We start from the raw sequence: 56,333 nt of genomic DNA, 5'->3' as shown, positions 1-56,333 counted from the left end.
GGGCTATCTGGAGCGACATAACTATACGGTGATGCGTGGCTGGAACAGCAAAGAAGCGATTGACCCCTGGATGGTCGACTGGTCAACGATTACGCCTTCGAACCTGCCGTTCCGTTTCCAGCAGGCACCGGGTGCGCATAACTCGCTCGGACGTTACAAATTCAATATGCCAAGTTCGGACGCAATCTATCTGCATGATACCCCGAACCATAATCTGTTCCAGAAAGACGCACGCGCGCTTAGTTCTGGCTGCGTTCGCGTGAATAAGGCCTCCGAACTGGCGAATATGCTGTTGCAGGATGCAGGCTGGAACGATACGCGGATATCAGATGCCCTGAAGCAGGGGGATACGCGTTACGTCAATATCCGCCACAATATTCCGGTCAATCTTTACTATCTGACGGCGTTTGTGGGCGCGGACGGACGTACCCAGTATCGTACAGATATTTACAATTATGATCTGACAGCGCGATCCGGCGCACAAATCTTGCCAAAAGCGGAACAATTAATCAGGTAAATGAAGTAGTTCGGTAAAAATGATTGTCGTAAGTTATGGTGAATATGAGGCGATCTGGTTGCAAGCCGCGTATTCACTGGGGTTGGGCGCCTTGACGTAGCAGGCTTTGCCAGTTATGGTGCCCTTCGTGCGCTAAGCATATTGACAATTTCTTTTACCTGTAGACCTGATTATCATGGACAAATTTGACGCTAATCGCCGCAAATTGCTGGCGTTAGGTGGCGTTGCGCTGGGCGCAGCAGCCATCCTTCCGACGCCAGCATTTGCCACCCTCTCGACACCTCGTCCGCGTATTTTAACGCTCAACAATCTGCATACTGGTGAGACGCTTAAAGCGGAATTTTTCGATGGCAGAGGCTATATTCAGGATGAATTAGCACGACTTAACCATTTTTTCCGTGATTTCCGCGCGAACAAAATCAAAGCCATCGACCCTGGATTATTCGATCAGCTTTACCGCTTGCAGGGACTGCTGGGGACCAAAAGGCCGGTGCAACTCATTTCTGGCTATCGCTCTCTGGATACCAACAATGAACTGCGCGCCCACAGCCGTGGGGTAGCGAAAAAAAGCTATCACACCAAAGGGCAGGCGATGGATTTCCATATTGAAGGCGTTTCGTTAGCCAATATTCGCAAAGCGGCGTTATCTATGCGCGCAGGTGGTGTAGGATACTACCCACGTAGCAACTTTGTGCATATTGATACCGGGCCGGTTCGGCACTGGTAATAACGAAACACAGGAGCAGTATGAACTATCGTATTATTCCGGTTACCGCGTTCTCACAGAACTGTTCATTGATCTGGTGTGAACAAACTAAACTGGCCGCGCTTGTTGATCCCGGTGGCGACGCTGAGACAATCAAGCAGGAAGTCGCTGCCAGCGGTGTAACGCTGATGCAGATTTTACTGACCCATGGCCATCTTGACCATGTGGGTGCAGCGGCTGAACTGGCTGAACACTACGGTGTGCCGATTATCGGCCCGGAAAAAGAAGATGAGTTCTGGCTTCAGGGGCTGCCTGCCCAAAGCCGCATGTTTGGTCTGGATGACTGTCAGCCACTGACACCGGACCGCTGGCTGAACGAAGGCGATCGCGTTAACGTAGGGAATGTAACTTTACAGGTGTTGCATTGCCCCGGGCATACGCCTGGCCATATTGTCTTCTTTGATGACGCGTCGCGTCTGCTGATTTCCGGTGACGTGATTTTCAAAGGGGGCGTAGGACGCAGCGATTTCCCACGCGGCGATCACGGTCAGCTGATTCAGTCGATTAAGCAGAAGTTATTACCGTTAGGTGATGATGTGACGTTTATCCCTGGACACGGACCAATGTCAACGCTGGGCGATGAGCGGTTGCATAACCCGTTCCTTCAGGATGAAATGCCTGTCTGGTAAACCCTTTCAATAAAAAAGCCTGCGCGATGCAGGCTTTTTTTATGGGTGCAGGTTACAGCACCGCGACAATGGCTTCGCACAGTGGCGCCATGTTGTCAGGCGTCATACCTGCAACGTTCACGCGGCCAGAGGCAACGGCATAGACGCCAAACTCTTCACGCAGGCGCAGCACCTGCTCTTTGGTCAGGCCGCTGAAGGAGAACATGCCGTTCTGCTTGATGATGAAGCTGAAGTCACGGTCGGCGCCTTTCTCAGCCAGCGTGTTCACAAACAGCAGACGCATGCGTTGAATGCGCTGACGCATATCGTTCAGCTCTTGTTCCCAGATTGCGCGCAGCGCATCGTTGCTCAGGATCGTCGCAACTACAGACGCACCGTGTGCCGGTGGGTTGGAGTAGTTAGCGCGGATCACGGACTTCATCTGGCTGAATGCGCGATCGACAGTTTGATCGTCAGCGGCCACCAGCGTACAGGCGCCGACACGCTCGTTATACAGACCAAAGTTCTTGGAATAGGAGCTTGCGACAATCAGCTCCTGATGGACGGCGGCGAATGCGCGCAGACCTTCAGCATCTTCTTCCAGACCACGGGCAAAGCCCTGGTAAGCGAAGTCGAACAGCGGCAGCCAGCCTTTTTCAACGGACAGCTTAGCCAGCTGTTCCCACTGTTCAAGCGTAGGATCGATACCAGTTGGGTTATGGCAGCAGCCATGGAACAGCACCACATCGCCCGCCTGGGCTTCGCTCAGGCTGGCCAGCAAACCATCGAAGTCCAGCGCGTGGTTTGCCGCGTCATAGTAGGCGTATTCACGGACTTCCAGACCCGCAGAATTAAACACGCTCTTGTGGTTCGGCCAGCTTGGATTGCTTACCCAGACACGCTTCACAGAGGTGTTTTTCGCCAGGAAATCTGCCGCCACGCGCAGTGCGCCGGTACCGCCTGGGGTCTGCGCCGTGCGGGCGCGTTTTTCGCTCACAATGGTGCTGCCTTTGCCGAACAGCAGCTCCTGGGTGCAGCGACCAAATTCAGGGATACCATCAATACCGAGGTAGTTTTTGGTGGTTTCGTTTTCCAGCAGATACTGCTCAGCTTTTTTGACGCTGGTCAGTACCGGAGTTTTGCCGGTTTCATCTTTATATACACCAATACCCAGGTTGATTTTGCCAGGGCGGTCGTCGGCACGAAACAGATCGGCCAGGCCCAGAATTGGGTCGGCAGGAGCGGCAGTAATGTTCTCAAACATGACGAAGTTCCATTGTGATTACAGAAGTGAAATCCGCTATCAGGTTAACGGTAGATTTACAAAATGCCAACCGTTTGCGACGAAAAGCGTGCGGCTTTTCAAAAGTCGCTATTATTTTCTCTCGGGAATAAAAAAACAGGGCCGAAGCCCTGTTCATTAAGCATATAGCAACGAGGTGTGCTGATTAGAACTGGTAAACCAGACCCAGAGCCACAATGTCGTCGTTGTTGATGCCCAGCTTGTTGTCGTCTTTCAGCTGGTTGATCTGATAGTCAACATAGGTAGACATGTTTTTGTTGAAGTAGTAGGTCGCACCGATATCAACGTAGTTGATGTAGTCTTCGTCACCGATACCTTCTACGTCTTTCGCTTTAGATTTGTAGTAAGCGATGGATGGACGCAGGCCGAAATCGAACTGGTACTGAGCGACAACAGAGAAGTCCTGAGACTTGTTAGCGAAACCACGGCTGCCCAGGCGCGCTGCGTTACGCATTTCGCCATAAATGGCTGCCAGGTAGATGTTGTTCGCGTCGTATTTCAGGCCGGTTGCCCACTGTTCAGCTTTGTCGCCTTTACCCCATTCCAGCGTCTGCTGGTTGTTGGTACGGTCAGCGGCGCCATAAGCACCGACAATGCCGAAGCCTTCGTAGTCATAGCTCAGAGAGGTCGCCCAGCCGTCGCCGTTGGAACGTACCGCGTCATCACGTTCATTTTTACCCAGGTACTGAACACCAAAGTTCAGACCGTCAACCAGGCCGAAGAAGTTGCTGTTACGGTAAGTCGCCAGACCACCCGTACGGCCTGCGAAGAAGTTATCGCTCGCGCCGGTGTCGCCGCCGAACTCAGGCAGCATATCGGTGATGCCGATTGCGTCATAGACCAGACCGTAGTTACGACCGTAGTCGAAGGAGCCTGCGTCACCAAATTTCAGACCTGCGAATGCCAGACGGGTTTTGTTGCCGTTCTGCGCATCGCCGCCTTCAGAGTTGTTACCCTGGAAGTTGTATTCCCACTGACCGTAGCCAGTCAGCTGATCGTTGATCTGAGTTTCACCTTTGAAGCCCAGACGCGCGTAAGTGTTGTCGCCATCGTTGCCCGCGTAATCAGAGAAGTAATGCAGGCCAACTGCTTTCCCGTAAAGATCTAATTTGTTGCCGTCTTTGTTATAGATTTCAGCAGCGTTTGCTGCACCGGCTACCAGCAGGGCAGGGACTACCACTGCCAGGATATTGCGCTTCATCATTATTTATTACCCTCATTGGTTTTTTTATGACACTCGCCACTGCCGTCAATAAATTCTGTCAATAAATATTTCCGGAACTATTGATGAGAGTTAGGTGTCTTTATGTGTCTGACAGGCATCTTTCCATTCATAGAACCGTTTCGCTACACTGAAAGTGCTACAATCTTCAAGATTCAGTTACCAAAAGAAAATATGTGTAACTAAATATGTATTTTTGGGAACTTTGTGAAGCACCTCAAATTTCAGCGCGTTCTGGTGAATTAAACCTCCGCTTTATTCTTATATATATGATTTCCTTATGTTTAATTTAGCTAAAGGTCTTTCGTATAAACAGAAGTTAAACGGCTCATTTTTTCTTATAATCGACAAAAGCCATCCAGATGGCTGTGAAAGTGGTTGTTTTTTGTGCTATTGCGTAAGGATTGTATTAAGCGCAATAAGAATAGGGTTATTTTTTTGTCTAAGGATATTTCGTGGAAACAAAACGTAACAGGTAGAGGGAATTGCGGGGTTGTGGTTTATAGACGCTTACTTTTGACTGACGAAAACTGACATTGCAGGATAAAATAATGGCCAGCATTTGCTGGCCATTAATGATTTGGTCGGTTAGAAACTTGCGTTACGCGGTGTGCGTGGGAACGGAATCACATCACGTACGTTCTGAACACCTGTTACGTAAGCAATCAGACGTTCGAAGCCCAGGCCAAAGCCAGAGTGCGGAACGGTGCCGTAGCGACGGAGATCGCGATACCAGCTGTAGTCCGCCGGGTTCAGGCCCATCTCCTGCATACGCGCGTCCAGCACATCCAGGCGCTCTTCACGCTGGGAGCCACCGATGATCTCACCGATGCCCGGCGCCAGAACATCCATCGCGGCAACGGTTTTACCATCTTCGTTAAGGCGCATATAGAACGCCTTAATGTCTTTCGGATAGTTTTTCACCACAACCGGTGCTTTGAAGTGCTTCTCTGCCAGATAACGTTCATGCTCGGAGGAGAGATCCACGCCCCAGTAAACCGGGTTTTCGAATTTCTCACCGCATTTTTCCAGGATAGCGACCGCGTCGGTGTAATCCACCTGCGCGAAGTCTGCGGAGACGAAGCGCTCAAGACGGGCGATGGCGTCGTTATCGACACGCTCAGCGAAGAATTTCATGTCGTCTGCGCGTTCTTCGAGAACGGCTTTGAACACGTATTTCAGCATCGCTTCTGCCAGGCCTGCCACGTCATTCAGATCGGCAAAGGCGACTTCCGGCTCCAGCATCCAGAATTCCGCCAGGTGACGGCTGGTGTTAGAGTTTTCCGCACGGAAGGTTGGGCCGAAGGTGTAGATCTTAGACAGCGCACAGGCGTAGGTTTCGCCGTTGAGCTGGCCGGAAACCGTCAGGAAGGCTTCTTTACCAAAGAAGTCTTTGTCGTAATCGACTTTTCCTTCCGGCGTACGTGGCAGGTTTTCCATATCCAGCGTTGAAACGCGGAACATTTCACCTGCGCCTTCGGTATCGGATGCCGTGATCAGCGGAGTAGACACCCAGAAGTAACCCTGCTCGTCAAAGAAGCGATGCAGCGCCTGCGCCAGCGTATGACGCACGCGCGCCACTGCACCAATCAGGTTGGTGCGCGGACGCAGGTGCGCAACTTCACGCAGATATTCGATGCTGTGACGCTTTGCAGCCATCGGATAGGTGTCCGGATCTTCAACCCAGCCGGTCACTTCCACCGATTTCGCCTGAATTTCGTAGCTCTGACCCTGGCCCGGAGAGGCCACCACAACACCGGTGACGATCACGGAACAGCCGGTTGTCAGGTGCAGAACGTCATCATTGTAATTGGGCAGAGAATTATTAATGACGGCCTGTACAGGATCAAAGCAGGAACCGTCATAGACGGCGAGGAAGGAGATGCCAGCTTTAGAATCTCGGCGAGTACGCACCCATCCGCGCACGGTGACCTCCTGGTCAACGGCGACACGGCCCTGGAGTACGTCGGCTACAGGCACAACGCTCATAATATTCTCTCTGTTAATAGTCGGAAAAAATAAACACTTGTCCGCCCTTATAGGGGGGATATCTATGTTACCTGCCATCCGCTATCAGACAAGTAAATTTCACCGTCTTAAGAGAAGAAATAAGAAATTAATAAGAGAAGGGGAGCCATGAAGGCTCCCCCGAAGCCGTTAACTGGCTTTTTTAACCTGAGGCAGATCGAAGGCTTTACGTAATGCGCGGACAAACGCTTTGTCATGGCAGATGGTTTTGCCCGGGCTGTCGGAGAGCTTCGCGACCGGCTTACCGTTACATTCCACTAGCTTTATGACGATGTTCAGCGGTTTCACCTGGGGGATATCACAGGTTAAGCGCGTACCAATTCCGAAACTCAGGTTCACCCGCGATGAGAAGTGGCGATAAAGGTCGACGGCTTTCGCCAGGTCAAGGTTATCGGAGAAGACCAGCACCTTACTCATGGGATCGATACCCAGTTTTTCGTAATGGGCGATGGCTTTCTCACCCCATTCAACCGGGTCCCCGGAATCATGGCGCAAACCCTGGTAGCGTTCGGCAAACTCAGGGCCAAAGTCGCGCAGGAACGCGTCCATGGTAATGCAGTCGGTAAGGGCAATACCCAGCCGATCCGGGTATTCCTCAAGCCACGCGGCGAGGGCGGCGCGCTGGCTGTTGGCAAGGTCAGGGCTGATCTGCTGGTGCGCCTGGAACCATTCGTGCGCCTGGGTACCCATCGGCGTTAAATCAAGGCGACGCGCCAGATCGTAGTTACTGGTGCCAACGAACCACGGCTCCTGTTGCAGACGTCTGACAATGGCTTCCTGAACCTCGCGAGAGAAGCGGCGGCGCGTGCCAAAGTCCATCAGACGGAAGCGGGACATATCCAGCCCTTCTGTCAGTCTGGAAAACTCAACGAGTTTATTCTCCAGAGCAGCAACCGCCTGCGTTACACCGGTTTCAGGGGAGCGATAGCGGTGGGCCAGCTCGCTGATCACGGCCAGAAGCGGCACTTCCCACATGATCACTTCGCGCCACGGGCCGGTCAGACGAATGTCCAGCTTGCCGTTATCATTGGTGACGGTGACCTGTTCCGGCTTATAGCGGAACTCACGCAGCCAGTTCAGATAGTCCGCTTTAAAGAAAGGCAGGCCTGAAAGCCACTGATATTCGTCATCGGTGAGCGCCAGATGCTGCATGGCATCGACCTGTTCACGAATGGAATCTGCGTAGATACCCAGCAAGTCGTCACCCCGGCAGCGAAATTCCGCCGCAACATGAACATCATGATAGTGGTGAAACACGGCTTGCTGCATATGCAGCTTGTACGCGTCGGTATCCAGCAACGTATGCAGAACCGGAGAAGCGAATTGAGTCATAGGTGCGCTGTAGCATCCTCTCACGGGAGCGTTTAGTACAATAAACAACTCCGGAGTATACCCTGTTTAGTGATTTATTGAACCCCGATCACAACATAAGCACACTTTATGGTCGAGCGCATTTCGTGCCCCGTGTTATAAAAATGTAGCAAAAACGGCGTTGTGCCTGAAAAGATGAACATTCTGCATAGCGCGTTTTACACAACCGGAATATATTGAATCGTTACTCGACAAACGATGCATAAGGTTTTCTATGACACAACAGCCACAAGCTAAATACCGCCACGACTACCGTGCGCCGGATTACCTGATAAGCGATATCGATCTGACCTTCGACCTGGATGCCACAAAAACCGTCGTCACGGCGGTAAGCCAGGTGACGCGCCAGAGCGCGACAGCCGTGCCGCTGCGTCTGGATGGTGAAGACCTGACGCTGGTTTCCCTGCATATTAATGATGAAGCCTGGTCAGACTATAAAGAAGAAGGCAACCAGCTGGTCATCGACAACCTGCCGGAACGCTTTACCCTGCGCATCGTGAATGAAATCAGCCCTGCCGCCAATACCGCGCTGGAAGGGCTTTACCAGTCAGGCGTAGCCCTGTGCACCCAATGTGAAGCCGAAGGGTTCCGCCACATTACCTGGTATCTGGATCGCCCGGACGTCCTGGCGCGCTTTACCACCAAAATTATTGCCGACAAAACGCTGTACCCGTACCTGCTTTCCAACGGCAACCGGATTGGTGAAGGGGAACTGGAGAATGGCCGTCACTGGGTACAGTGGCAGGATCCGTTCCCGAAACCCTGCTACCTGTTTGCGCTGGTGGCGGGCGATTTCGATGTTCTGCGCGACACCTTTAAAACGCGCTCTGGCCGTGAAGTCGCGCTGGAGCTGTTCGTGGACCGTGGCAACCTTGACCGCGCCCCGTGGGCAATGACCTCCCTCATCAACTCCATGAAGTGGGATGAAACGCGCTTTGGCCTCGAATATGACCTCGACATCTATATGATCGTTGCTGTCGATTTCTTCAATATGGGCGCGATGGAGAATAAAGGTCTTAACATCTTCAACTCCAAATACGTGCTGGCGCGTACCGATACCGCAACGGATAAAGATTACCTCGATATCGAACGCGTTATCGGCCACGAATATTTCCATAACTGGACCGGGAACCGCGTCACCTGCCGCGACTGGTTCCAGCTGAGCCTGAAAGAGGGCTTAACCGTCTTCCGCGATCAGGAGTTCAGCTCCGATCTGGGATCGCGGGCGGTAAACCGCATCAACAACGTGCGCACCATGCGTGGTCTGCAATTTGCAGAAGATGCCAGCCCAATGGCCCATCCGATCCGCCCGGATAAAGTCATTGAGATGAATAACTTCTACACCCTGACGGTGTACGAAAAAGGCGCTGAAATTATCCGCATGATCCACACCCTGCTGGGCGAAGCGAATTTCCAGAAAGGGATGCAGCTTTACTTCGAGCGTCATGACGGCAGTGCGGCCACCTGCGACGATTTCGTCCAGGCGATGGAAGACGCCTCTAACGTGGATCTGTCTCATTTCCGCCGCTGGTACAGCCAGGCCGGTACGCCGATTGTGACGGTCAAAGACGACTACAACCCGGAAACTGAGCAGTACACGCTGACCATCAGCCAGCGCACACCGCCAACGGCGGAGCAGGAAGAGAAACATCCGCTGCACATTCCGTTCAGCGTTGAGCTGTACGACAACGAAGGCAACGTGATCCCGTTACAGAAGGGCGGTCACCCGGTGCATAACGTGCTGAACGTGACCCAGGCAGAGCAGACCTTTATCTTTGATAACGTCTATTTCCAGCCTGTTCCTGCCCTGCTGTGCGAGTTCTCCGCGCCGGTGAAACTCGAATACAAGTGGAGCGATCAGCAGCTGACGTTCCTGATGCGTCACGCGCGCAACGATTTCTCGCGCTGGGATGCGGCACAAAGCCTGCTGGCGACCTACATCAAGCTGAACGTCAACCGTTACCAGCAGGGCCAGCCGCTGACGCTGCCGGTTCATGTGGCAGACGCGTTCCGTGCCATCCTGCTGGATGAGAATATTGACCCGGCGCTGGCGGCTGAAATTTTAACGCTGCCGTCTGCGACTGAAATCGCCGAGCTGTTTGACATCATCGACCCCATTGCGATCGTCGCCGTGCGTGAAGCGCTGACCCGCACGCTGGCGACCGAACTGGCAGATGAGTTCCTCGCAATTTACAACGCCAACAAGCTGGACGCGTATCGGGTGGAACATGCGGATATCGGTAAACGTTCCCTGCGCAATACCTGCCTGCGCTATCTGGCATTTGGTGAGGCAGAGCTGGCGAACACGCTGGTCAGCAAGCAGTACCACGAAGCCGATAACATGACGGATGCGCTGGCCGCGCTGGCTGCAAGCGTTGCCGCCGAGCTGCCGTGCCGCGATGCGCTTATGCAGGAGTACGACGACAGGTGGCATCAGGATGGTCTGGTAATGGACAAGTGGTTCATTCTTCAGGCCACCAGCCCGGCAGCCGATGTACTCAGCAACGTACGCAGCCTGCTGAAGCACCGTTCGTTCACCATGAGCAACCCGAACCGCGTCCGCTCCCTGATTGGCGCGTTTGCCAGCAGCAACCCGGCCGCGTTCCATGCTGAAGACGGCAGCGGTTATCAGTTCATGGTTGAAATGCTGACCGAGCTGAACAGCCGTAACCCGCAGGTGGCGTCTCGTCTGATTGAGCCGCTGATCCGCCTGAAACGCTACGATGCGCAGCGTCAGGCGAAAATGCGTGCCGCACTTGAGCAGCTGAAAGGGCTGGAAAATTTGTCTGGCGATCTGTACGAGAAGATTACAAAGGCGCTGGCCTGATGTAAAAAAGCCCGGTGGCGCTTCGCTTACCGGGCCTACGATTTGCCCTTGCGCCGTGCTCCCTGTTGAAGAGGGCCGGGGTGAGGGCATCAGGCATTAGCCTTTATCCGCTGAATCTCCGCTTCTCCACGTTTCATCACTCTATCCAGCACTTCCGCCTCCAGCTCCGCCAGTCTGGCCGATCCCACCCGGCGAGGACGTGGAATATCCACCGTCAGATCCAGACCAATTTTACCCTCTTCTATTAACAGCACCCTGTCTGCCATTGCCACAGCTTCGCTTACGTCATGCGTCACCAGCAGCACCGTAAAGCCGTGCGTCTGCCAGAGGGTTTCAATCAGATCCTGCATCTCGATCCGCGTCAGGGCATCAAGCGCGCCGAGCGGTTCATCAAGCAGCAGCAGGCCGGGACGATGAATCAGCGCGCGTGCCAGCGCTACGCGCTGCTTTTGTCCACCCGACAGGGCCGCAGGCCACTCTCCCGCGCGATTCTCCAGCCCTACCGCGGCGAGTGCCTGCCGGGCATCCTCCCGCCAGCTACCCTTCAGGCCCAGCCCGACGTTATCCATCACCGTTTTCCACGGCAGCAGACGCGCGTCCTGAAACATCATGCGCGTATCATCCTGAATCGTGGACAGCGGCGTGGTGCCTGCCAGAATGTCACCGCTGTTTGGCGCCTCCAGCCCGGCTAAAAGACGCAGCAGGGTACTCTTGCCGCCACCGCTGCGGCCAACAACGGCCACAAACTGTCCGGCAGGAATATGCAGATCCAGTGCATTCAGAATGGTGTTGTCGCCGTAGCGTTTGGTCACGCCGTTCAGCAGTAACGGTGTTCCCTGGTTCAGTCGTGCAGTATTCATGCTTTCGCCTCCTGAGCGGTGTAGGCCGGGTTCCAGCGCAGCCAGCTACGTTCCAGCCACTGGGCGCTGACGTCCGCAAGTTTGCCGAGCAGGGCATAAAGGATAATGGCAACCACCACCACGTCCGTTTGCAGGAACTCGCGGGCGTTCATCGCCAGATAACCAATGCCGGAGTTGGCCGAAATGGTTTCCGCCACGATCAGGGTTAGCCACATCAGGCCGAGCGCAAAACGTACCCCAACCATAATGGAGGGCAGGGCGCCCGGCAGGATCACATGGGTAAACAGGGCAAAACCTGACAGGCCATAGCTGCGGGCCATCTCAACCAGACCGCGATCGATATTGCGGATCCCATGCCAGGTATTGATATAAATCGGGAATAATGTTCCCAGCGCCACGAGGAAAATTTTGGCGCTCTCATCAATGCCGAACCACAGGATAACCAGCGGAATAAGCGCCAGATGCGGCACGTTACGCAGCATTTGAACGGAGGTATCCAGCAGCCGCTCACCCCAGCGGGACAGGCCGCTGATCAGCCCCAGCGTCAGGCCGATGCTCCCGCCAATCGAAAAGCCGATTACCGCGCGCCAGGAGCTGATGGCAAGATGTTGCCACAGCTCACCGCTGGCGCTTAGCGACCAGAACGCTTCCACAACGCCCTCCGGAGAGGGCAAAATACGGCTCGACAGCCAGCCAGTTGAAGACGCCAGTTGCCAGACGAGGACAATGCCGACGGGCAGAAACCACGGCGCGGCGCGCAGCAGCCATTTTTGTGCGGTTTCAGACATGGTGGCTCCTTAACTTTGCGCGACTTTTCTCGGGATAAACGCATTCGCCACGGCTTCGCCCTGCAACTGAAGCTGACGTGGCTGCGGAATTTCCGGGATAGCGACATCCAGGTGCGGGAAGAGCAGTTCTCCCACCTTGTAGGCCTCCTCCAGATGCGGGTAGCCAGACAGGATAAAGCTGTCGATCCCCAGCGCCGCGTATTCATTAATGCGTGCCGCTACGGTTGGACCGTCGCCGACCAGCGCCGTACCGGCGCCGCCACGCACCAGACCCACCCCGGCCCACAGGTTCGGGCTGATCTCAAGATTTTCACGCTTGCCGTTGTGCAGGGAGGCCATTCGGTGTTGGCCCACTGAGTCGGTTTTGGCAAACGCCGCCTGTGCTTTGGCGATAGTGTCGTCGTCCAGATGAGCGATCAGACGGTCGGCAGCTTGCCAGGCCTCGTCGTTGGTTTCGCGTACGATCACGTGCAGGCGAATGCCGAAGCGCACCGTACGGCCATGTTCTGCGGCTTTGGCGCGTACCTGAGCAATTTTCTCTTTAACCAGCTCCGGTGGCTCGCCCCAGGTCAGATAGAGATCGACCTGCTCAGCCGCCAGCTCCTGCGCCACGTCCGACGATCCGCCGAAATAAAGGGGAGGGCGCGGCTGTTGTACCGGCGGGAAGTAGAGTTGCGCATCGCGAACGTGAATATGTTTTCCTTCGAAGGTGACGGTTTCCCCTTCCAGCAGACGTCGCCAGACGCGGGTGAACTCTGCGGAGGCTTCATAGCGCTCGGTATGATCGAGAAAAACGCCATCGCCCGCCAGCTCCTGCGGATCGCTGCCCGTCACCAGGTTGAACAGCGCGCGGCCGTTGGAGAGCCTGTCCAGCGTTGCCGCCTGGCGTGCCGCGACGGTGGGCGACACCACGCTTGGGCGCAAGGCTACCAGGAATTTCAGGCGCTGGGTGACGGGGATCATCGACGCGGCAACCAGCCACGCGTCCTCACATGAACGGCCCGTCGGGATCAGCACCCCGGTAAAACCGATGCGGTCTGCCGCCTGGGCGATCTGCTGTAGATAGCCGTGATCGACCGGGCGGGCGCCTTCTTCTGTGCCAAGATAGTGTCCATCACCGTGGGTGGGTAAAAACCAGAAAAGATTCAGACTCATGATTTTTTTCCTTCAATGCCAGCGGGTTGCCAGATGCGTTCGCGAATATTCACCTGCTTTGGAACCAGGCGGTTTTGATAAAAGAGGTCTGCCGTTTGCTGCTGGAGGGCGGCAACGTGGGCGTCAACCGGCGCTATGGTGGTGGGAGGACGGTGGTCAAGATAGGTGGCGATCACCGGTTCAGGCAGGCCCATGGTTTTTGCCAGTAGCGTGATGCTCTGCTGACGCTGGCTTTGGGTCAGCGCATCGGCCTGAGAGAAGGTATCCAGCACCTGCTGAATAAATGCGCCATTTTTTTCAGCGTAAGGACGTGCCGCCAGGTAGAACGAACCGGTTTGTTTCAGGGTGGTGCCGTCTTTCAGCACCCGCACACCGCCTTGCAACAGTGCGGCGGAGTAGTACGGATCCCAGATAGCCCAGGCATCAACATTTTTTTGCTGAAACGCCGCGCGCGCATCGGCAGGCGTCAGGTAAACGGGCTGGATATCGGTGAATTTAAGGCCGGCCTCCTGCAACGCGCGCAGCAGCAGGTTGTGCGAGCTGGAACCTTTCTGGAAAGCAACCTTATGGCCTTTGAGATCGGCGACGCTTTTGATCTCGCTGTTTTCCGGCACCAAAATAACCTCTGCCTTCGGCTTGGCGGGTTCAACGCCAACGTAAACCAGATCCGCCCCGGCCGCCTGGGCAAAGATCGGCGGGATATCGCCGGTGCTGCCTAAATCAATACTCCCGACGTTCAGCGCCTCCAGCATCTGCGGTCCGGCAGGGAACTCGACCCATGAGAATTTGGTCTGCGGGAAACGTTTCTCCAGCAGCGCATGGCTTTTCGCCAGCACCATGCTGACGCTGCCTTTCTGATAACCGATACGCAGGCTCTCCGGCGTTTTCTCCGCCGCCTGAGCCAGCGATGCCACTGCCAGCAGACCTGCCAGCCCGATACGGGTAACTGTTTTAAACATGCGCCACTCCTTGTGATTGATGAAATGCCGCCGCGTGGCGATCCCGACGATTAAGGGCGTGCCAGAAGGTTTCAAGCGCGCTGTCGAGGCGGGTTTGCAGATTCGGCGTGAAATGCGGTTTATGCTGGTAGTCGATTACCTGTGAGTCGTCAGCGAAGACGCCATGCAGGATCTCCTGCGCTTTCAGCGCGTTCAGAACCGGCTTGAGGGCATAATCCACCGCCAGTAAATGGGCTACCGTACCGCCTGTGGCCAGCGGCAGGACGACCTTACCGTCCAGCGCGCGTTCGGGCAGCAGATCGAGCAGCGTTTTCAGTGCACCGGAAAAAGAGGCTTTATAAATTGGTGTCGCGACGACCAACCCGTCAGCACGCTTAAGTTGTTCGATCAGGGTTTTCAGCGCCGGGCTGTCGAAACGTGCGTAGAGCAGATCTTCAGGCGCGAAATTGTGCAAATTCCAGTGACACACTTCGACATCCAGAGCATTAAGCTTTTCGCGAGCGTATTCCAGCAGTGCGCTGGATCGAGAGGGGAAGCGGGGGCTTCCGGCCAGGGTAATGACGCGCATGGTTGCTCCTTATAACTAATTGTTTGCTTTTATCTAACATTCATAACAATTTTCAGGAGTGTGACATTGCGTGGTTATTCCACTAAATGATTTATCCTCAGGATGAATGCAGAAAAAAGCATAAGAAGCGAACCGATAAGTAAACGATTGCGTTTTACATGGCTTTTTTTGCCACAGGTCAATTCCCTTTCCGGGCAGGATCGCACATAATCCCCTCCCGGTTTGCACACCGGGAATCCAGGAGAGTTCATGTACTACCCCTTCGTTCGTAAAGCCCTTTTCCAGCTCGATCCTGAGCGCGCTCATGAATTTACATTTCAGCAGTTACGTCGTATTACAGGAACACCTCTGGCCGCGCTGGTGCGTCAAAACGTGCCGGAAAAACCTGTCCAATGCATGGGCCTGACGTTCAAAAATCCACTGGGCCTTGCGGCCGGTCTGGACAAAAATGGCGAATGCATTGATGCACTCGGTGCGATGGGCTTTGGCTCGATCGAAATCGGGACGGTGACGCCGCGTCCGCAGCCGGGAAATGACAAGCCACGTCTGTTCCGCCTGGTTGAAGCCGAGGGGCTGATCAACCGCATGGGCTTTAATAACCTTGGCGTCGATCATCTGGTTGAGAACGTTAAGAAAGCCCATTTTGATGGTGTGCTGGGTATTAATATTGGCAAAAATAAAGACACGCCAGTCGAGCAGGGTAAAGATGACTATCTGATTTGTATGGAAAAAGTCTATGCCTATGCCGGTTATATCGCGGTGAATATATCCTCGCCTAACACCCCAGGGCTGCGTTCATTACAATATGGCGAAGCGCTCGACGATCTTCTTGGCGCCATTAAAAATAAACAAACGGCACTACAGGCGATCCACCATAAATATGTTCCGGTCGCGGTTAAGATCGCCCCGGATCTTTCGGCAGAAGAATTGATCCAGGTTGCCGACAGTTTAGTTCGCCATAATATTGATGGTGTGATTGCGACCAATACAACGCTCGATCGCTCCCTCGTCCAGGGAATGAAAAACTGTGACGAAGCGGGTGGATTAAGTGGCCGTCCGGTACAATTAAAAAGCACCGAAATTATTCGCGCACTCTCCGCGGAATTAAAAGGCCAGCTGCCGATTATTGGCGTGGGTGGCATTGACTCCGTCATCGCTGCACGTGAGAAGATGGCGGCAGGGGCTTCACTGGTGCAAATTTATTCCGGCTTTATTTTTAAAGGGCCGCCATTGATTAAAGAAATTGTCACGCATATCTAATCTTTTCTCTTAATCAGACAACCAGGGCTTTATTTCCAGCCCTGGTTGTTTTATATTCCGTCATTGTTGCTTATTTAGACATTATAGTCTTTTATTACTAGTGTTATAAGCGAAGCGGCAAACAGGACATTTTTAGTACAGGACGTTTTGGGGACGGGAGAGAAACATGCGAATTAAACCTGACGATAACTGGCGCTGGTATTTTTGTGACGAGCATGACCGTATGATGCTCGACTTAGCCAATGGCATGTTGTTTCGCTCTCGTTTTGCGCGCCGAATGTTAACGCCAGACGCGTTTGCTCCCTCAGGCTTTTGCGTTGACGACGCTGCACTCTATTTCTCTTTTGAAGAAAAATGCCGCGACTTCAATCTCTCCAAAGAACAGCGCGCTGAACTGGTACTAAATGCGCTGGTGGCGATCCGTTTCCTGAAACCACAAATGCCGAAAAGCTGGCATTTCCTCGCGCACGGTATGAGTTGGACCCCGGCTATCGGCGATGCGGCCAGCGTCAATCTGAGCGATACCGAAGAAGAGGTGAATTTGCTGGTGGTTGAACCCGGTGAAAACGCTGCGCTCTGTTTGCTGGCCCAACCCGGCGTGACCATTGCCGGGCGAGTCATGCAGTTAGGTGATGCCATCAAAGTGATGAATGACAGGCTGAAGCCTCAGCTGCGCGTCGATTCCTTCAGCCTCGAACAGGCGGTTTAAGCTTCCAGCTGTACGGATGTTTTCGGTACACAGCTACAGCACAGGATCGTGCCGTCACTGCCAATCGCAGATTTCTTCAGGGCACTCACTTCACCATCGACCAGTTTAATGCGACAGCATCCGCAAATCCCCGCGCGACAGGAATAAGGTACGCGGATACCCGCCTGCTCCAGCTGTTCCAGTAGCACCTGCTGATTGTTACCACGAATAACTTTGCCTTCCCAGTGAATATCCACCGCGGAAGCGACGTTGGTGACAACGTCAACCATTTCTTCTTCCTGGCCTGCGCCGTACATTCTTGCAGGCCCGCGGGTAAGAATTTCGACCTCGTCGCCCACGCGGATTACGCCGCTGGAGCGGGGGATCAGGTTCTGGCCGAAGTCGACATCACCGTTATCCTGCGCGGTACGAAATGATTGCAAGGTTTTCAGCGGTTCGCCGGAAGGGTGTTTCTGGCCTTTCTCCGGGCTGACGGTGGTAAAAATACAGCGGCTGCACGGCTTCACGACATCAAAGATAACGCTGCCGATGCGGATCACTTTCCAGGTATCTTCATCCCAGGCATCCGCTCCGGTCACCACCAGATTCGGGCGAAACTGCTCCATCTGCACGCTGGCTTTGCAACGGGTTTGTAAATCACGTAGCGAGGCCTCGCTGGTCAGCAGGAAGGGAAAACCATCCGCAAAGGAGAGGGGAACCGCGTCGTGGCGTTTCACGCGACGAGTCAGCGCAGGCCCAACCCAGCGCAGCTGAACGTCACGTGAGAAAAAGCCGCTCAGCCACTGGTTAATGTTATCCGGCGCGATACGCGCGGTAAAATGATTGCCCCACACTTCCGTTGGCGCTTCAACCGGCGCAAAATCAGCAAAGCGGATCACGACGCTTGAACCGTCTGGCGCGGTCAAATGCAATCCGTCATGAAGCGGGGAAGGCGTAAAGCGAACCATCTGCGGGAACTGACGTGCGGTGATGAACGTACCGTCAGGCTCGGTGATCATAAAAATACGATCGAAGGCGAATCCGCTCATATCGGCCAGCGCGTGCGTCACGCCGATACCGCGCATGGATTTCACCGGATGAATAAAAAGCCTGGATAACGTCGCCACTGCACACTCCCGCTAAATAAAATAAGCCTTCAACTTTATGACATACACGCCATATTAGCTATAATGCGCGACAATTTTCTATGAGTAAAAGTGACGATATGAATTCTCTGTTTGCCAGTACGGCCCGTGGGCTGGAAGAGCTGTTAAAAACTGAACTGGAAACCCTGGGCGCGAAAGAGTGCCAGGTGGTTCAGGGTGGTGTCCATTTTGAGGGCGACACGCGGCTTATTTACCAGAGCCTGATGTGGAGCCGTCTGGCGTCGCGCATCATGCTGCCGATGAAAGAGTGCAAGGTCTACAGCGATCTTGATCTCTACACCGGTGTACAGATGATCGACTGGACAGAGATCTTCACCCCGGACGCTACCTTTGCGGTGCATTTCAACGGCGTCAACGATGAGATCCGCAACAGCCAGTACGGTGCCCTGCGCGTCAAAGACGCCATTGTGGACTGCTTCACGCGTCGTAATAAAGAACGTCCGAACGTTGATCGTGAAAACCCGGATCTGCGTATCAACGTCTGGCTGAACGGCGACACTGCCAGTATTTCCCTGGATCTGAGCGGCGCAGGCCTGCATCTGCGCGGCTATCGCGATCGCACCGGGATGGCGCCGATCAAAGAAACGCTGGCTGCCGCTATCGTGATGCGCTCCGGATGGCAGCCAGGTACGCCGCTGCTCGATCCGATGTGCGGTTCCGGTACGCTGCTGATTGAAGCCGCGATGCTGGCCACCGACCGCGCGCCAGGGCTGCATCGTGGACAGTGGGGCTTCAAAGGCTGGGCGCAGCACGATGAAGCCCTCTGGAAAGAGGTCAAAGACGACGCGCAGACCCGTGCCCGTAAAGGGCTGGCGGAGTACACCTCTCACTTTTACGGTTCGGACAACGACCCACGGGTGATTGAACGCGCGCGCAGCAACGCCCGTCGAGCCGGTATCGGTGAGCTGGTGACCTTCGACGTCAAAGATGTGGCGAACCTGACCAATCCGCTGCCAAAAGGCCCGTACGGTACGGTGATCAGCAACCCGCCTTATGGTGAGCGTCTTGGCAGCGAGCCAGCGCTGATTGCGCTACACAGCCTGCTGGGCCGCAACATGAAAGCGCATTTCGGCGGCTGGAACCTCTCCCTGTTTAGCGCCTCGCCGGAGCTGCTGAGCTGCCTGCAATTACGTGCCGATCGCCAGTTCAAGGCGAAAAACGGCCCGCTGGACTGCGTGCAGAAAAACTACCATCTGGCAGAGATAGCAGCGGACAGCAAACCGTCTGGCGTGGCGGAAGATTATGCCAACCGTCTGCGCAAAAACCTGAAGAAATTTGAGAAGTGGGCGAAGCAGGAAGGCATCGAATGTTATCGCCTTTACGACGCTGACCTGCCGGAATACAACGTGGCGGTTGACCGCTATGCAGACTGGGTGGTGGTTCAGGAATACGCCCCGCCGAAAACCATTGATGCGCAAAAAGCGCGTCAGCGTATGCTGGATGTGATTGCGGCCACCATCGCCGTACTCGGCATTTCGCCAAACAAGCTGGTGCTGAAAACCCGTGAGCGTCAGAAAGGCAAAAACCAGTATCAGAAGATGGGCGAGAAGGGCGACTTCATCGAAGTGGGCGAATATAATGCGCGCCTGTGGGTTAACCTGACCGATTACCTTGATACCGGTCTGTTCCTCGATCACCGCATCGCCCGCCGCATGCTGGGACAGATGAGCAAGGGCAAAGACTTCCTGAACCTGTTCTCCTATACCGGCAGCGCCAGCGTTCATGCAGGGCTTGGTGGGGCGCGTAGTACCACCACGGTCGATATGTCCCGTACTTATCTGGAGTGGGCAGAGCGCAACCTGCGTCTTAACGGCTTAACCGGTCGTCAGCATCGCCTGTTACAGGCCGACGTGCTGGGCTGGCTGCGCGATACCGACGAGCAGTTTGATCTGATCTTTATCGATCCGCCGACCTTCTCTAACTCCAAGCGTATGGAGGATAGCTTTGACGTTCAACGCGATCACCTGCGCCTGATGACCGACCTGAAGCGTCTGCTGCGTAAAGGCGGCACCATTATGTTCTCGAATAACAAGCGCGGATTTCGCATGGATCACGACGGCCTGGCCGAACTGGGACTGAAAGCACAAGAAATCAGCCAAAAAACGCTGTCTCAGGACTTTGCCCGTAACCGTCAAATCCACAACTGCTGGCTGATCTCCGCGGTCTGAAAGGAAAAATAAATGTCTTTAATTAGTATGCACGGCGCGTGGCTCTCTTTCAGCGACTCACCGCTTCTCGATAATGCAGAGCTGCATATCGAAGATAACGAGCGCGTCTGTCTGGTCGGCCGTAACGGCGCAGGTAAATCGACGCTGATGAAAATCCTCAACCGTGAGCAGGGGCTGGACGACGGCCGTATTGTTTACGAGCAGGATCTGGTCGTCTCTCGTCTGCAACAGGATCCGCCGCGTAACGTTACCGGCAGCGTGTACGATTTCGTGGCCGAAGGAATTTCAGAGCAGGCGGAATACCTCAAGCGCTACCACGAGATTTCGCATCTGGTCATGACCGACCCGAGCGACAAAAATCTCAACGAGCTGGCAAAAGTGCAGGAGATGCTCGATCACCATGGCCTGTGGCAGCTGGAAAACCGCATTAACGAAGTGCTGGCTCAGCTTGGCCTGGAAGCGGATATGGAGCTGTCGGCGCTCTCCGGCGGCTGGCTGCGTAAAGCCGCGCTGGGCCGTGCCCTGGTGAGCGGGCCCAGGGTACTGCTGCTGGACGAACCAACGAACCACCTGGATATCGAAGCGATTGACTGGCTGGAAGGGTTCCTGAAAACTTTCAATGGCACCATTATCTTCATCTCCCACGACCGTTCGTTCATCCGCAACATGGCCACGCGCATTGTCGACCTCGACCGCGGCAAGCTGGTGACCTATCCGGGCGATTACGATACCTATCTGCTGGAGAAAGAAGAGAACCTGCGCGTGGAAGAGCTGCAAAACGCCGAGTTCGACCGCAAGCTGGCGCAGGAAGAGGTATGGATCCGTCAGGGCATCAAGGCGCGTCGTACCCGTAATGAAGGCCGCGTTCGCGCCCTGAAGGCGATGCGCCGCGAACGTAGCGAACGCCGCGAAGTCATGGGTAGCGCCAAAATGCAGGTGGAAGAGGCGTCCCGCTCGGGCAAGATTGTCTTCGAAATGGAGAACGTGAGTTATTCGGTTGACGGCAAAGTGCTGGTGAACGATTTCTCCGCACAGGTTCAGCGCGGTGACAAAATTGCGCTTATTGGTCCAAACGGCTGCGGCAAAACCACGCTGTTGAAACTGATGCTGGGCCAGTTGCAGGCCGACAGCGGTCGTATTCACTGTGGTACCAAGCTGGAAGTAGCGTACTTTGACCAGCACCGCGCAGAGCTGGATCCGGACCGTACGGTGATGGACAACCTCGCAGAGGGTAAACAGGAGGTGATGGTTAACGGCAAGCCGCGTCACGTGCTGGGCTACCTTCAGGACTTCCTGTTCCACCCGAAACGCGCCCTGACGCCTGTGCGCGCGCTGTCCGGCGGTGAGCGTAACCGTCTTTTGCTAGCGCGCCTGTTCCTGAAACCCAGTAACTTACTGATTCTCGATGAACCGACGAACGATCTGGATGTCGAAACGCTGGAACTGCTGGAAGAGTTGATTGATGGCTATCAGGGAACCGTGATGCTGGTCAGCCACGATCGTCAATTTGTCGATAACACCGTGACCGAGTGCTGGATCTTCGAAGGCGAAGGACGCATCGGTCAATATGTGGGCGGCTATCATGACGCGCGTGGACAGCAATCGCAGTCGCTGGCGCAAAAACAGGCGAAGACCAAAAATGTCGCTGAACCTGTTGTTGTGAAAGCAGAAACTGTCAAAAAGTCTCCTGCTAAAATGAGCTATAACTTGCAGCGCGAGCTGGAAGGGCTGCCGCAGCGTCTGGAAGAGCTGGAAGCGGCACTGGAAGCACTGCAAATTCAGGTCGCTGATGCGTCATTCTTTACGCAGCCTCACGACTATACTCAGAAAGTATTGGCTGAACTCTCCCAGGCCGAGCAGGCGCTGGAAGAGGCATTTGAGCGCTGGGAGTACCTTGAGTCTCTGAAAAACGGCGTATAAACAGGGATAATCTATGTGTGACCAGCACCATGCCGATCGGCATATTTTATGCTCGCAATGCGATATGCTCGTGGCGTTGCCAGAGCTTGGTCACGGACATAAGGCTGCCTGCCCGCGCTGCGGAGCTACGCTGACGACCGAGTGGGACGCGCCAAGGCAGCGTCCTACGGCTTACGCACTGGCAGCCCTGTTCATGTTACTACTCTCCAATCTCTTCCCTTTCATCTCTATGAAAGTGGGCGGGATGGTAAGCCAGGTGGAGTTACTGGAAATTCCAGGCGTGATGTTCTCGGAAGATTACGCCAGCCTTGGCACCTTCTTTCTTCTGTTCGTGCAGATAGTCCCGGCTTTTTGCCTGGTCGTCATTCTGCTACTGGTCAATCGCGTCAGGATGCCCACCGCCCTTAAAATCAAACTCGCGCGGATCCTGTTCCAGCTGAAAAGCTGGGGGATGGCGGAAATTTTTCTGGCGGGTATCCTGGTCAGCTTCGTGAAGCTGATGGCCTACGGCGATGTGGGGATTGGCAGCAGCTTTATTCCGTGGTGTCTGTATTGCGTGCTGCAACTGCGCGCTTTCCAGTGCGTGGACCGACGCTGGACCTGGGACGATATTGCCCCGGCACCGACGCTCTCGCAGACGGTAAAGGTGGGCGTACCGGGTATCCGTCAGGGGCTGCGCTCCTGCTCCTGCTGCACCGCCGTGCTGCCCGCGGATGTCGAGGTGTGTCCCCGCTGTGAAACAAAAGGTCACGTCCGACGCAAAAATAGCCTGCAATGGACCATGGCGCTGCTGGTGACCTCTGTCATGCTTTATCTGCCCGCCAATATTTTGCCGATCATGATCACCGATCTGCTCGGCGACAGAATGCCCTCGACCATCCTTGCCGGGGTGATTTTGCTGTGGAGCGAAGGGTCATACCCTGTTGCAGGCGTCATATTTCTCGCCAGCATTATGGTTCCGACCTTAAAGATGATTGCCATTGCCTGGCTTTGCTGGGATGCAAAAGGGCACGGTAAGCGTGACAGTGAGCGCATGCATCTGATTTATGAGGTCGTGGAATTTGTTGGCCGTTGGTCGATGATTGACGTGTTCGTGATTGCGGTTCTCTCAGCGCTGGTGCGTATGGGTGGGCTGATGAGTATTTATCCCGCTATGGGAGCGCTGATGTTTGCTTTGGTCGTCATTATGACCATGTTTGCGGCCATGACCTTCGACCCTCGTTTATCGTGGGATCGTGAGCCCGATTCAAGCCATGAGGAAGAGTAAGAGCATGGAAAATAAGAGTGGAGAGGCTAAAGTGCAGAAGGTCAGAAACTGGTCGCCGGTGTGGATTTTCCCCATCGTGACCGCGCTGATCGGTGCATGGATCCTGTTTTATCATTACAGCCATCAGGGACCGGAAGTCACGCTAATTACCACCAATGCAGAGGGAATTGAGGGCGGAAAAACCACCATCAAGAGCCGCAGCGTGGATGTGGGTGTCGTGGAAAGCGCGACCCTGACGGATGATTTAACCCATGTTGAAATTAAGGCCCGCCTGAATGCTGGCATGGAAAAACTGCTCCATGAAGATTCCGTTTTTTGGGTGGTGAAACCGCAGGTCGGAAGAGAAGGGATCAGCGGCTTAGGGACGCTATTGTCAGGGGCTTACATTGAACTCCAGCCCGGCAATAAAGGCGCCCAGCCAGCAAACTATCAGTTGCTGGATTCACCGCCGCTTGCGCCACCGGATGCAAAAGGGATCCGCGTCATTCTGGACAGCAAAAAAGCGGGCCAGCTCTCGCCGGGCGATCCGGTGCTGTTCCGTGGGTATCGTGTCGGTTCGGTTGAAACGAGCACCTTCGATCCGCAAAAACGGACCATCAGCTATCAGCTATTTATCAATGCGCCTAATGACCGACTGGTGACCAGTAACGTTCGTTTCTGGAAAGACAGTGGGATCGCTGTGGATCTCACCTCTGCGGGGATGCGCGTTGAGATGGGTTCACTCACCACGCTGTTTGGTGGGGGCGTCAGTTTTGACGTGCCGGAAGGTATAGATCTGGGACAACCGGTGGCGGAAAAAACCGCCTTCAGACTGTTTGACGATCAAAAAAGCATTCAGGATGCGCTCTATACCGATCACATCGATTATCTGATGTTCTTTAAGGACTCTGTACGCGGCTTGCAGCCAGGAGCGCCAGTTGAGTTCCGCGGTATCCGTCTGGGTACAGTGGGGCAAGTGCCTTACTTTGTTCCGGGACTCAAGCAAATGCTTGATGATGATTATCGTATTCCGGTGCTGATACGCATTGAGCCTGAGCGTTTAATTAACCAGATTGGTGAGGATCAGGATATTGGGGAGCATATCAGCGACCTGATGAATCGCGGTCTGCGTGGCTCGCTGAAAACCGGCAACCTGGTGACAGGGGCGTTGTATGTCGATATGGACTTCTATCCAAAAGCGCCACCTATGACGGGAGTCCGTGAATTTGGCGGCTACAAAATCATTCCTACGGTCAGCAGTGGCCTGGCGCAGATCCAACAGCGTCTGATGGAAACGCTGGATAAGATCAACAATCTGCCGCTGAATCCAATGCTTGAGGCTGCGACGGGATCACTGCATCAGAGCCAGGCGACGATGCAACGTCTGCAAACCACCCTGGATAATATCAACAAGATCACGGCCAACCAGTCCATGCAGCAGCTGCCGCAGGATATGCAGAAAACGTTGCGTGAACTGAATCGCAGTATGCAAGGCTTCCAGCCGGGCTCAGCGGCCTACAACAAGATGGTGGCGGATATGCAACGTCTTGATCAGGTTTTACGCGAGCTACAGCCCGTTCTGAAAACGCTCAATGAAAAGAGCAACGCGCTGGTGTTTGAAGCGAAAGATAAAAAGGATCCTGAGCCTAAGAGGGCGAAACAATGAAAAAATGGCTAATCATCGCAGGCGCACTGGTATTAACGGCCTGTAGCTCTGGAAGCGATAACAAAAGCTACTACCAGCTGCCGTTAAGCGCGCAGTCGGGGGCGCAGAGCAGTGCCTCGCAGGGCAGCCGTCTGCTGTGGGTTGAGCAGGTTGCCGTGCCAGATTACCTGGCGGGCAACGGGGTGGTCTACCAGACCAGCGATGTGCAGTACGTAATCGCCAACAATAACCTGTGGGCCAGCCCGCTGGATCAGCAGCTACGCAATACGCTGGTGGCGAATCTGAGCAGCCAGCTCCCCGGTTGGGTCGTTGCCTCGCAGCCTCTGGGAAGCGATCAGGACACTCTGAATGTTAACGTGACGGGATTCCATGGCCGCTATGATGGTGCCGTTGTTATCAGCGGGGAGTGGCTGCTGAATCACCAGGGTCAGCTGATTAAGCGTCCTTTCCATCTTGAACTCAAGCAGCAGAAAGATGGCTATGACGAAATGGTGAAAGTACTTGCGCAGGGATGGGCACAGGAGTCGGCTACTATAGCAAGAGAGATTTCCCGCCTGCCATAAGTAAAATTCATCGACGAAAGCCGCACTCAGCTTCTTGCTGATTGCGGCTTTTTTTTCGTTTTACGTTCAGGTTGTTACTTGTCCCGCATCACACTTTTTGTACAAACGATCTTCCATGTAGCTCACAAATATGACACCCGTATGAATTTTGAACGTTGACGCTGACGCAGATTCGGGGTATTCGTTAACTGTGCTTGCACATATTGCAACCACTGTTTTCTTTCCACCAGACAAAAGAATGAGGGAAACGAGGCATGAAGAGACAGAAACGAGATCGCCTGGAAAGGGCTCATCAACGTGGTTATCAGGCTGGCATCGCCGGACGTTCTAAAGAAATGTGTCCCTATCAGGCCCTGAATCAAAGGTCCCAATGGCTAGGGGGCTGGCGAGAAGCCATCGGAGACAGGGCAGTACTTGCTTGATACCGTCTCTTTAAAAAGAAACCTCCGCAATGCGGAGGTTTCGCCTTTCTGGAAGGGGCTAAAATCCGTTATCAAAAAGCGGAGGTATCCTGGAACAGACCCACTTTCAGGTCGTTCGCGGTATAGATCAGACGACCATCAACCAGCACTTCACCGTCCGCCAGGCCCATAATCAGACGGCGGTTAACGATGCGTTTGAAATGGATACGGTAGGTGACTTTCTTCGCGGTAGGCAGAACCTGACCGGTGAATTTCACTTCGCCTACGCCCAGCGCACGGCCTTTGCCTTCACCGCCAAGCCAGCCCAGATAGAAGCCAACCAGCTGCCACATAGCATCGAGGCCCAGGCAGCCAGGCATTACCGGATCGCCAATAAAGTGGCAACCGAAGAACCACAGGTCCGGGTTGATATCGAGTTCTGCTTCTACGTAACCCTTATCAAAGTTGCCGCCGGTTTCGGTCATTTTCACGACACGGTCCATCATCAGCATATTTGGGGCTGGTAACTGCGGGCCTTTCGCGCCAAACAGTTCACCGCGACCAGAGGCAAGAAGGTCTTCTTTAGTATAGGATTCGCGTTTATCTACCATGTTCTCAGTAAGCCTTATTTTAGTGAAGGACGCAGGATAGCTAACACGTGTACGCTGAACAAGTCCGATCAGTTCGCACTAAACCAACTTAACCAGCGTAACGGCCACGGATAACGATGACGAGCATCCTGCTGTGTCGCCTGAGCTATACGTTCCTGAATGGTCTGCATCAGGGTTGTCTGGCCTTCGCCGTCCCAGACCAGGTTTGTCAGTAAGGGTAGTGCATCCTCAACCCCTTCGATGGCCCAGACAGTGAATTGTTCCTGCTCTACCGCATCCAGAATCGCCTGGCTCAGGCTCAAATGGCGAGCGTTAGGTGCCGGAATAATCACGCCCTGTTTGCCGTTTAAACCGCGCTGCTGGCAGATTGCGAAGAAGCCTTCGATTTTCTCATTCAGTCCGCCCACCGGTTGGGCACGGCCAAACTGATCCACGGACCCGGTAATCGCAATATTCTGGTTAATCGGCACGTCTGCAAGCGCGCTGATCACGGCGCACAGCTCTGCCATTGAGGCGCTGTCGCCGTCGACTTCACTGTAGGACTGCTCAAAGGTCAACGAGGCAGAGAAGGGGATCTGCTGCTCGAGCTGAAGTTCAGACATCAGGAATGCCTGCATGATCATCATGCCTTTGGCATGAATGTTTCCGCCCAGTTCGGCCTTGCGTTCGATATCGGTAAATTCGCCGTCACCAATGTGTACGACACAGCTGATACGGGAAGGCTCACCAAAGGCGCGTGGGTGCCCGGGGAACTCGATGACGGACAAGGCATTGATTTGCCCGATACGTTCGCCTTCGGTCTCCACCAGAATCTGTTCAAGCAGAATTTCATCCTGCATACGGTCAGCAAGATAGCCTTCGCGCCATTCACGCTGGGCCAGCATCTGGCTCAGTTGCTCACCGTTGAACGTACCGTTGCCGCTGATAACGCCCACTTCACGCAGCTGTTTGCCGATCCAGAGCGGACAGAGCGGCAGGGTTTCCTGATCGCCGGTGTAGCGTACGGCCTCTCGGATTAAGCCCGGCCACGCATCCTCGGCAGGTGAGGGCAGCGCGAAACGTTCCGCCACGGCCATAACCCACTGACACCACTGCGCCATGTCATCGGCATCTGCAATCTGAATATTGTCTTCAAATTCGCTGTAAACCGCCTGCTCCGCGAGTTCTGGCTCCATTTCCTGGAAGTCAGCCAGTGATTCACGGTCACCCGTCAGCACGACGGTCAGCGACAGCGGCATAGACGGAATGGAAACAGGCAGAGGACGTGAATCGTCGAAGCCTACCCAGTCAAAACGTTGCTGCGTCACCACCGTTTTCAGGCGCATCCACAGCAGCGGCTGCGCAAGCAGTGTGCGAAGAGAGATGAGCAATACGCCGCCATTCGCGCGGTGTACCAGCCCGGGTTGCAGTGAAACATCGCCATTGAACTGACGAAGGCAGCCGAACAACTGTTCTGCTTCCACCCAGTTGGCGGTGATCACCTCGCCTTTTGCAGCGAACAATCCATCTGCCTGCGTGGCAGGTTCGAATGTCACGTCGCGACCGGCAATATGATACTGACCACCAAAAACGGCATTCGTTTTTGGCTGCAACTGGCACATGGCATCACCGAGAAGCGTCAGATACTCGGCTTCTTCCGGGGCTTTGAGCAGCATGAAAGGAGATGTAGCCCATGGGGATGACATCTGCTCCAGCGCGTAATGCAAACGCGGTTGTGTCTCGCTAAGTATGAATTTGTGTTCTTTTGTGAGGTCTGGCTGTGCAAACAGCTCCTGATAGCTCTCGGTATCCGGAACCAGGTCACGCCATGCAAGTTTCGTAATGGTCAAAGTTGATGTTTTTTAGTCAGAAGTAAAACCGTGGAGTATACCGTAAGCGGCGCACTCTGCCCAATCAGGATTCGGGTTTTCGTCATGCGGATCGCCTGCGACGTTTCAAAGGATATGATTTCTTTTCAGCAGATTGCCAAAAAACTGATATTCTGAACAGAGTTACACGGTAACACTGAGATCGCAATGAAATATCAACAACTGGAAAACCTCGAAAGCGGCTGGAAATGGAAGTACCTGGTCAAAAAGCACCGTGAAGGGGAGCTGATCACCTGCTACATCGAAGCCAGCGCGGCACAAGAAGCTGTGGATATGTTGCTGACCCTCGAAAACGAACCGGTACAGGTCAACGGCTGGATTGAGAAACACATTAATCCGGCCTTGTTAAACCGGATGAAGCAAACTATCCGTGCTCGTCGTAAACGGCATTTCAATGCCGAGCATCAGCACACCCGTAAGAAATCCATCGACCTGGAATTCATGGTCTGGCAGCGTCTGGCCGGGCTTGCGCAACGGCGCGGGAAAACCCTGTCGGAAACGGTGGTGCAGCTGATTGAAGATGCCGAGCACAAAGAGAAGTATGCCAGCCAGATGTCGACGTTGAAAAACGATCTACAGGCACTGTTAGGTAAAAAATAAGCTTTTTACTTTTCTTCAGATAATAAAAAACCCCGCATGGCGGGGTTTTTTTATAAGACGATAACTTATGCCGCAGGCTGAGTTACAACGTCTTTGATACCTTTAACTTCGATCTCTACGCGACGATCTGGTGCCAGGCAGTCGATCAGTGCAGCGCGTGGTTTCACGTTGTCACAGGTAGAACCGGTAACTGGGTTAGATTCGCCCATACCACGTGGGGAGATCTTGTTAGCTGGGATACCTTTAGATACCAGGTAATCAACTACAGACTGAGCACGTTTCTCAGACAGACCCTGGTTGTAAGCGTCAGAACCGATACGGTCGGTGAAGCCCAGAACCACTACAGAACCGTCTTTAGGATCCAGGTTGCTCAGCTGGGTGTACAGCTGATCCAGTGCCTGCTGACCTTCTGGTTTCAGGGTAGCTTTGTTGAAGTTGAACAGAACGTCAGACTTCAGAGTGAAGTGCTTGGTCTGTACTTCTGGCGCTGGAGCCGGAGCTGGCGCTACGACTGGCGCATCTTCCTGCTGACCGAAACGGTAAGAAACACCAACGCTCAGCATGCCGTTGTCTGGACGAACGCCAACGGTAGCACCGTCACCGATGTTGTTAACCCACTGGTATTCCAGACGGGTAGCGATGTCACGGGTCATTGCCCACTCAACGCCACCAGCGAATACTGGGGAAACACCAGTGTCGTGGTCGTCACCAGCGATGCTGTTGCTGGAGTCTGCACGCCATACCATGCCGCCCAGACGGGTGTACACGTCCAGATCGTCAGTTACTGGGTAACCCAGTTTAGCGGTCAGCTGTACGCCTTGAGCTTTGAAAGCGCCATTTACGTTGTCGCCTTTGTAAGGCATACGACCTAACCAGTCGTAACCCATTTCAAAGCCAACATACGGGTTAACCTGATAGCCACCGAACGCACCTGCACCCAGCTGGCTCTCGTGAGTAGGGCCATCGTTGTTCAGGCTGCTGTTGTACCAACCGGTGTCATGGAACTGAGACCAGCCCAGTTTACCACCTGCATACCAGGTATTATCTTTCGGAGCGGCCTGCGCTACGGTAGCGAAGCCAGCCAGTGCCACTGCAATCGCGATAGCTGTCTTTTTCATTTTTTGCGCCTCGTTATCATCCAAAATTTGCCATGAATATCTCCATCGGAGGAATCACGGTTAAATCCTTCACCGGGGGGCGTGGTCAAATATAAACCTACCGATATCTTCGGCTTAGGCCGAGCACCCCTGGCGATGTAAAGTCTACAACGTAGCTGAAAACTTACAAGTGTGAAGTCCGTCAGGCATATGAAAAAAAAAGTTCCGTATACCTAATATTTAACAATTTTTGAACGAATTTTGTGCAGTAAAATTAACGAGAACCGCGTCAGACAAGCCTTGCCGCAGTTTTGGCGCGTTGAACTTTTTTTGCATACTGCGGTCGAAAAAAATTCCAGGAAAACTCTTAAAATGACTCAATGGTACACATTTGAGTGAATTTTTAGCCCGGGATGTTGTCCTCTGCGATAGGAATCTCCACAAACTGGCCGCATGATGAAACCCATCGCGTTACCTTCTTCAGCCGCTTCAGTCAGACGCAAATGTTCCTCTTGCGACAGATCCTCAGGCAACCACCCAATCACGACGCTATAGTTCCCGGTACGTAATGCCCGGACCATCGACTCGACCGTATCGCAAGGGGAGAGTTGATTAATCTGCATCACCTTCGCTAACGGCAGCCCAGCCGACTGAACCCATTCGCGACTTAATTTTTGCTGTGGCGTCAGCCAGAGCTGCCAGCGAGACTGTTGCCCGAGCTGCTGCAAAAGCGGCAGGAGTAAGAGTTGTGTCAACAGCGGCTGGTCTTCACGGTAAACCACTTCACTGATAAGCCCTGTCGATTCACGCCCGATAGAATTCTGCGCAGCATTGCCTGCGGCAGAAGTAGAAGGTGTTAAGTGATTTGCATAGCCTGAAGTGTACATATTCATTCCAGCCCTGTAGTTACTGTATGGATATACAGTAACCCCTGTATGCATAAAGATCAACCTCATTTTCGGAAAGCGACTCGCAAATTTCATCCATTCCTGGTGAACCTGAAAAAATCATCTTGCCCAACGGCAATAAGTTGCCTATTTTCCTGCTAACGGATCCGTTAGTAAGAAATATCGTGGTTACTGTATGATTTTTAATGGAATTATCATGAAAAAGATATCTTATGATCGGATTTATCAATCTCAAGAATACCTCTCTCCGCTGGGCGAAATTCATCATCGCGCCCTGTTTGGCGGTTATACCCTGGCCGTGGATGAAGCGGTGTTCGCGATGGTGTCTGACGGTGAGCTTTACCTTCGCGCCTGTGAGCAAAGTGCAAAATACTGTGTAAAAAACGCCTCTTCTTTTCTGACCCTGATGAAACGAGGACGTCCTGTGCTGCTTAATTACTACCGTGTGGATGAAGGTCTGTGGCAAAACAGGGAAAAACTGCTTCAGCTCTCCTCGTTTGCGCTCGATGCCGCCAGGAAAGAGCGCTACCAGCGCCATCAGCGTAACCGGCTTAAAGATCTGCCGAACCTGACCTTTCAGATTGAGGTCCTGCTTATGGAGGCGGGCATTACCAATGAAGAGACGCTACGACAGTTGGGGGCGAAGACGAGCTGGCTGAAAATGCGCTCTAAGAATAAAGCGCTGAGTATCCGGGTATTGTTCGCTCTTGAAGGCGCGATTGAAGGGTTACATGAAGCGGCACTCCCGGCGGATATTCGCCGGGAGCTTACGGAGTGGTTTAATGCGCTGCCTGAGTCGCAGGGCCATCATTCCGCCAGGTAGCGATCTGCTGTCGCAGCCGACAAATTTCCGGCAGCAAAGCGATAAGCAGGCCAATTTGCTGAAGGACCAGCGGAGCTTTGTTGTCGGTGCCTGGATCAAGGTGTGCGATACGTTGCACCAGTTCATCCAGTGCCTGGTGAACCCGTGGCTCATCCGCAGGTTGATGATGAAGCGCATCATCAACGTAGCAAACGGCATCGTCCAGTAGTGCCAGGATGCCCGGATTCGTCAGTTTCTCTCGGTGGGCGCCAAGGGTAGAGATATAGCTGGTGAACGTGTGGTTCAGACACAGCAGGCGGAAGGCTGTCTCCCGGATTTCTGCCGTGGCGCGCGGCTCAGTTGACATATTCGAGACAACGGAAGCCAGCTCTGCGTCAGTGTTATGCGCATCGCGACGGGCAATCCGATAGGCCAGACGGTTATCGCGACCCTGATGGTATTGCTCAAGTATGGCGTCCAGATAGCGGCAGTTGGCGTTCATTGCTCTGTCGGACACGCGCGGTAAATTTCGGAAACGCCAGTCCGGCCAGATAAAGCTCACCGCCGCCCAGGCGATGGCGCAGCCGATCAGCGTGTCGATCACACGGGGGAGGGCCACTTCAAAGCCTTCACCCAGCAGATTGAAGCAGAGCAGCACAAGCAGCGTGATGAACATTGTGGCGTGAGCGTACTGCACATTGCGGAAGGCGAAGAACAGTACCCCGGTAATCACAATCAGGATCAGTTGCCCTTCTACTGAGGGTACAAAATAGAGCACCGGCAGCCCGATGGCGACCCCGACTAACGTCCCGACAATACGCAGCGCGAGTCGATGGCGGGTAGCGTTATAGTTCGGCTGGCAGACGAACAGGCTGGTCAGCAGGATCCAGTAGCCGTGGTGCAATCCTGTTATCTGGATAAACGCGTAGCCAACGCACAGTACCAACGACATCCTTACCGCATGGCGAAAGAGGGCGGATTCCGGCGTAAAATGACGGCTCAGGCGCAGCCATATATCGCTGAAACCGTTGAGACTGTCGTCGGCAAGCTGGTTGTCAGCGTCATTGCCCGGCATCGCCATCGCCTGTTCAGACTCAATGGTGGCGAGCTGAGCATCGATGGCTCTCAGGTTGTTGAGCAGGAATCCCAGGGCTTTGAACTGTTCCGGCGAAGTTCCACTGGCCTGAACGCGATCGAGCGCCGCATCCAGGTGGCTGAATGCGCGTTCAAAGCGAGGATCGTGCTGATAGGGCGTGCGCAGCAGTATTGAGCGTGCAAGTTGCTGGCAGGCCTGAGACTGCATCGACAGCAGACGCTGGAAACGGAACATCACGTCGCTGTAGCGGAATTTCTCGCGCAGGTCAGCGTATTGCACATGCGAGGAGCTGGCGCGCTCGTGAATATCCTGGGCAACAAAGTAGTAGTGCAGGGTGCGCCGGGTACCGCGCTGACCGCGATCGCCGCGCAGACGGGTGAGCAGAGACGCTTTGGTCTGATTCAGCGTGGCGACCAGTTGGCCATTTGCCAGCGCCAGATCGTACAGGGGCGCCTGGCTGTCCTCTTCGATATCCGGATCAAACAGCCGGGATTTCAGCTCAAGATAGTGGGCCAGCCGTTCGTAACTGCGGGCAATGTTGTCCTGTAAGGCACGAACCGGAAAAATAAGATGCCCGGTTAAGGTCAGCAGGTTATACCAGATAGCGCCCAATAGCAGCAGGACCGGTTGCTGATACCACTGATCGTAAAGAGAGACGCCCAGCATGGTGTAAATGGCAATCAGCAGGGCGCCAAACGCGATAGTGGCGTAGCGTTGCCCGAGGCCGCCGAGCAAAATGAAGCCGCTGGTGGACACCGTCAGCCCTAAGGCAAACAGCCAGGGCCACGGGAAAAGCAGCTCAACGGAGGCGGAAGCAATAAAGAAGCAGACCAGCGTGATGACCAGATTACGCAAACGACCGGCCAGGCGGTCGTCGAGATCCGCCAGCGCGCCGGCCACCACCCCAAGCGTGAGGGGGATGGTGAGCTTCACATCATTCAGCCACCACGGCAGAGCGACGGTGCCGCAGAGGGCGATAAATATCCTGACGTTATACAGCCAGTTACTGTTCCATGTATAGCGACGAAGCAGGGGGCTTAGCATGAGAGCGGCCAGTCCTTATTACTGAAAACGACGACGGGCATTGGCTTCACGCGCGGCTTGCGCCACTTCGACCGGAACAACTCGGCGTCCTACCGGCCACAGGGCGATGGTGGCAATTTTGAAATTAGCGAGGCCAACCGGAATGCCAATAATCGTAATGCACTGGGCGATACCGGCGAAGATATGCATCAGACACAGCCACCAGCCAAAGAAGATTAGCCATAAAATATTCAGCAGCGTGCCGCCGGTATTCATCAGGGCATTTTTTCTTTCCGGCTCCAGTTCATCCACGTGCACGGCTTCATTTCCATAAGGAACGAGGGACAGTTTGGTGATTTCCCAGCAGGAGCGCGTCAGCGGAAGGGTGAAGATAAGCACGATGCTCACCAGGGTGGCAAAAAGCCAGGAAAGGGTGGTGGCAAAACCGCCAAGGACAAAATTCAACACATTCAGAACGGTACGCATAAACCCTCATTTCCTTCGATATGATTAACGCCCGGTGATTGTAACGTTTTTTTGGGCTGGAGCACCTTAAAACTGGCAGTTAAACTGTCTGACAAATTATGACCTCGTGGATCCGGCAGGATATGGAACTGAAAGCAACTTCAATGGGCAAACGCCTGGCGCAGCACCCTTACGACAAGGTTGTGCTTCTTAATGCGGGAGTGAAAGTCTCCGGTGAACGCCACGAATACCTTATTCCGTTTAATCAGCTACTGGCCATTCACTGTAAACGAGGGCTGGTATGGGGGGAGCTGGAGTTCGTTTTACCGGCAGAGAAAGTGGTGCGACTCCACGGGACCGAGTGGGCGGAAACCCAACGCTTCCACCATCATCTGAACATGCGCTGGCACCAGTGGAGCCAGGAGATGAGCGTGATTGCCGCACAGGTGCTGCATCAGGTGCTGGACGATATCGCGCTAAGCAATACGCAGCAGAAGTGGCTGACGCGCCAGCAAACCGCCGGGCTTCAGCAAAAAATCACCCAGGCGCTGACGGCATTGCCTTTACCGGTGGCGCGGCTTGAGGAATTTGATAACTGTCGCGATGCGTGGCGGAAGTGTCAGGCCTGGCTTAGCGATATCGAGAAAAGCCGTCTGGCGCATAACCAGACCTGGACTGAGGCGATGCTTACGCAATATGCCGATTTCTTCAGTACGGTGGAATCATCGCCTCTCAATCCTGCCCAGGCGCGCGCAGTGGTGAATGGCGAGCACTCTTTACTGGTGCTGGCAGGCGCAGGGAGCGGCAAAACGTCGGTGCTGGTGGCGCGCGCGGGCTGGCTTCTGACAACGGGCGAGGCAGTTGCCGACCAGATTTTGCTGCTGGCTTTTGGTCGCAAGGCGGCGCAGGAGATGGATGAGCGCATTCAGGCGCGTTTGCATACCCAGGATATCTCGGCGCGCACGTTCCACTCCCTCGCTTTACACATTATTCAACAGGGCAGCAAAAAAGTCCCTGTTGTCAGCAAGCTGGAGAATGATGCTCAGGCTCGCCAGGCGCTGTTTATCAAGGCATGGCGTCAGCAGTGCAGTGAAAAAAAGGCGCAGGCGAAAGGTTGGCGTCAGTGGCTTGAAGAGGAACTCAACTGGGAGGTGCCGGAGGGCAGCTTCTGGCAGGATGAAAAGCTGGCGCGCCGGCTGGGCTCTCGTCTCGACCGGTGGGTAAGCCTGATGCGCATGCACGGCGGCTCTCAGGCGGAGATGATAGAAAGCGCACCGGAGTCGATCCGCGCCGTGTTTTCTAAGCGGGTTAAACTGATGGCGCCGATGCTGAAAGCGTGGAAAACCGCGCTGAAAGACGAAAACGCGGTCGATTTTTCCGGGCTAATCCATCAGGCCATTATCATTCTGGAGAAAGGGCGCTTCGTCAGCCCGTGGAAACACATTCTGGTGGATGAGTTTCAGGATATTTCGCCGCAGCGCGCTGCGCTGCTTTCGGCGCTGCGGGCGCAGAATAAACACACGTCGCTGTTTGCCGTGGGCGATGACTGGCAGGCTATCTACCGCTTCAGCGGGGCGCAACTTTCCCTCACGACGGCCTTCCATCACTATTTTGGGGAAGGCGATCGCAGCGATCTGGACACCACCTACCGCTTCAACTCGCGGATTGGTGAAATTGCCAACCGTTTTATTCAGCAGAACCCACATCAGCTGTCGAAGCCGCTTAACAGCCTGACGTCGGGGGATAAAAAGGCCGTCACGCTGCTGGCGGACGATCAGCTGGAACCGCTGCTGGATAAACTGAGCGGCTATGCGAAACCGGATGAACGGATTCTGGTCCTGGCGCGTTATCACCACCTCAAGCCGACGGCGCTGGAAAAAGCGGCAACGCGCTGGCCAAAACTACAGCTCGATTTTATGACCATTCACGCCAGTAAAGGGCAGCAGGCCGACTACGTAATTGTGGTGGGGCTGAAAGAGGGGAGCGACGGTTTCCCGGCACCGGCGCGGGAATCCGTGATGGAAGAGGCGTTATTGCCTGTTCCGGAAGATTTCCCGGATGCAGAGGAGCGGCGCTTACTGTACGTGGCGATAACCCGCGCGCGCCATCGCGTGTGGCTCTTGTTCAACAAAGAGGAGCCGTCGGTGTTTGTCGATATTTTGAAAAGTATTGACGTGCCGGTGGCGAGAAAGCCGTAACGCGCCGGGCAAATTCTGTAGGCCCGGTAAGCGCAGCGCCACCGGGCAAAAAACTACTTCAGTCTCTCCGCAAGATAACGCTGATAATCCGGGATCAAAATCTCCACCGGATCGTTAAACTGCGGCGATTCAATGATGAAATCTGCCGTTGAAAGATTGGTGGCTACCGGAATGTTCCATACCGTCGCCAGACGCAGCAGCGCTTTAACGTCCGGATCATGCGGAACCGCGTTCAGCGGATCCCAGAAGAATATCAGAACGTCAATTTTACCTTCCGAAATCTGAGCGCCGACCTGCTGGTCACCCCCCATCGGGCCGCTCAGCATGGCATTCACTTCCAGACCGGTTTCGCGGTGGATCAGGTTGCCGGTTGTTCCCGTGGCAGAAAGGGCATGATGCTGTAAAAGAGGCTGATGGCGACGAACCCAGTTAAGCAGCATTTGTTTACAGTGATCGTGCGCAACCAGAGCAATGTGCTTGCGCGCCGGAAGTGTGCGTGTTGTCAGTTCCATAATCTTATCCGTGAGGTTACCTCGCTACACGATGACGGGAACTGACTGATGCTGCAAGAGAAAGGACGAAAAAATGTGGCTTACGACGAAGGTTGTCGTTTCGCCCATTGCAGAAAACGGGCGCGCGTGTCCGGATCGGCATTCTGGAACCAGAATTTGAGGCGTTGCTCAGTAAGAGTCTGCGACTGAGGAGGGAGTACATCCAGCTCCGATACGCCCGAAAGCAGGGTACTGTCATCCGCCATCATGGTGGCGAACTGGGGCAGGGAGGCGCGCCTGCTGGCTCTGTTATAGATCTCCGTGTCCGCTTCGTAATCTGTTCCTTTTGGCCTTTTTGTCAGCGCCAGGATATCCAGCTTTACCGGGATGGGCATAGAATCCCCGTCCACCAGCTCAATGCGCGGTGAGGCATCAAATGCCAGTGACTCTTTTTCTGTTTCAAGGTGCGGGAGACGAAAATTGACCTGGCTGATGCGTTGGGTATTAAAGCTGACCACCAGCGGAGGCGAAATGTACACCTGCTGTTCGTTGTCGGCGAGGCGAATCGTCTTTTCAACCCGAAAAACCACCTGATGCGGGCCATTATCCAGCTCGATGCTGTCTGCGCCCCGCAGCAGGGAGCTGGAGACTTTTTTCCCGTCCAGCACCAGCAGGTCAATGTCGGTTGAGAGTCTGAGGGTGGTTGCGAAAACACAAACCGGCATGATTAACGCAACCACAGCCCAGGCAATGCCGGTTTTCATAGCAGACTCCTGTAGACAAACTACCTGGTAAGAATGTATCAAAATTTTTCGATAAACACGTTTACTAACATATAGACATATTCTGCCGTTTTGCCCTCATACTTCTGTATGGGATGCGTGGTTGAGATGTCCGCTTTGACGTACACTTTGAAAAAAACCAGGAGGAACAGCATGAAAGAGAACGACATTGTCGAGATTCTGACGTCCACGCGCACTATCGCGCTGGTCGGCGCCAGCGATAAACCGGATCGCCCAAGCTATCGGGTCATGAAATACCTTCTGGACCAGGGATATCACGTGATCCCGGTCTCGCCTAAGGTGGCGGGGAAAACGCTGCTGGGTCAGCAGGGCTATGCGACGCTCGCGGACGTGCCGGAAAAGGTGGATATGGTGGACGTTTTCCGTAATTCAGAGGCGGCCTGGGGCGTGGCGCAGGAGGCGATCGCCATTGGCGCGAAAACGCTGTGGATGCAGTTGGGCGTGATTAATGAGCAGGCAGCCGTGCTGGCACGCGATGCCGGGCTGAAAGTGGTGATGGATCGCTGTCCGGCAATCGATATTCCCCGTCTGGGGCTGGCAAAATAAAAAAAGCCCGTTTTACGGGCTTTTTTACACCTTTAGTTACGCAGTCTTGGCGCCTGTAACTGTTTGCGGATGGTCTGAGCAAGCTCGTCCATAGTGGGTTGTTCCGGATGCTCATCCTGTAGTTCACCACTCAGCTGCGCTTCGGCAAGATAGGTATGGACAGGCTGACCATCGTCGCCCTCCATAACCACATGATACCAGGGCGCGGCGCGAAGCTCTGCGTCAACGGCCAGATCGTCTGCTGACGGTTCATCAAGGGAATACTCCGGGTCGATATCCACGACCACACCCAAATATCCAAGCAAGGTGTGGCGGACCTGCTGGCCGATACCGAATTTGCTGGCAATCATAGTCACCTCCCGGGAAACATTACATACACACTATGTGCGGGCAATATTTCTCTTTTCAAGTTACATGACGCGACAGGCAAACCCTTTCAGATACAGCCCTTCCGGGTAGGTAGCGATCACCGGGTGATCGGCGGCCTGACGGAACTGCTCTATAAATTGTACATCACGACCCGCATCTATTGCGGCATCGGCGATGATTTTTTGGAATAAATCTGTCGTCATCAGGCCAGAGCAGGAGAACGTCAGCAGAACGCCGCCCGGGTTCAGCAGCTGGATCGCCAGCATGTTGATGTCTTTATAGCCACGGCAGGCGCCCATCAGCTGGCTTTTATTTTCTACAAACTTCGGCGGGTCCATCACGATAACGTCAAATTTCTCGCCCTGGTCGCGGTATTTACGCAGCAGTTTGAACACGTCGTCGCGCACAAACTCCGCTTTGCTCAGATCCAGCTTGTTCAGCTCAACGTTCTGTTTCGCCACATCCAGCGCTTCCTGTGAGGTGTCGACGCTCACAACCTGGGCACAGCCGCCCATCAGGGCAGAGACCGCAAAGCCGCCGGTATAGGAGAAGCAGTTCAGCACGCGCTTATCGGCAACGTACTGGCGCGTTGCCAGACGGCTGTCACGCTGGTCGAGATAATAACCGGTCTTATGGCCGCCCTGGATGTCCACCAGCAGCTTCATGCCGTGCTCCTCGATAGGCAGCAGGGCAGGCGGCAGTTCGCCGGTGACCGGGCCCTGCGTCAGCTCCATGCCCTCTTTTTTACGTACCGCCACGTCGCTGCGGTCGTAAATGGCACATTCCGGGAACAGGGTTTGCAGGGCGCTAATTAGCGCGGCACGCTGGTATTCCGCCCCGGCGCTCAGCAGCTGCAACACCAGGAAATTGCCGAAGCGGTCAATGGTCACGCCCGGCAGCCCGTCGGATTCACCGGCAATCAGACGATAGCTGTCCAGCCCGTCACGCTTTGCCAGCCACTCGCGCCACTGCTGCGCCTGTTGCAGACGACGGACAAAGAAGTCGATATCGATGGCTTCTTCTTTATCGAACGTCCAGACGCGCGCGCGGATCTGAGATGCAGGCGAGTATGCGCCGCGTGCTAACCATTTCCCCTGATGGTCAACAATATCGATGGTTTCACCGAGGCTGGCTTTACCTTCCATGCGGGCAACCGCGCCGGAAAAGACCCAGGGATGGCGGCGCAGTAATGACTTCTCGCGCCCTTTGGCTAACACTAAACGTACACTCATAATTTGCTATTCTGTCGATTCCAATGAAATGGCCGCCATTTTCCCGACTTGAGCGAGGAAATGCAACGCGCCAGTCGGATAAGGAGAAGGATGATGTCAAATGTATGCACCATTGCCTGGGTCCATGGCCTTGTACAGGGCGTCGGATTCCGCTACAGCACCCAGCGCGAAGCCCTTCAGCTCGGACTGACGGGGTATGCGCGTAACATGGATGATGGCAGCGTGGAGGTTGTGGCCTGCGGTGAGGCGGATCGGGTAGAGAAGCTGGTGGCGTGGCTGAAAGCGGGCGGACCGCGCAGCGCGCGGGTTGATAAGGTGCTAACGGAACCGTATCAACCCGGCCGGGAATACGCTGACTTCAGTATTCGCTATTAAATGCATTTTACCGGCTTTGGCAGGCCGGCAATTTTTGTCGCCTGTTTAGCCGGGCCTTTCGGAAACAGGCGATACAGATAACGGCTGTTGCCTTTCTCTTCGCCAAATTTATTCGCCATGGCTTTGACCAGCATGCGGATAGCCGGAGAGGTGTTGAATTCGAGGTAGAATTCGCGCACAAAGCGCACCACTTCCCAGTGTTCCGGGGAGAGGGTAATTCCTTCGTTTTCCGCAATTTTCTCCGCCAGCGCTTCGCTCCATTGGCTGCTCTCTTTCAGATAACCGTCGTTATCGGTTTCGATCTCTTTGCCTTCAAAACTCAACATATTCATTCACGCGTTAGTCAAAAACCGCCTCAGTCTACCAAAAAAACAAAGCCCCGCATAAGCGGGGCTTTGTTCACAGCACGGTGAGTTAATCGCGGCTGGCGAAGCCCAGGATACTCAGCAGGCTGACAAAAATATTGTACAGCGACACATACAGGCTCACGGTGGCGCGGATATAGTTCGTCTCACCGCCGTGAATGATGTTGCTGGTTTCATACAGGATTGCGCCGGATGAAATCAGGATAAACACCGCGCTGATTGCCAGATGCAGAGCAGGCAATTGCAGGAAGATGTTCGCCAGCATACCGACCAGCACAATCACGATACCCGCCATCAGCATACCGCCGAGGAAGGACATGTCCTTACGGGTGGTCAGCACGTAGGCCGAGCAGCAGAAGAACACCAGCGCGGTACCGCCCAGCGCCATACCAATCACGTCGCCCATTCCGGCAGACAGATAGGCGTTCAGGATTGGCCCCAAAATGTAGCCCAGGAAGCCCGTGAAGGCGAAAGCGGAGAGAATACCCACCGGTTTATCCGCGGTTTTATAGGTCAGGAACATCAGACCATACATACCCACCAGCGTCAGGATCAGGCCCGGAGAAGGCAGCATCAGTACGGTGCTGGCCGTCGCGGTGATCGCCGAAAACGCCAGCGTCAGGCTGAGCATGAAATAGGTATTGCGCAGCACCTTATGGGTGCTGAGTAGCGATGTGCGGTCGCGTGAAGAAGTAATTATACGATCCATGAGTCACTCTCTTATGACAGATGTAATTAGCGCAAAGAATAGGAAACGGCGCGGCAGACGCAAAGTGGTTTTACCCATCTTTACTCAGCCCCTTAGGGATTATGCTGGTTTTTTATTCTGGTAAAGCCTTTGTACTCAGAATGAAGTGCGGTATGCAAGGCGTATTCAGATCAACCTCTTATAGGTCACTGAAAAATATTGCGTTATTTCCCTAAGGCCGCTAAGAGTTATTTCCGGATCGTCATAAAAACAGACAATAAGGCGAAGGAAATGAAACCACAAACACGCATGCACTTTACGCTCTCTTTGTTAACCGCAGGGGTCCTGTGCGCCAGCACGGCAACCTGGGCGGCTAACGTGCCAGCAGGAACCCAGCTGGCAGATAAGCAGGAACTGGTCAGGAACAACGGCAGTGAACCCGCCTCGCTCGACCCGCATAAAGTCGAAAGCGATGTCGAATTCAATATTATCAGCGATTTATTCGACGGGCTGGTCAGCGTCTCTCCGGCAGGTGAAATCCAGCCGCGCCTGGCGGAGAAATGGGAAAATAAAGATAACACCGTCTGGACTTTCCATCTGCGCCCGGGCATAACCTGGAGCGATGGCACCCCCATCACCGCGGAAGATGTCGTCTGGAGCTGGCAGCGACTGGTCGACCCGAAAACCGTCTCTCCGTATGCCAGCTATCCCGGCAGTATGCGTATCGTCAACGGCACTGATATCGCAGAAGGCAAAAAAGCACCCGAGTCGCTGGGCGTGAAAGCCATCAATGACACCACGCTGGAAGTGACGCTCACCCAGCCAAATGCTGCTTTCCTGGCGATGCTGGCTCACCCGTCTCTGGTGCCGATAGATAAAGTCCTGGTAGGTCGTTTCGGTGATAAGTGGACCAAACCGGAGCACTTCGTCAGCAGCGGGGCCTATAAACTGTCACAGTGGGTGGTGAACGAACGCATCGTGGCGGTGCGAAACCCGAAATACTGGGATAACGCACATACCGTCATCAACAAGGTGACCTATCTGCCCATTTCCTCCGAAGCCGCTGACGTCAACCGCTACAAAGCGGGCGAAATCGACATCGCCTACACGGTGCCGATCAACCAGTTTGCTCAGCTGAAGAAAACGCTGGGGAACGAGCTGGACGTATCGCCGCAGCTTGCCACCTATTATTACGAATTCAACACCACCCGGCCGCCGTTCAGCGACGCCCGCGTGCGTAAGGCGCTGAATCTGGCGCTGGATAAAGATATTATCGCCGGGAAAGTTTTAGGGCAGGGGCAACGCCCGGCATGGCTCATCAGCCAGCCGGATATTGGCGGCGTCAAGTTACAGAACCCTGATTACGCCAGCTGGCCGATGGATAAACGCATTGCCGAGGCGAAAAAACTGCTGGCCGAAGCCGGATTTAATGACAGCCATCCGCTCAGCTTTAATCTCCTCTATAACACCTCGGAATCGCACCAGCGTATTGCGATTGCCGCCAGCTCGATGTGGAAGAAGAACCTCGGCGTAGAGGCGAAGCTGCAAAACCAGGAGTGGAAAACCATGCTTGATACCATGCACACCCATAACTTTGACGCGGTGCGCTACGCCTGGATTGCTGATTACGATGACGCCGCAACCTTCCTGAATAACTTCCGTACCGGTGACAGCCAAAACACCACTCAGTACAGCAATCCGGAATACGATCTGGCTCTGGTGAATGCGGCGAAGGCGAAAACGGCGGAGGAGCGCGGTAAGTTCTACCAGCAGGCAGAAGATCTGCTGGGGCGCGATGTGCCGGCGATCCCTGTCTATCACTACGTGCGCACGCACCTGGTGAAACCGTGGGTAGGGGGCTTCACGCCGGATAAGCTTGGCTACTACTACACCAAAGATATGTACATCAAAAAGCACTAACGATCCGCGGTGGATATTATGCTGGTAAAACGGCCAATCTGTTGTCTATTCAACCGATTAAACGCATTTTGGCTATTTTTAAAGCGAACGAATGCGCGCACCCTTTACAGCGCGCGGTGAGGTGTTTATAGTTCGCCTCACTTAGGAAGCGTGGCCGAGCGGTTGAAGGCACCGGTCTTGAAAACCGGCGACCCGAAAGGGTTCTAGAGTTCGAATCTCTACGCTTCCGCCAAATTCGAAACCCCTGCGATAGCAATATCGCAGGGGTTTTTGCTTTTGTTCTGGCTCTCCGCCATGTTACCCATGTTATAGCTTATCGTGATCCCGGCGTCGGCCTTACAGACCTGAGCTTTTACGCACCAGGTATCCGCGATGTTCGAGGGCGTCAGCACCGCTTCGGGCGCACCCGTGGCTGCGATCTGCCCGGCCTTCATGAGGATCAGACGCTGACAATAATTGGCCGCAAGATTGAGATCGTGCAGTGCAACCACCACCGTAAGCGGCAGCTGTGAAACGAGCCGCATCAGCTCCAGCTGGTGCTGAATGTCCAGGTGGTTTGTCGGTTCATCGAGCAACAGCACCTGCGGCTGCTGGGCCAGCGCGCGGGCTATCTGACTTCGCTGTCGTTCTCCGCCTGACAAAGAGTGCCATCGCCGCTGGCGTAAGCTGCATAACTGCATCAGGCCAATCGCCTGTTCAACCGCAGCCTCATCGTCGCGCGTGGTTCTCTGGAATGTTTTCCGGTAGGGCGTACGCCCCAGCCTGACCATATCCTCAACGGTCAGTTCCCCGTCGACCTCAGCATGTTGCGGGACAAACGCCATGTGCTGCGCCCGTATTTTCAGCGGCATCAAGCCAAGCGTTGTGCCATTAAGCGCAACACGTTCGCTGTGTCGTGGAAACAGCCCGGCGAGGCAGCGCAGCAGCGTCGACTTGCCTGAGCCGTTTGGCCCTAACAGGCCGACAATCTGCCCGGATGGCAGGTCGAGATCGATATCCTTAAGCACCGTCTGCGCCTGTCGGGTTACGGTTAACCCGGCCACTGTTATATTCATGGATGCTCCTTTCGGTTTTGATAAAGCAACGCCACAAAGACGGGGGCGCCCACCAGCGCAGTCACCACCCCGATGGGCAGAACCTGGTGCACGATCAGCGTGCGTGAGACGATATCGGCAAGGATCATAAAGTGGGCGCCGATGAGAAACGTCAGCGGGATCGAGCGGCGATGGCCCGGCCCGCATAGCATGCGCGTCACATGGGGAATGACCAGCCCGACAAACCCCACTGCGCCTGTGGCGCTCACCAACGTGGCGGTGACAACGGCACAGGTCAGCAATAAGACAATACGCACGGCGGTAACCGGGATCCCCAGCGTGGTGGAGACCTCATCCCCGAAGGTGAAGGTGTCCAGCGCCCGGGAAAAGAGCAATACCACCAGTAAACCCGCAAGCGTAACGGCCAGCGCCAGCAGCGCGTCAGGCCAGCGCACGCCGCTCAGACTCCCCATCAGCCAGAACATGACGCTACGGGACTGCTCGGCATTGGCGGACGTGCTGACGACGTACGCGGTCATGGCGTTGAAGAGCTGGGTGCCCGCAATACCGGCCAGCAAAATGCGCGAGGGGCTTTCACTCATCCCGTTTGTAATCACCATGATGAGCGCAAAGGCGGCGCAGGAGCCGACAAACGCACCGCTGCTCACGCCAATCACGCTTCCCCCCATGCCGAGAAGCATCACGCAGACGGCCCCCAGCGAGGCGCCCGCGGAAATCCCCAGCAGATAAGGCTCAGCCAGAGGGTTACGCAGGATCGACTGTAACACCAGCCCGCACAGCGCCAGGCCACCGCCGCTGCACGCGGCCATCACTGCCCGGCTCATGCGATATTGCCAGACGATACCCTCCTCCGTTTGTGGCAACGCATAAGAGGTCAAACCCAGTCCGTTGAGGATCGCTTTCCCGGTACTGGCATACGACACCGGCATATCACCGATACTGGCGGCAAAAACCAGCATTAGCGGCAGCGCCATGACGCCTGCTGCCAGTAAACCTTGCTGGCGGCGGTCAAAAGCGAAATGACTCATTGTTCATCCCGGAAAGAAGCCAGCCGCTCGCTGATAAGCTCAACCGCATCGACGTTACGTAATGAAGGGTTTAACGACATCGCCGGCACCACAATAATGTGGTTGTTCCTGACCGCAGGCATGTTCTTCGTCACCGGGTCATTACGCAAGAATGCTTTTTTTACCTTAACGTCATCGGCAGGGTAGAGCCTGCGGGACATCCCGGCGATAACAATCACGTCCGGCTGCGACTGGGCAATATGTTCCCACGTTACAGCCGGCCATTCGTCATGAGAGTCAATAATGTTCTTCAACCCCAGCGTGCGGCTGATCCAGCCAGGCGCGCCGTAATTCCCCGCCACCCAGGGATCGCCATTCAGACGGCTACTTGAGAACCAGAATACGACGCGAAGCGGTTTCGCTGAGACGCGCGCCTTGGCCTTTTTGATACGTTCCGTCAGCGTATGATTAAGCTGCTCACCTCGCGCGGAAACATCAAATATCGTCGCCAGATCTGTCACTTCCCGTGTGATTTCGGCCAGCGAAAACGGCGCGCTGCGTGCTCCGTCTGCGTTTGACTTTTCCGTCACCGCTTTATCCGTGCAGTCGGCAGGAGAGATCCACGTATTAATCCCCAGCGAGGCAAACTGCTCACGGGTGCCCACTTCTCCCTGCGGACCAATGTGCCAGTGATACTGCGCGAGAACGAGCTCAGGTTTCTGTCCCACCACGGCTTCAAAGGAGGGGGAATTATCTGCAAGCCGGGGGATATTTTTCCCGGCATCTGCCAGCGGATCCGGGAGCATGCCGAACCAGACCGACGTTGCGGCGATCTTTTTCTCCAGCCCCAGTGCGAGCAGTAATTCTGTTTCATGCTGTCCCACGGTCATGACGCGCTGAGGAGCCTGCGCAAAGGTCTGCTTTACGCCGCAATTTTCAATCGTGAGGGGCCAGGAGGTTGCTGAGAAAGCGGCAGGCGCCGTGGAGAGCAATAAAGCCAGAAATAACCCTTTTTTAAGTAACATAGAACACAATCCCAAATTGTTATGTTATAACATAATACATATATTGTGATTGAGAGCAACACGCTCACCGTCGCTTGTTGCAGAAACGAAAGGCTGGACTATTCTCAACATACCCACCTGGCATTCGCGGGTTGCCTGAAAAACAACAAGATTTCTGATCTGGGGTAGTGAGGATGAAAAAGATCCTGCTCGCGTTTGCGTTCTGTTTTGCCTCCCTGAGCGCCTTCTCATCGTATGCCGCTGAGCCCCGCCAGGCGCCTTCTGAGCAGGAGCGCGCCCGGACGGTCTATATCTTTCATCAGCCGATCGTCATGCTTCAGGCGAAATTTGGCCTGACCACGCCGGAGGAGCGCGTTTTACGCATCCGCAACACCCTGCGCAATTTTACCGAGGCGGACGTGCGTGAGCCGCTCACTATCGTCTCCGTGACCCGCTATAACCAGCAGGGGCGGCTGATCGTGATGAACGGTAAGCCCGTGATGCTGCTGACGGAAGGGGATTTGGACGAAGGGGACGATCTCACCCTCGATCAGGCCGCGCAGCGCGTGCTGGCGCGCATGGAAGCGCAGAGAATGGCGCTGCGCGATCAATACGATACCGGCTGGCTGGCGCTGTCGACGGTAAAAGCTGCCGCTGGCCTGCTGGCGCTTTTGCTGCTCTGCTATGGCGCCTGGCGATCCTGGCGCTGGTTTCGACGCGTCTACCGTCTGCGTATTGTGGAGAATCGCAGCCGGGTGCCGCAAAGCTGGCGGCGGTACATTGGCGCCATTGAGATTCGGCTTTACGCCTTGCTGATGTTCCTGCTGGGTTTAATCGGCTTTTACGTCTGGCTGAGCTGGGCATTCAGTCTGTTTCCGTGGACGCGGGTGTGGGGCACGTCGCTGGGAGACTGGTCGCTTCGCGTGGTGCAGCAAATTGCCCTGGCGATTGTCTCGGCTTTGCCGGGGCTGACGATTGTTCTGATCATTTTCCTCATTACCGCTTTTATTCTGAAGCTGCTGAGGATGGTGCTGAATCAGGTGGAGGCTGGTCGTCTGCAACTTCCCGGCGTACATCCGGAAACCGTGGGGGCTACCCGTAAGCTCATTTCCGTCGCCGTCTGGCTATTTGCTCTCTCCGCTGCCTGGCCGTTTCTCCCCGGCGCAAACTCACTGGCGTTTAAAGGTATTAGCGTCTTCTTCGGCCTGATGTTAACACTGGGTTCGGCAGGGGTGATGAACCATGCCATGAGCGGTCTGGTCCTGATTTACTCCCGCGCACTGCGTAAAGGCGATGTCATTCGGGTGGCGGATAACGAAGGTAAGGTCAGTGAAATAGGCATGCTGGCGACCAAAATTATTACCCGGGAAAATTATGTCGTTACCGTGCCCAATGCGGTGGTGGTGAGCGGTAAGATCACCAACCTTAGCGCGCTACAGCCTGATGGCAGCCTCAATCTGACGGTCAGCGTCACTATTGGTTATGACACCCCATGGCGTCAGGTGCATGCCATGCTGGAGCTGGCCGCGAAACGGGCAAAAGGGATTGATCTTTCTGAGCCGCCGCTGGTGCGCCAGTTAGGGTTAATGGACTGGTATATCGCCTACGAGTTGCAGGTTCGTCTGCTGCCCGACCAGTCCCTCGCGGTTGCCCGCAATGAACTGCATAGCCAGATACAGGATGTGTTTAACGAATTTAACGTGCAGATCATGTCTCCGAATTTTGTTATGCAGCCAGAGGGCAGCGTAATGGTTGCCAAAGAGAACTGGTATACCGCGCCCGCCAAACCCCCTCAGGGCGAAACCTGAGGCCCCGGTTTTCCCAAGGTAAGCCAAAAGATCACAGTTTCTGATCGACAATCGCCGATTTTATACGGGTCATCGCCAGAATGTTTTTTGAACGCATATTCAATTTCTCGAGGATCCTCACGCGGTAGGTGCTGGTCGTTTTTTGTGACAGTTGCAGCTTTTTCGCGATTTCATGATTTTCCATATGGAAAAGCTTTAGCACGTCATATTCGCGTCGGGTAAAGGAGTGTGTCCTGAGCGCCCGATAAAAACGCATCAGCTGCTGAAAAGGGTGAGCAGTAAAATGCATCGACGAATAGATAATATTATCAATTCTCACCGCGCTGTTGGCTTCTATCTCATGCATCAGGACAATGTAATCACGCTTGACTTTTTTGACCTGCTGAATGGTTTTATTGCGTAACTTATCCTGTTCAACCGCAATGATAAAATCCAGCTCGGGATCGACCTCATAAAGATGGTGAATATCCTCCTCATCGCGAATCAAATGGGTAGATGTCAGTGAGCTTGAGACACCGTGGCAAAGGTAATAGTTATCGCTGATAAAAATAAAATTCATAATTAATGGGCAGGGTATTAGATAAAATTCATTAAAAATCTGAGAGGCTTAATCTGTAGTATTTTCTGCCAGACAGCGGCGAGGTCGACGACCCCGGCCATCGACAGCAGAACCAGAATAATCAGCAGCGTAGATAGCGTTATCGCAAACATAAAACGCGTAATTTTTTTCTGCATTTTTTGCTGATGCGTTACCCGCTGGTCCTCTTTTTCATACTCGACCATGGTGGTAATAGCCTGGCCCTGCACGTAGTACACCTTACCCTCTTCGCTGAGATCGCCCGTGATCACGAGCGACTCAAGTAAGAGCGCGATTTTTCTGCTAAACGACTCATTTTTGATATGTTTATACCAAAGTGTGCCGTAAAGCATGGCGATCACTTCCCGCTGGGTGAAACCAGACGAAACGCGCGAAGGGCGCTGGTTGACGTAGTCGGTCACCAGCAGCCTGAGCAAGTTGTAACGGTCCCGGCTGATGGTTTCTGAATCAGATTTCAGGCCAGAAATACAGCGCCCTTTTAGACGAGCAAGGGCCGTTTTTAAGGTGATGATTTTCGTATAATGGTCAAAGGCAAACGGGATAATGCCTTTGTAAGCCTGAAACCCATTGCGCTTATAGTGAATGATTTCAGCCTGCATTTCGCTGATATCTTCCACGCTCATACTGACATCTTCGCTTTTATGCATCGGGCAGAGCACAACGTTGCTGCTTTCGTGCTTCTTCAGAATATAACGCGTATTGTCGGCATCTTTTAAGTACACCAGAAAATAGTCATGCGGGTTGTTTTTTTGCGCACCGTTCTGGATCAGCCACGGCAGAAATTTACGCCAGAGAATAAGTCTGTAGTTATCGGTATCGAATAATTTCATGGAAAATCTCTTATCGCAGTGACCTGCGTGAATAGGGTCTTACAAGGGCATATTGAGGTGGTAATGTTGCACGGATAAGCTGCGGTGTATGAAAAAGAGTCTAGATCACAAACTTTCATTCTAATAAGTTTATGTGATGTAAAAATAAATGTTTACATTTTAGCCAGCCGATGACGAAGAAGTGATCGGAGCGGAAGGGAATGAGGCAAGAAGCTCAACGTAATGCAATTTCCTGCTTTACATCATGCTCAGAGATGTTTATAGTGCGCCTCACTTTGGAAGCGTGGCCGAGCGGTTGAAGGCACCGGTCTTGAAAACCGGCGACCCGAAAGGGTTCTAGAGTTCGAATCTCTACGCTTCCGCCAAATTCGAAAACCCTGCGATAGCAATATCGCAGGGTTTTTTCGTTATTCCAGCCCAAGCGTATACTGTGCGATTTTGAAGTAGATAATGAGCCCGGTACCGTCGATCAGCGTGGCGATAAACGGCGCGGAAACGACCGCCGGGTCGATTTTGCAGCGTTTCAATACCATCGGGATCACCGATGAGACAATGGCGCTCCACAGCGTAATGCAGACCAGCGTCAGGCTGACGATAAGCGTGATTTCCATCCCAATGCCCATCATCCAGGCACGAACGCAGCCCGCCAGGCCCAGCGTGGCGGCAATCATTAACGAGGTGCTCATCTCTTTGCGCAGCACGCGACCCACGTCGCGAAGGTGGACTTCACCCAGCGCCATGGCGCGCACCAGCGTCGAGGTAATCTGCGTCCCGCTGTTTCCGCCGGTGCCAATCAGCAGCGGAATAAAGAACGCCAGCGCAATGGCGGATTCCAGCGCCTCTTCAAAATGCTGGATCACCGAGCTGGTATACGCTTCCGCGACAAACAGCAGCAGCAGCCAGACGGAGCGTTTCTTCCACAGGCTAAAGGCGCTGGTTTCCAGATAGGGCTTCTCCAGCGGCAGCGTTGCCCCCTGAAGCTGGGCATCTTCAGTAACGTCATCTTCCAGCAGATGGGCGATTTCACGCTCGGTAAGGCAGCCCACCAGCTTGCCGTGGGTCACCACCGGTACGACATCCGCACCTGCGTGCGCCAGCAACCCGGCGACATCCGCCCGCTCATCTTCCGGTTTAAGCTGGATAAAATCCGATATCATCAGCCCCTTAACGGGCTGTACGGTATCCGTGGCCTGCAATAATTTACGTACGGAAATCAAACCCGCGAGGCGACCGTTGTCTTCGATAAAAATATGTGACGGAATATCATCATCTTTTAATTTTTCAAAGAACTGCTCGCGTGCCAGAGCCACGCATAATGAAATATCAATAACGATAAAATCGGTATTCATATATTGCGCGATGGCGCTGTCGTTAAAAGCCAGATTTTGGTTGTGAATAGCGTAAGACATTGTAACTTCCCTTTGAATAATAAAATCTCTCAGGGGCGAGCAAGACAGGGCATGTCGGAAAGGAGATCCCCACGTCCTGGGTTCAGCACTGTACACCGTATCCCGTAAGGGAAGTTATACTGGCAAAGCCTTGATTCGACAGTGCCTGTTTTACCCTGTGCCGGTTCTCTCGAACCCACCAGAGCGATAACGTGTATTTGTACAGGAGCCTCGCCATAACGAGATCGTTGTAAAACGTGAGGGATAATACGCTTATTTAAAATGGCTGCTGAGGAATTTTAGTAATGTTTAAGTATGGTTTAAATGAATATTATTGAATGAATGTTGACGTTTTATTTAACTATTTTCACTTCTAATGGGGAATTCTGATGCTAGCGGGGAGAGTAAAATGGCATGGCTGGACACGCTGCTGGATCATTTTGCGCATTATCCAACGCATCTCTTCGCGTTGCTCGTTGTTATGGCACTGAGTAAATCAACGGTACTGATCTCTTCCGTGCTCCCGCCCGCATCGGTCATGCTGCTGGCGGGGATTGCCGTCAGCCAGTCGAGTATGCATCCGGCGCTGACGTGGCTGGCGGTGGTGATGGGCGCTACGGCAGGATCGGTGCTGAATTACCATATCGGCCAGCTGATGGGTCATACCCGGCGAGTGTCACGCTTCACGGCAAAACATGCCGGGAAGTTTTTGCGGGTACAGCACCAGCTGCATAAAAATGGCCTGCTGGTGTTGTTCACCTCGCGTTTCCTGGCGGTACTGCGCTATATCGTGCCGCTGGCGGCGGGCATGCTCAGGCTGAGCGCGATAAAGGTTTACGCCATCAGCCTGCTTTCAGCCTGCGCATGGGCGGCGCTGTATGTCGGCATCGTCACCGGCATCAGCCTCTGAATCAGCGAGTCACGTATTCATCAGTTTGAGAAATGCTTCCCGAAAAACCTGTCACGAATCTGTCACACTCAATGCGACATTAAAAAAACGTGTGAGGAATTAGGGATGAGAAAAGCACTACTTGCAGTTGCCGTGGCAGGTACCCTTGCCGTGACCTTTGGCGCACAGGCGCAGGACACACCGGACGGCTATCAGCTGGAACAGGTACTCATCATGAGCCGCCACAACCTGCGTGCGCCGCTCGCCAATAACGGCAGCGTGCTGGAGCAGTCCACGCCGAAGCAGTGGCCGGAGTGGGACGTCCCGGGTGGACAGCTCACCACCAAAGGGGGCGTACTGGAAGTGTATATGGGTCACTATATACGCGAGTGGCTGGCAGAGCAGGGGATGGTGAAGACGGGTGAATGCCCGCAAGCGGATACCGTCTATGCCTACGCCAACAGCCTCCAGCGCACCGTGGCGACCGCGCAGTTCTTTATCACCGGCGCGTTCCCGGGGTGCGATGTGCCTGTGCATCATCAGGAAAAAATGGGCACCATGGACCCCACCTTCAATCCGGTCATTACCGATAATTCCCCTGAGTTTCGTGAGAAAGCGCTGAAAGCGATGGAGACAGAACGGCAGAAAATGCAGCTGGATGAAAGCTACAAACTGCTGGAGCAGCTGACAAACTATAGCGACTCGCCGTCCTGCAAGGAGAAAAAAGTCTGTTCCCTGACGGAGGCGAAAGATACGTTCAGCGCCGATTATGAAAAAGAGCCGGGTGTCTCCGGGCCGCTGAAAGTGGGTAACTCGCTGGTGGATGCGTTCACCCTACAGTATTACGAAGGATTCCCGGCAGACCAGGTGGCATGGGGGGAAATCAAAACCGATCAGCAGTGGCGCGTGCTGTCGAAGCTGAAAAACGGCTACCAGGACTCGCTGTTTACCTCGACGGACGTGGCGCAGAACGTGGCTAAACCGTTGGTGAAGTACATTGATAAAGCGCTGGTGACCGAACAGGCCAAAGCGCCAAAAATTACCCTGCTGGTGGGGCACGACTCCAACATTGCCTCGCTGCTGACCGCGCTGGATTTCAGGCCGTATCAGCTGCACGACCAGCAGGAACGAACCCCGATTGGCGGTAAAATTGTCTTCCAGCGCTGGCATGACAAAAACACTAACCAGGAGCTGATGAAAATTGAGTATGTCTACCAGAGTTCTGAGCAGTTGCGTAATGCCAGCGTGCTGTCGCTGCAATCTCCTGCGCAGCGCGTGACGCTGGAGCTGAAGGGCTGTCCGGTAGATGGCAACGGCTTCTGTCCGATCGATAAATTCAATGCGGTGATGAACAACGCGGCGAAATAGAAGAAAACCCCCGCGCGGGCGGGGGGAACATTCAGACGTTTTTACGTTCGATGGTTTGCTCGCCCCAGAACAGCGAGTCTTTGTCGGTTTTTTCGAAGGCGCGAACCAGCACTTCATCGTTGCCTTCTTCCCAAATCTGCTCAGCCAGCTTTTCGTCATACCTGGCGACTTCAAAGATGGCTTCTGCAATCTCCGGAGAGGTATTGCGTAAACTTGCCCATTCGCCCACGTGGTGAGCTTTGGATTCTTGAGTTGGCATACTTGTCCTCCTGTTGGGTTAGCCGTTCAGTTTTTTGGCAAGACCCGCGACGTATTCACCCTGATAGCGGGCGATCGAAAGTTCTTCATTGCTTGGCTGACGTGAACCATCCCCACCGGCAATGGTTGTCGCGCCATACGGTGTCCCGCCACGAACCTGGGAAACATCGAACAGTTCCTGCGCGCCGTAGCCAATCGGCACAATCACCATCCCATGATGTGCAAGGGTAGTCCAGGTTGAGGTGATCGTCTGCTCCTGGCCGCCGCCTGTGCCGGTAGAGCTGAACACGCTGGCCAGCTTGCCGTATAACGCGCCGGAGGCCCAGAGCCCGCCCGTCTGGTCGAGGAAGGTGCGCATCTGGCCGGACATATTGCCGAAGCGGGTCGGGGTGCCGAAGATAATGGCATCATAGTCCGCGAGCTCCTGCGGGGTGGCGACCTGGGCGTTTTGTGTTTTTCCCCCGGCTTTGGCGAAGGCTTCCGCCTGCATGGTTTCCGGTACGCGTTTAACCACAACCTCAACGCCGTCTACTCTGTTTGCGCCTTCTGCAACTGCGTGAGCCATGGTTTCAATGTGTCCATACATGGAATAATAGAGCACCAGAACTTTTGCCATTTTGCATCACTCCTCGTTGGTTTTTCTTACAGCGGATCGCTGCGTTACTTTAAAGATATGACATCACGGCCAGACTGCAAAAATGAACGGCATTTATTTGATATATAACAATATCTTTTCGTTACGTGCTTTGTAGCAAAATGAAACAACTTTAGCGGCGCTGATTTTTCAAAATATAAGAATGGCTTATGGATAACCTCCTCAATATTTCATACGAAAGGCTGAGATCATGTTGCAGAATATTACCTCTCGCTTGCCGGATAGCCGCATTACACTAAGCTTAGTTTCACGCGGCATAGATAAAGGCACTGTCCTTGAGCCGCGAGGTGAAAGAATCCTCTTTTACTGAATGCAATATGATGTCTAATGTTTCACACTCTGGAGGTTAGAGATGGCAAACCATCGTGGTGGTTCAGGTAATTTCGCTGAAGACCGTGAAAGAGCATCAGAAGCAGGTCGTAAAGGTGGCCAGTCTAGCGGGGGCAATTTTAAAAATGACCCTCAGCGCGCATCAGAGGCTGGCAAAAAAGGGGGTAAAAATAGCCACGGCAGCAACAAGTAGTACGCCGGGTTAACTCTCTGCCGCCGGGTTTCCCGGCGGTTTTTTTATGTCTGCTACATTGAACTGTAATCAAAGGCATCGCACACTACAGGATTGATTCTTCGTGCTGGTGTCCCATGTCCGTTTCCCGTTTTACTTTCTCCATTAAGCCTCAGGAAGCCATCCTGATTTTGATCACCATGTTCTGGGGCGGAACCTTTCTTGCCGTTCAGTACGCGGTCACGATGAGCGATCCGTTTTTCTTTGTAGGGCTGCGTTTTGCAACTGCGGCGGTTGCCGTGGCGCTTATTTCGCTGAAAACCCTGCGCGGGTTGACCCTGAGAGAGCTTAAAGCGGGTGTCGCTATTGGCGTGGCGATTGCCATGGGCTATAGCCTGCAAACGTGGGGGCTCCAGTCTATCTCCAGCAGTAAATCCGCCTTCATCACCGCCATGTACGTACCGCTGGTGCCGCTGTTGCAGTGGCTGTGCCTGGGCAGAATACCGGGCCTGATGTCGTGCATTGGTATCGTGCTGGCGTTCATCGGCCTCATTTTATTAGCCGGGCCGGAAAATAATCTGCTGGCGCTGGGGCCGGGAGAGATCATCACGCTGGTGGGGGCCGTTGCCATTGCGGCAGAAATTATTTTGATTAGCGCCTGGGCAGGAAAAGTGGACGTCAAGCGGGTGACGGTCGTGCAGCTTGCCACCGCGTCGCTGGTGGCGTTCGCGACGATGGTGCCGGCAGGGGAGTCCGTCCCGCCGATGTCTACCGGGCTTATCGTCGTGGCGCTGGGGCTGGGCGTTTTTAGCGCCATTATTCAGGTCACCATGAACTGGGCGCAGCGCAGCGTATCTCCGACACGGGCGACGGTCATCTATACCGGTGAACCGGTGTGGGCGGGTATTTTCGGGCGACTCGCCGGGGAGCGTCTGCCGCTGCTGGCGCTGGTGGGCGCGGCGTTTATTGTCGCCGGGGTGCTGGTGAGCGAGTTAAAGTTAAAAAAACGACGTAAGTCGATTGCCGGGTTGGGCACTGAACAAGGGGCAGATAGCTAACAACGCGCACGCTGCCCGTTTGCCCGGCGGCGCTTCGCTTGCACGGGCCTACAATTGGCATGTAGGCCGGGTAAGCGTAGGGTATGAACCGGAAACATGGGTAACACTTTAGACCGGATACATGGGTAACAGTTATAACTGGCATAGAAGAGGAGACTCGCTATGCCCTGGACTGAGACCTGACCTATGCAACGCCTTGATTTTATCCGTGCCTGCCATGCAGGTACGGATTCTTTTTCTGCCCTCTGCCGTCTCTTCGGCATCAGTCGAAAAACCGGTTACAAATGGCTTCAGCGTTTTGACCCCTCTGACCTGTCATCTCTCTCTGACCGGTCGCGTGCTCCGCACTCCCACTCCCGGACAGTTCCTGATGATATCGCCGGGCAGCTTACGGCCCTGAGGCAAA

At 54.3% G+C, this 56,333-nt stretch carries 54 protein-coding genes, 2 tRNA genes and 1 riboswitch (1 of these 57 running past the window's edge); of the genes, 26 read left to right on the top strand and 30 right to left on the bottom strand.

Annotation, left to right across the window (positions count from 1 at the left end; genetic code table 11):
- The 3 genes from ldtD to ACOTXC_RS12250 all read left to right on the top strand — a co-directional run.
- Positions 1–517: the 3' end of a L,D-transpeptidase gene (gene ldtD / locus ACOTXC_RS12260; RefSeq protein WP_421767711.1), read on the top strand. Its footprint begins 1,307 nt before the window's first position; the window shows 517 of its 1,824 coding nt (coding positions 1,308–1,824); the start codon falls outside the window, past its left edge; its stop codon occupies positions 515–517.
- Positions 518–692: 175 nt separating this feature from the next.
- The gene (locus ACOTXC_RS12255) at positions 693–1,244 is read left to right on the top strand and encodes a YcbK family protein (RefSeq protein ID WP_003858202.1); all 552 of its coding nucleotides are present in this window, start codon (positions 693–695) and stop codon (positions 1,242–1,244) included.
- A 20-nt stretch (positions 1,245–1,264) separates the two neighbouring features.
- Entirely contained in the window at positions 1,265–1,912 is a 648-nt protein-coding gene (locus tag ACOTXC_RS12250) for an MBL fold metallo-hydrolase (RefSeq protein WP_022647638.1), read from the top strand.
- A gap of 52 nt (positions 1,913–1,964) precedes the next feature.
- Here ACOTXC_RS12250 and ACOTXC_RS12245 read toward each other — a convergent pair whose 3' ends face one another.
- From ACOTXC_RS12245 to pncB, 4 genes are all read right to left on the bottom strand, one after another.
- Positions 1,965–3,155 (bottom strand): amino acid aminotransferase, encoded by a 1,191-nt coding sequence (locus ACOTXC_RS12245; protein ID WP_023299734.1) that lies wholly within the window; start codon positions 3,153–3,155, stop codon positions 1,965–1,967.
- Positions 3,156–3,339: 184 nt separating this feature from the next.
- The gene (gene ompF, locus ACOTXC_RS12240; protein WP_023299735.1) at positions 3,340–4,398 is read right to left on the bottom strand and encodes a porin OmpF; all 1,059 of its coding nucleotides are present in this window, start codon (positions 4,396–4,398) and stop codon (positions 3,340–3,342) included.
- 606 nt (positions 4,399–5,004) lie between these two features.
- Entirely contained in the window at positions 5,005–6,405 is a 1,401-nt protein-coding gene (gene asnS / locus ACOTXC_RS12235) for an asparagine--tRNA ligase (protein WP_063163386.1), read from the bottom strand.
- 168 nt (positions 6,406–6,573) lie between these two features.
- Positions 6,574–7,776, bottom strand: a complete 1,203-nt coding sequence (pncB, locus tag ACOTXC_RS12230; protein ID WP_023299736.1) for a nicotinate phosphoribosyltransferase — start codon at positions 7,774–7,776, stop codon at positions 6,574–6,576.
- Positions 7,777–8,029: 253 nt separating this feature from the next.
- On the opposite strand from pncB, the gene pepN reads away from it, so the two are divergent.
- The gene (gene pepN, locus ACOTXC_RS12225) at positions 8,030–10,642 is read left to right on the top strand and encodes an aminopeptidase N (protein WP_022647643.1); all 2,613 of its coding nucleotides are present in this window, start codon (positions 8,030–8,032) and stop codon (positions 10,640–10,642) included.
- An 89-nt stretch (positions 10,643–10,731) separates the two neighbouring features.
- On the opposite strand, the gene ssuB is transcribed toward pepN, so the two are convergent.
- The 5 genes from ssuB to ssuE are packed head-to-tail and all read right to left on the bottom strand — an operon-like array spanning position 10,732 to position 14,972.
- The gene (gene ssuB, locus ACOTXC_RS12220) at positions 10,732–11,502 is read right to left on the bottom strand and encodes an aliphatic sulfonates ABC transporter ATP-binding protein (RefSeq protein WP_022647644.1); all 771 of its coding nucleotides are present in this window, start codon (positions 11,500–11,502) and stop codon (positions 10,732–10,734) included.
- Positions 11,499–12,290 (bottom strand): aliphatic sulfonate ABC transporter permease SsuC, encoded by a 792-nt coding sequence (ssuC, locus tag ACOTXC_RS12215; protein ID WP_022647645.1) that lies wholly within the window; start codon positions 12,288–12,290, stop codon positions 11,499–11,501. Before ssuC ends, ssuB begins: the two co-directional genes overlap by 4 nt.
- 9 nt (positions 12,291–12,299) lie before the next feature.
- Positions 12,300–13,445, bottom strand: coding sequence for an FMNH2-dependent alkanesulfonate monooxygenase (gene ssuD, locus ACOTXC_RS12210; RefSeq protein ID WP_017384817.1), 1,146 nt, complete (start codon positions 13,443–13,445; stop codon positions 12,300–12,302).
- Positions 13,442–14,404, bottom strand: a complete 963-nt coding sequence (locus tag ACOTXC_RS12205) for a sulfonate ABC transporter substrate-binding protein (protein ID WP_022647646.1) — start codon at positions 14,402–14,404, stop codon at positions 13,442–13,444. The genes ssuD and ACOTXC_RS12205 overlap by 4 nt, the downstream gene beginning before the upstream one ends.
- A complete protein-coding gene (gene ssuE / locus ACOTXC_RS12200; protein ID WP_022647647.1) occupies positions 14,397–14,972 on the bottom strand; it encodes an NADPH-dependent FMN reductase in 576 nt (191 codons plus the stop codon). Before ssuE ends, ACOTXC_RS12205 begins: the two co-directional genes overlap by 8 nt.
- A 249-nt stretch (positions 14,973–15,221) precedes the next feature.
- On the opposite strand from ssuE, the gene pyrD reads away from it, so the two are divergent.
- Together pyrD and zapC are read left to right on the top strand one after the other, a co-directional pair.
- On the top strand, positions 15,222–16,232 hold the full coding sequence (gene pyrD, locus ACOTXC_RS12195; RefSeq protein WP_023299739.1) for a quinone-dependent dihydroorotate dehydrogenase: 1,011 nt from the start codon (positions 15,222–15,224) through the stop codon (positions 16,230–16,232).
- Positions 16,233–16,398: 166 nt separating this feature from the next.
- Positions 16,399–16,941 carry a cell division protein ZapC gene (gene zapC / locus ACOTXC_RS12190; RefSeq protein ID WP_023299740.1) on the top strand — a complete coding sequence of 181 codons (543 nt, stop codon included), beginning with the start codon at positions 16,399–16,401 and terminating at the stop codon, positions 16,939–16,941.
- On the opposite strand, the gene ACOTXC_RS12185 is transcribed toward zapC, so the two are convergent.
- The gene (locus ACOTXC_RS12185; RefSeq protein ID WP_421767710.1) at positions 16,938–18,047 is read right to left on the bottom strand and encodes a YcbX family protein; all 1,110 of its coding nucleotides are present in this window, start codon (positions 18,045–18,047) and stop codon (positions 16,938–16,940) included. The genes zapC and ACOTXC_RS12185 overlap by 4 nt on opposite strands.
- Before the next feature lie 98 nt (positions 18,048–18,145).
- On the opposite strand from ACOTXC_RS12185, the gene rlmKL reads away from it, so the two are divergent.
- The 6 genes from rlmKL to rmf all read left to right on the top strand — a co-directional run bounded on the left by rlmKL (position 18,146) and on the right by rmf (position 26,071).
- Complete coding sequence (gene rlmKL / locus ACOTXC_RS12180; RefSeq protein WP_032671569.1) at positions 18,146–20,254, top strand: bifunctional 23S rRNA (guanine(2069)-N(7))-methyltransferase RlmK/23S rRNA (guanine(2445)-N(2))-methyltransferase RlmL; 2,109 nt, start codon at positions 18,146–18,148, stop codon at positions 20,252–20,254.
- 12 nt (positions 20,255–20,266) lie between these two features.
- On the top strand, positions 20,267–22,174 hold the full coding sequence (locus ACOTXC_RS12175; RefSeq protein ID WP_421767709.1) for an ABC transporter ATP-binding protein: 1,908 nt from the start codon (positions 20,267–20,269) through the stop codon (positions 22,172–22,174).
- A 13-nt stretch (positions 22,175–22,187) separates the two neighbouring features.
- Positions 22,188–23,441, top strand: coding sequence for a membrane integrity-associated transporter subunit PqiA (pqiA, locus tag ACOTXC_RS12170; RefSeq protein WP_022647652.1), 1,254 nt, complete (start codon positions 22,188–22,190; stop codon positions 23,439–23,441).
- A gap of 4 nt (positions 23,442–23,445) precedes the next feature.
- A complete protein-coding gene (gene pqiB, locus ACOTXC_RS12165; protein WP_022647653.1) occupies positions 23,446–25,086 on the top strand; it encodes an intermembrane transport protein PqiB in 1,641 nt (546 codons plus the stop codon).
- Positions 25,083–25,649: a membrane integrity-associated transporter subunit PqiC gene (pqiC, locus tag ACOTXC_RS12160; protein ID WP_022647654.1), complete on the top strand. Its 567-nt coding sequence runs from the start codon at positions 25,083–25,085 to the stop codon at positions 25,647–25,649. Before pqiB ends, pqiC begins: the two co-directional genes overlap by 4 nt.
- A gap of 254 nt (positions 25,650–25,903) precedes the next feature.
- Positions 25,904–26,071 carry a ribosome modulation factor gene (gene rmf, locus ACOTXC_RS12155; RefSeq protein WP_003858162.1) on the top strand — a complete coding sequence of 56 codons (168 nt, stop codon included), beginning with the start codon at positions 25,904–25,906 and terminating at the stop codon, positions 26,069–26,071.
- A gap of 71 nt (positions 26,072–26,142) precedes the next feature.
- Here rmf and fabA read toward each other — a convergent pair whose 3' ends face one another.
- The gene (gene fabA, locus ACOTXC_RS12150; protein WP_000227926.1) at positions 26,143–26,661 is read right to left on the bottom strand and encodes a bifunctional 3-hydroxydecanoyl-ACP dehydratase/trans-2-decenoyl-ACP isomerase; all 519 of its coding nucleotides are present in this window, start codon (positions 26,659–26,661) and stop codon (positions 26,143–26,145) included.
- Between the two features lie 68 nt (positions 26,662–26,729).
- On the bottom strand, positions 26,730–28,490 hold the full coding sequence (locus ACOTXC_RS12145; protein ID WP_421767708.1) for an AAA family ATPase: 1,761 nt from the start codon (positions 28,488–28,490) through the stop codon (positions 26,730–26,732).
- 186 nt (positions 28,491–28,676) lie between these two features.
- Between ACOTXC_RS12145 and matP the strand changes: the two genes are divergently transcribed.
- Positions 28,677–29,129 carry a macrodomain Ter protein MatP gene (matP, locus tag ACOTXC_RS12140; protein ID WP_006809347.1) on the top strand — a complete coding sequence of 151 codons (453 nt, stop codon included), beginning with the start codon at positions 28,677–28,679 and terminating at the stop codon, positions 29,127–29,129.
- Positions 29,130–29,194: 65 nt separating this feature from the next.
- Here the strand turns inward: matP and ompA are convergent, their stop codons facing one another.
- Positions 29,195–30,247, bottom strand: coding sequence for a porin OmpA (gene ompA, locus ACOTXC_RS12135; RefSeq protein WP_017694761.1), 1,053 nt, complete (start codon positions 30,245–30,247; stop codon positions 29,195–29,197).
- Between the two features lie 356 nt (positions 30,248–30,603).
- Positions 30,604–31,113 carry an SOS-induced cell division inhibitor SulA gene (sulA, locus tag ACOTXC_RS12130; protein ID WP_421767750.1) on the bottom strand — a complete coding sequence of 170 codons (510 nt, stop codon included), beginning with the start codon at positions 31,111–31,113 and terminating at the stop codon, positions 30,604–30,606.
- Between the two features lie 217 nt (positions 31,114–31,330).
- On the opposite strand from sulA, the gene ACOTXC_RS12125 reads away from it, so the two are divergent.
- A complete protein-coding gene (locus ACOTXC_RS12125) occupies positions 31,331–31,957 on the top strand; it encodes a TfoX/Sxy family DNA transformation protein (RefSeq protein ID WP_023299743.1) in 627 nt (208 codons plus the stop codon).
- Here ACOTXC_RS12125 and yccS read toward each other — a convergent pair.
- Both yccS and ACOTXC_RS12115 read right to left on the bottom strand, forming a co-directional pair.
- Positions 31,914–34,076: a YccS family putative transporter gene (yccS, locus tag ACOTXC_RS12120; RefSeq protein ID WP_063147650.1), complete on the bottom strand. Its 2,163-nt coding sequence runs from the start codon at positions 34,074–34,076 to the stop codon at positions 31,914–31,916. The two genes, ACOTXC_RS12125 and yccS, sit on opposite strands and share 44 nt — an antisense overlap.
- 18 nt (positions 34,077–34,094) lie before the next feature.
- A complete protein-coding gene (locus ACOTXC_RS12115; protein WP_022647660.1) occupies positions 34,095–34,541 on the bottom strand; it encodes a YccF domain-containing protein in 447 nt (148 codons plus the stop codon).
- 122 nt (positions 34,542–34,663) lie between these two features.
- On the opposite strand from ACOTXC_RS12115, the gene helD reads away from it, so the two are divergent.
- Positions 34,664–36,718, top strand: coding sequence for a DNA helicase IV (gene helD / locus ACOTXC_RS12110; RefSeq protein ID WP_421767707.1), 2,055 nt, complete (start codon positions 34,664–34,666; stop codon positions 36,716–36,718).
- Between the two features lie 53 nt (positions 36,719–36,771).
- Here the strand turns inward: helD and mgsA are convergent, their stop codons facing one another.
- Positions 36,772–37,230, bottom strand: coding sequence for a methylglyoxal synthase (gene mgsA / locus ACOTXC_RS12105; protein WP_003858146.1), 459 nt, complete (start codon positions 37,228–37,230; stop codon positions 36,772–36,774).
- An 80-nt stretch (positions 37,231–37,310) separates the two neighbouring features.
- Entirely contained in the window at positions 37,311–37,973 is a 663-nt protein-coding gene (gene csgI / locus ACOTXC_RS12100) for a curli synthesis inhibitor (RefSeq protein ID WP_023305822.1), read from the bottom strand.
- Between the two features lie 171 nt (positions 37,974–38,144).
- Between csgI and ACOTXC_RS12095 the strand changes: the two genes are divergently transcribed.
- Entirely contained in the window at positions 38,145–38,558 is a 414-nt protein-coding gene (locus tag ACOTXC_RS12095; RefSeq protein WP_006809337.1) for a CoA-binding protein, read from the top strand.
- 32 nt (positions 38,559–38,590) lie between these two features.
- On the opposite strand, the gene hspQ is transcribed toward ACOTXC_RS12095, so the two are convergent.
- Both hspQ and rlmI read right to left on the bottom strand, forming a co-directional pair.
- Positions 38,591–38,908, bottom strand: a complete 318-nt coding sequence (gene hspQ, locus ACOTXC_RS12090) for a heat shock protein HspQ (RefSeq protein WP_003858136.1) — start codon at positions 38,906–38,908, stop codon at positions 38,591–38,593.
- Positions 38,909–38,968: 60 nt separating this feature from the next.
- The gene (gene rlmI, locus ACOTXC_RS12085) at positions 38,969–40,159 is read right to left on the bottom strand and encodes a 23S rRNA (cytosine(1962)-C(5))-methyltransferase RlmI (protein ID WP_023299749.1); all 1,191 of its coding nucleotides are present in this window, start codon (positions 40,157–40,159) and stop codon (positions 38,969–38,971) included.
- Between the two features lie 93 nt (positions 40,160–40,252).
- On the opposite strand from rlmI, the gene yccX reads away from it, so the two are divergent.
- Positions 40,253–40,534 (top strand): acylphosphatase, encoded by a 282-nt coding sequence (yccX, locus tag ACOTXC_RS12080; protein WP_421767749.1) that lies wholly within the window; start codon positions 40,253–40,255, stop codon positions 40,532–40,534.
- Here the strand turns inward: yccX and tusE are convergent.
- Together tusE and yccA are read right to left on the bottom strand one after the other, a co-directional pair.
- Entirely contained in the window at positions 40,531–40,860 is a 330-nt protein-coding gene (gene tusE / locus ACOTXC_RS12075; RefSeq protein WP_003858129.1) for a sulfurtransferase TusE, read from the bottom strand. The genes yccX and tusE overlap by 4 nt on opposite strands.
- 88 nt (positions 40,861–40,948) lie before the next feature.
- The gene (gene yccA / locus ACOTXC_RS12070) at positions 40,949–41,608 is read right to left on the bottom strand and encodes an FtsH protease modulator YccA (RefSeq protein ID WP_003858127.1); all 660 of its coding nucleotides are present in this window, start codon (positions 41,606–41,608) and stop codon (positions 40,949–40,951) included.
- A gap of 270 nt (positions 41,609–41,878) precedes the next feature.
- Here yccA and ACOTXC_RS12065 point away from each other — a divergent pair, with 270 nt between their 5' ends.
- Together ACOTXC_RS12065 and ACOTXC_RS12060 are read left to right on the top strand one after the other, a co-directional pair.
- Positions 41,879–43,507, top strand: coding sequence for an ABC transporter substrate-binding protein (locus tag ACOTXC_RS12065; RefSeq protein WP_045623328.1), 1,629 nt, complete (start codon positions 41,879–41,881; stop codon positions 43,505–43,507).
- Between the two features lie 144 nt (positions 43,508–43,651).
- Positions 43,652–43,739: transfer RNA gene (locus ACOTXC_RS12060), tRNA-Ser, on the top strand.
- On the opposite strand, the gene ACOTXC_RS12055 is transcribed toward ACOTXC_RS12060, so the two are convergent.
- Genes ACOTXC_RS12055 through ACOTXC_RS12045 form a run of 3 tightly spaced genes read right to left on the bottom strand, consistent with a single transcriptional unit; the run spans position 43,726 to position 46,594 of the window.
- The gene (locus tag ACOTXC_RS12055) at positions 43,726–44,562 is read right to left on the bottom strand and encodes an ABC transporter ATP-binding protein (RefSeq protein ID WP_236724045.1); all 837 of its coding nucleotides are present in this window, start codon (positions 44,560–44,562) and stop codon (positions 43,726–43,728) included. The genes ACOTXC_RS12060 and ACOTXC_RS12055 overlap by 14 nt on opposite strands.
- On the bottom strand, positions 44,559–45,590 hold the full coding sequence (locus ACOTXC_RS12050; RefSeq protein WP_038415793.1) for a FecCD family ABC transporter permease: 1,032 nt from the start codon (positions 45,588–45,590) through the stop codon (positions 44,559–44,561). The genes ACOTXC_RS12055 and ACOTXC_RS12050 overlap by 4 nt, the downstream gene beginning before the upstream one ends.
- Positions 45,587–46,594, bottom strand: a complete 1,008-nt coding sequence (locus tag ACOTXC_RS12045; RefSeq protein ID WP_063146143.1) for an ABC transporter substrate-binding protein — start codon at positions 46,592–46,594, stop codon at positions 45,587–45,589. Before ACOTXC_RS12045 ends, ACOTXC_RS12050 begins: the two co-directional genes overlap by 4 nt.
- A gap of 173 nt (positions 46,595–46,767) precedes the next feature.
- Between ACOTXC_RS12045 and ACOTXC_RS12040 the strand changes: the two genes are divergently transcribed.
- Positions 46,768–48,381: a mechanosensitive ion channel family protein gene (locus tag ACOTXC_RS12040; RefSeq protein WP_232934337.1), complete on the top strand. Its 1,614-nt coding sequence runs from the start codon at positions 46,768–46,770 to the stop codon at positions 48,379–48,381.
- Between the two features lie 31 nt (positions 48,382–48,412).
- Here the strand turns inward: ACOTXC_RS12040 and ACOTXC_RS12035 are convergent, their stop codons facing one another.
- Positions 48,413–48,940, bottom strand: a complete 528-nt coding sequence (locus ACOTXC_RS12035) for a helix-turn-helix domain-containing protein (RefSeq protein WP_045308871.1) — start codon at positions 48,938–48,940, stop codon at positions 48,413–48,415.
- Between the two features lie 17 nt (positions 48,941–48,957).
- A complete protein-coding gene (locus ACOTXC_RS12030; RefSeq protein WP_023299756.1) occupies positions 48,958–49,809 on the bottom strand; it encodes a hypothetical protein in 852 nt (283 codons plus the stop codon).
- Between the two features lie 277 nt (positions 49,810–50,086).
- Here ACOTXC_RS12030 and ACOTXC_RS12025 point away from each other — a divergent pair.
- Positions 50,087–50,174: transfer RNA gene (locus ACOTXC_RS12025), tRNA-Ser, on the top strand.
- A gap of 42 nt (positions 50,175–50,216) precedes the next feature.
- Here ACOTXC_RS12025 and ACOTXC_RS12020 read toward each other — a convergent pair.
- On the bottom strand, positions 50,217–51,218 hold the full coding sequence (locus ACOTXC_RS12020; RefSeq protein ID WP_063137575.1) for a magnesium transporter: 1,002 nt from the start codon (positions 51,216–51,218) through the stop codon (positions 50,217–50,219).
- 60 nt (positions 51,219–51,278) lie between these two features.
- A riboswitch (M-box (ykoK) riboswitch) is annotated at positions 51,279–51,448 on the bottom strand.
- 158 nt (positions 51,449–51,606) lie between these two features.
- Between ACOTXC_RS12020 and ACOTXC_RS12015 the strand changes: the two genes are divergently transcribed.
- Both ACOTXC_RS12015 and agp read left to right on the top strand, forming a co-directional pair.
- Entirely contained in the window at positions 51,607–52,107 is a 501-nt protein-coding gene (locus ACOTXC_RS12015) for a DedA family protein (protein ID WP_045308873.1), read from the top strand.
- A 105-nt stretch (positions 52,108–52,212) separates the two neighbouring features.
- Positions 52,213–53,454 (top strand): bifunctional glucose-1-phosphatase/inositol phosphatase, encoded by a 1,242-nt coding sequence (gene agp / locus ACOTXC_RS12010; RefSeq protein WP_045622221.1) that lies wholly within the window; start codon positions 52,213–52,215, stop codon positions 53,452–53,454.
- A gap of 31 nt (positions 53,455–53,485) precedes the next feature.
- Here agp and ACOTXC_RS12005 read toward each other — a convergent pair whose 3' ends face one another.
- Together ACOTXC_RS12005 and wrbA are read right to left on the bottom strand one after the other, a co-directional pair.
- The gene (locus tag ACOTXC_RS12005) at positions 53,486–53,713 is read right to left on the bottom strand and encodes a YccJ family protein (protein WP_022647674.1); all 228 of its coding nucleotides are present in this window, start codon (positions 53,711–53,713) and stop codon (positions 53,486–53,488) included.
- Between the two features lie 18 nt (positions 53,714–53,731).
- A complete protein-coding gene (wrbA, locus tag ACOTXC_RS12000; protein WP_022647675.1) occupies positions 53,732–54,328 on the bottom strand; it encodes an NAD(P)H:quinone oxidoreductase in 597 nt (198 codons plus the stop codon).
- A 391-nt stretch (positions 54,329–54,719) separates the two neighbouring features.
- On the opposite strand from wrbA, the gene ACOTXC_RS11995 reads away from it, so the two are divergent.
- From ACOTXC_RS11995 to ACOTXC_RS11985, 3 genes are all read left to right on the top strand, one after another.
- Positions 54,720–54,890, top strand: coding sequence for a general stress protein (locus ACOTXC_RS11995; RefSeq protein ID WP_001273664.1), 171 nt, complete (start codon positions 54,720–54,722; stop codon positions 54,888–54,890).
- Between the two features lie 116 nt (positions 54,891–55,006).
- Entirely contained in the window at positions 55,007–55,927 is a 921-nt protein-coding gene (locus ACOTXC_RS11990; protein WP_421767706.1) for a DMT family transporter, read from the top strand.
- Positions 55,928–56,113: 186 nt separating this feature from the next.
- The coding region (locus tag ACOTXC_RS11985) for a helix-turn-helix domain-containing protein (protein ID WP_421767705.1) at positions 56,114–56,333 on the top strand (220 nt) is incomplete at its 3' end.

Origin of the sequence: Enterobacter cloacae complex sp. IR5428 (assembly GCF_049238585.1) — a bacterium.
GTDB classification, from domain to species: domain Bacteria; phylum Pseudomonadota; class Gammaproteobacteria; order Enterobacterales; family Enterobacteriaceae; genus Enterobacter; species Enterobacter intestinihominis.
The sequence above is the reverse complement of the archived record's forward strand: the minus strand, read 5'-3'. Positions and strand labels throughout refer to the sequence as shown.

Excerpts from the sequence above, each read along its gene's own strand:
- tusE (WP_003858129.1), bottom strand. The coding sequence starts at position 40,860 with ATGTTGAGTTTTGAAGGCAAAGAGATCGAAACCGATAACGACGGTTAT.
- ssuE (WP_022647647.1), bottom strand. The coding sequence starts at position 14,972 with ATGCGCGTCATTACCCTGGCCGGAAGCCCCCGCTTCCCCTCTCGATCC.
- sulA (WP_421767750.1), bottom strand. The coding sequence starts at position 31,113 with ATGTACACTTCAGGCTATGCAAATCACTTAACACCTTCTACTTCTGCC.
- ompA (WP_017694761.1), bottom strand. The coding sequence starts at position 30,247 with ATGAAAAAGACAGCTATCGCGATTGCAGTGGCACTGGCTGGCTTCGCT.
- ACOTXC_RS12115 (WP_022647660.1), bottom strand. The coding sequence starts at position 34,541 with ATGCGTACCGTTCTGAATGTGTTGAATTTTGTCCTTGGCGGTTTTGCC.
- ACOTXC_RS11995 (WP_001273664.1), top strand. The coding sequence starts at position 54,720 with ATGGCAAACCATCGTGGTGGTTCAGGTAATTTCGCTGAAGACCGTGAA.
- pqiB (WP_022647653.1), top strand. The coding sequence starts at position 23,446 with ATGGAAAATAAGAGTGGAGAGGCTAAAGTGCAGAAGGTCAGAAACTGG.
- pqiA (WP_022647652.1), top strand. The coding sequence starts at position 22,188 with ATGTGTGACCAGCACCATGCCGATCGGCATATTTTATGCTCGCAATGC.
- ACOTXC_RS12245 (WP_023299734.1), bottom strand. The coding sequence starts at position 3,155 with ATGTTTGAGAACATTACTGCCGCTCCTGCCGACCCAATTCTGGGCCTG.
- ACOTXC_RS12015 (WP_045308873.1), top strand. The coding sequence starts at position 51,607 with ATGGCATGGCTGGACACGCTGCTGGATCATTTTGCGCATTATCCAACG.
- yccS (WP_063147650.1), bottom strand. The coding sequence starts at position 34,076 with ATGCTAAGCCCCCTGCTTCGTCGCTATACATGGAACAGTAACTGGCTG.
- ACOTXC_RS12040 (WP_232934337.1), top strand. The coding sequence starts at position 46,768 with ATGAAAAAGATCCTGCTCGCGTTTGCGTTCTGTTTTGCCTCCCTGAGC.
- rmf (WP_003858162.1), top strand. The coding sequence starts at position 25,904 with ATGAAGAGACAGAAACGAGATCGCCTGGAAAGGGCTCATCAACGTGGT.
- ACOTXC_RS12095 (WP_006809337.1), top strand. The coding sequence starts at position 38,145 with ATGAAAGAGAACGACATTGTCGAGATTCTGACGTCCACGCGCACTATC.
- pncB (WP_023299736.1), bottom strand. The coding sequence starts at position 7,776 with ATGACTCAATTCGCTTCTCCGGTTCTGCATACGTTGCTGGATACCGAC.
- ssuD (WP_017384817.1), bottom strand. The coding sequence starts at position 13,445 with ATGAGTCTGAATCTTTTCTGGTTTTTACCCACCCACGGTGATGGACAC.
- ACOTXC_RS12175 (WP_421767709.1), top strand. The coding sequence starts at position 20,267 with ATGTCTTTAATTAGTATGCACGGCGCGTGGCTCTCTTTCAGCGACTCA.
- ACOTXC_RS12250 (WP_022647638.1), top strand. The coding sequence starts at position 1,265 with ATGAACTATCGTATTATTCCGGTTACCGCGTTCTCACAGAACTGTTCA.
- mgsA (WP_003858146.1), bottom strand. The coding sequence starts at position 37,230 with ATGGAACTGACAACACGCACACTTCCGGCGCGCAAGCACATTGCTCTG.
- ssuB (WP_022647644.1), bottom strand. The coding sequence starts at position 11,502 with ATGAATACTGCACGACTGAACCAGGGAACACCGTTACTGCTGAACGGC.
- ACOTXC_RS12030 (WP_023299756.1), bottom strand. The coding sequence starts at position 49,809 with ATGAAATTATTCGATACCGATAACTACAGACTTATTCTCTGGCGTAAA.
- ACOTXC_RS12255 (WP_003858202.1), top strand. The coding sequence starts at position 693 with ATGGACAAATTTGACGCTAATCGCCGCAAATTGCTGGCGTTAGGTGGC.
- pyrD (WP_023299739.1), top strand. The coding sequence starts at position 15,222 with ATGTACTACCCCTTCGTTCGTAAAGCCCTTTTCCAGCTCGATCCTGAG.
- fabA (WP_000227926.1), bottom strand. The coding sequence starts at position 26,661 with ATGGTAGATAAACGCGAATCCTATACTAAAGAAGACCTTCTTGCCTCT.
- pqiC (WP_022647654.1), top strand. The coding sequence starts at position 25,083 with ATGAAAAAATGGCTAATCATCGCAGGCGCACTGGTATTAACGGCCTGT.
- ssuC (WP_022647645.1), bottom strand. The coding sequence starts at position 12,290 with ATGTCTGAAACCGCACAAAAATGGCTGCTGCGCGCCGCGCCGTGGTTT.
- helD (WP_421767707.1), top strand. The coding sequence starts at position 34,664 with ATGGAACTGAAAGCAACTTCAATGGGCAAACGCCTGGCGCAGCACCCT.
- yccX (WP_421767749.1), top strand. The coding sequence starts at position 40,253 with ATGTCAAATGTATGCACCATTGCCTGGGTCCATGGCCTTGTACAGGGC.
- ompF (WP_023299735.1), bottom strand. The coding sequence starts at position 4,398 with ATGATGAAGCGCAATATCCTGGCAGTGGTAGTCCCTGCCCTGCTGGTA.
- matP (WP_006809347.1), top strand. The coding sequence starts at position 28,677 with ATGAAATATCAACAACTGGAAAACCTCGAAAGCGGCTGGAAATGGAAG.
- ACOTXC_RS12065 (WP_045623328.1), top strand. The coding sequence starts at position 41,879 with ATGAAACCACAAACACGCATGCACTTTACGCTCTCTTTGTTAACCGCA.
- hspQ (WP_003858136.1), bottom strand. The coding sequence starts at position 38,908 with ATGATTGCCAGCAAATTCGGTATCGGCCAGCAGGTCCGCCACACCTTG.
- ACOTXC_RS12045 (WP_063146143.1), bottom strand. The coding sequence starts at position 46,594 with ATGTTACTTAAAAAAGGGTTATTTCTGGCTTTATTGCTCTCCACGGCG.
- ACOTXC_RS12205 (WP_022647646.1), bottom strand. The coding sequence starts at position 14,404 with ATGTTTAAAACAGTTACCCGTATCGGGCTGGCAGGTCTGCTGGCAGTG.
- agp (WP_045622221.1), top strand. The coding sequence starts at position 52,213 with ATGAGAAAAGCACTACTTGCAGTTGCCGTGGCAGGTACCCTTGCCGTG.
- wrbA (WP_022647675.1), bottom strand. The coding sequence starts at position 54,328 with ATGGCAAAAGTTCTGGTGCTCTATTATTCCATGTATGGACACATTGAA.
- rlmI (WP_023299749.1), bottom strand. The coding sequence starts at position 40,159 with ATGAGTGTACGTTTAGTGTTAGCCAAAGGGCGCGAGAAGTCATTACTG.
- ACOTXC_RS12035 (WP_045308871.1), bottom strand. The coding sequence starts at position 48,940 with ATGAATTTTATTTTTATCAGCGATAACTATTACCTTTGCCACGGTGTC.
- ACOTXC_RS12005 (WP_022647674.1), bottom strand. The coding sequence starts at position 53,713 with ATGCCAACTCAAGAATCCAAAGCTCACCACGTGGGCGAATGGGCAAGT.
- ACOTXC_RS11990 (WP_421767706.1), top strand. The coding sequence starts at position 55,007 with ATGTCCGTTTCCCGTTTTACTTTCTCCATTAAGCCTCAGGAAGCCATC.
- csgI (WP_023305822.1), bottom strand. The coding sequence starts at position 37,973 with ATGAAAACCGGCATTGCCTGGGCTGTGGTTGCGTTAATCATGCCGGTT.
- ACOTXC_RS12020 (WP_063137575.1), bottom strand. The coding sequence starts at position 51,218 with ATGTCTTACGCTATTCACAACCAAAATCTGGCTTTTAACGACAGCGCC.
- ACOTXC_RS12125 (WP_023299743.1), top strand. The coding sequence starts at position 31,331 with ATGAAAAAGATATCTTATGATCGGATTTATCAATCTCAAGAATACCTC.
- ACOTXC_RS12055 (WP_236724045.1), bottom strand. The coding sequence starts at position 44,562 with ATGAATATAACAGTGGCCGGGTTAACCGTAACCCGACAGGCGCAGACG.
- zapC (WP_023299740.1), top strand. The coding sequence starts at position 16,399 with ATGCGAATTAAACCTGACGATAACTGGCGCTGGTATTTTTGTGACGAG.
- pepN (WP_022647643.1), top strand. The coding sequence starts at position 8,030 with ATGACACAACAGCCACAAGCTAAATACCGCCACGACTACCGTGCGCCG.
- rlmKL (WP_032671569.1), top strand. The coding sequence starts at position 18,146 with ATGAATTCTCTGTTTGCCAGTACGGCCCGTGGGCTGGAAGAGCTGTTA.
- yccA (WP_003858127.1), bottom strand. The coding sequence starts at position 41,608 with ATGGATCGTATAATTACTTCTTCACGCGACCGCACATCGCTACTCAGC.
- asnS (WP_063163386.1), bottom strand. The coding sequence starts at position 6,405 with ATGAGCGTTGTGCCTGTAGCCGACGTACTCCAGGGCCGTGTCGCCGTT.
- ACOTXC_RS12050 (WP_038415793.1), bottom strand. The coding sequence starts at position 45,590 with ATGAGTCATTTCGCTTTTGACCGCCGCCAGCAAGGTTTACTGGCAGCA.